56 protein-coding genes (2 of these 56 cut by a window edge) are annotated in these 57,671 nt (G+C 46.6%); 24 read left to right on the plus strand and 32 right to left on the minus strand.

The window, feature by feature from the left end; all coding sequences use genetic code 11:
- From DN062_RS07655 to DN062_RS07670, 4 genes are all read left to right on the plus strand, one after another.
- A protein-coding gene (locus tag DN062_RS07655; protein ID WP_112158738.1) for a bifunctional diguanylate cyclase/phosphodiesterase crosses the window boundary here: on the plus strand, positions 1-404 show its final stretch. It extends 2,191 nt beyond the left edge of the window; only the last 404 of its 2,595 coding nucleotides appear in the window; its start codon lies off the left edge, out of view; the stop codon is at positions 402-404.
- Positions 405-506: 102 nt separating this feature from the next.
- Positions 507-944, plus strand: a complete 438-nt coding sequence (locus DN062_RS07660; RefSeq protein ID WP_112158739.1) for an OsmC family protein — start codon at positions 507-509, stop codon at positions 942-944.
- 17 nt (positions 945-961) lie between these two features.
- Positions 962-1,402, plus strand: a complete 441-nt coding sequence (locus tag DN062_RS07665; protein WP_112158740.1) for a YeeE/YedE family protein — start codon at positions 962-964, stop codon at positions 1,400-1,402.
- Positions 1,403-1,404: 2 nt separating this feature from the next.
- Positions 1,405-1,830 carry a DUF6691 family protein gene (locus tag DN062_RS07670; protein WP_239995733.1) on the plus strand — a complete coding sequence of 142 codons (426 nt, stop codon included), beginning with the start codon at positions 1,405-1,407 and terminating at the stop codon, positions 1,828-1,830.
- Between the two features lie 105 nt (positions 1,831-1,935).
- On the opposite strand, the gene DN062_RS07675 is transcribed toward DN062_RS07670, so the two are convergent.
- Positions 1,936-3,276: a sigma-54 interaction domain-containing protein gene (locus DN062_RS07675; protein ID WP_112158742.1), complete on the minus strand. Its 1,341-nt coding sequence runs from the start codon at positions 3,274-3,276 to the stop codon at positions 1,936-1,938.
- A 224-nt stretch (positions 3,277-3,500) separates the two neighbouring features.
- On the opposite strand from DN062_RS07675, the gene DN062_RS07680 reads away from it, so the two are divergent.
- The 5 genes from DN062_RS07680 to DN062_RS07700 all read left to right on the plus strand — a co-directional run bounded on the left by DN062_RS07680 (position 3,501) and on the right by DN062_RS07700 (position 9,202).
- Positions 3,501-5,084, plus strand: a complete 1,584-nt coding sequence (locus DN062_RS07680; protein WP_112158743.1) for a cytochrome ubiquinol oxidase subunit I — start codon at positions 3,501-3,503, stop codon at positions 5,082-5,084.
- Positions 5,085-5,104: 20 nt separating this feature from the next.
- Positions 5,105-6,247 carry a cytochrome d ubiquinol oxidase subunit II gene (cydB, locus tag DN062_RS07685; RefSeq protein ID WP_112158744.1) on the plus strand — a complete coding sequence of 381 codons (1,143 nt, stop codon included), beginning with the start codon at positions 5,105-5,107 and terminating at the stop codon, positions 6,245-6,247.
- Positions 6,248-6,269: 22 nt separating this feature from the next.
- Positions 6,270-6,368: a cytochrome bd-I oxidase subunit CydX gene (gene cydX, locus DN062_RS07690; RefSeq protein WP_081763831.1), complete on the plus strand. Its 99-nt coding sequence runs from the start codon at positions 6,270-6,272 to the stop codon at positions 6,366-6,368.
- A 194-nt stretch (positions 6,369-6,562) separates the two neighbouring features.
- Entirely contained in the window at positions 6,563-7,447 is an 885-nt protein-coding gene (locus DN062_RS07695) for an MBL fold metallo-hydrolase (protein ID WP_112158745.1), read from the plus strand.
- Between the two features lie 48 nt (positions 7,448-7,495).
- On the plus strand, positions 7,496-9,202 hold the full coding sequence (locus DN062_RS07700) for a SulP family inorganic anion transporter (protein WP_112158746.1): 1,707 nt from the start codon (positions 7,496-7,498) through the stop codon (positions 9,200-9,202).
- A gap of 122 nt (positions 9,203-9,324) precedes the next feature.
- On the opposite strand, the gene DN062_RS19045 is transcribed toward DN062_RS07700, so the two are convergent.
- Positions 9,325-9,450, minus strand: a complete 126-nt coding sequence (locus tag DN062_RS19045; protein ID WP_275668115.1) for a hypothetical protein — start codon at positions 9,448-9,450, stop codon at positions 9,325-9,327.
- A gap of 360 nt (positions 9,451-9,810) precedes the next feature.
- On the opposite strand from DN062_RS19045, the gene DN062_RS07705 reads away from it, so the two are divergent.
- Complete coding sequence (locus DN062_RS07705; RefSeq protein WP_112158747.1) at positions 9,811-10,878, plus strand: sulfate ABC transporter substrate-binding protein; 1,068 nt, start codon at positions 9,811-9,813, stop codon at positions 10,876-10,878.
- 21 nt (positions 10,879-10,899) lie between these two features.
- Here the strand turns inward: DN062_RS07705 and DN062_RS07710 are convergent, their stop codons facing one another.
- From DN062_RS07710 to DN062_RS07765, 12 genes are all read right to left on the minus strand, one after another.
- Positions 10,900-11,715, minus strand: a complete 816-nt coding sequence (locus DN062_RS07710; RefSeq protein ID WP_112158748.1) for an alpha/beta fold hydrolase — start codon at positions 11,713-11,715, stop codon at positions 10,900-10,902.
- Positions 11,716-11,749: 34 nt separating this feature from the next.
- The gene (locus DN062_RS07715) at positions 11,750-12,112 is read right to left on the minus strand and encodes a MerR family transcriptional regulator (RefSeq protein WP_036511419.1); all 363 of its coding nucleotides are present in this window, start codon (positions 12,110-12,112) and stop codon (positions 11,750-11,752) included.
- Positions 12,084-12,395: an integration host factor subunit alpha gene (gene ihfA, locus DN062_RS07720; RefSeq protein WP_036511417.1), complete on the minus strand. Its 312-nt coding sequence runs from the start codon at positions 12,393-12,395 to the stop codon at positions 12,084-12,086. The genes DN062_RS07715 and ihfA overlap by 29 nt, the downstream gene beginning before the upstream one ends.
- Before the next feature lie 16 nt (positions 12,396-12,411).
- Positions 12,412-14,790 carry a phenylalanine--tRNA ligase subunit beta gene (pheT, locus tag DN062_RS07725; protein WP_112158749.1) on the minus strand — a complete coding sequence of 793 codons (2,379 nt, stop codon included), beginning with the start codon at positions 14,788-14,790 and terminating at the stop codon, positions 12,412-12,414.
- A 48-nt stretch (positions 14,791-14,838) separates the two neighbouring features.
- The gene (gene pheS / locus DN062_RS07730; RefSeq protein WP_112158750.1) at positions 14,839-15,822 is read right to left on the minus strand and encodes a phenylalanine--tRNA ligase subunit alpha; all 984 of its coding nucleotides are present in this window, start codon (positions 15,820-15,822) and stop codon (positions 14,839-14,841) included.
- Positions 15,823-15,914: 92 nt separating this feature from the next.
- Entirely contained in the window at positions 15,915-16,271 is a 357-nt protein-coding gene (gene rplT / locus DN062_RS07735) for a 50S ribosomal protein L20 (protein ID WP_036511410.1), read from the minus strand.
- A 45-nt stretch (positions 16,272-16,316) separates the two neighbouring features.
- The gene (gene rpmI, locus DN062_RS07740) at positions 16,317-16,511 is read right to left on the minus strand and encodes a 50S ribosomal protein L35 (protein ID WP_036511408.1); all 195 of its coding nucleotides are present in this window, start codon (positions 16,509-16,511) and stop codon (positions 16,317-16,319) included.
- Positions 16,512-16,614: 103 nt separating this feature from the next.
- Positions 16,615-17,154: a translation initiation factor IF-3 gene (gene infC, locus DN062_RS07745; protein ID WP_089503629.1), complete on the minus strand. Its 540-nt coding sequence runs from the start codon at positions 17,152-17,154 to the stop codon at positions 16,615-16,617.
- Positions 17,155-17,174: 20 nt separating this feature from the next.
- The gene (gene thrS, locus DN062_RS07750) at positions 17,175-19,091 is read right to left on the minus strand and encodes a threonine--tRNA ligase (protein ID WP_112158751.1); all 1,917 of its coding nucleotides are present in this window, start codon (positions 19,089-19,091) and stop codon (positions 17,175-17,177) included.
- A 185-nt stretch (positions 19,092-19,276) separates the two neighbouring features.
- Positions 19,277-20,266 (minus strand): 2-hydroxyacid dehydrogenase, encoded by a 990-nt coding sequence (locus DN062_RS07755; protein ID WP_112158752.1) that lies wholly within the window; start codon positions 20,264-20,266, stop codon positions 19,277-19,279.
- A 98-nt stretch (positions 20,267-20,364) separates the two neighbouring features.
- Positions 20,365-23,445, minus strand: a complete 3,081-nt coding sequence (locus DN062_RS07760) for an efflux RND transporter permease subunit (protein WP_112158753.1) — start codon at positions 23,443-23,445, stop codon at positions 20,365-20,367.
- A 2-nt stretch (positions 23,446-23,447) separates the two neighbouring features.
- A complete protein-coding gene (locus DN062_RS07765; protein WP_112158754.1) occupies positions 23,448-24,704 on the minus strand; it encodes an efflux RND transporter periplasmic adaptor subunit in 1,257 nt (418 codons plus the stop codon).
- A 135-nt stretch (positions 24,705-24,839) separates the two neighbouring features.
- On the opposite strand from DN062_RS07765, the gene DN062_RS07770 reads away from it, so the two are divergent.
- Entirely contained in the window at positions 24,840-25,412 is a 573-nt protein-coding gene (locus tag DN062_RS07770; RefSeq protein ID WP_112158755.1) for a glutathione S-transferase family protein, read from the plus strand.
- 34 nt (positions 25,413-25,446) lie between these two features.
- Here DN062_RS07770 and DN062_RS07775 read toward each other — a convergent pair whose 3' ends face one another.
- Positions 25,447-25,929 carry an Lrp/AsnC family transcriptional regulator gene (locus DN062_RS07775; RefSeq protein WP_205126683.1) on the minus strand — a complete coding sequence of 161 codons (483 nt, stop codon included), beginning with the start codon at positions 25,927-25,929 and terminating at the stop codon, positions 25,447-25,449.
- A gap of 166 nt (positions 25,930-26,095) precedes the next feature.
- On the opposite strand from DN062_RS07775, the gene leuA reads away from it, so the two are divergent.
- Entirely contained in the window at positions 26,096-27,772 is a 1,677-nt protein-coding gene (gene leuA, locus DN062_RS07780; RefSeq protein ID WP_112158756.1) for a 2-isopropylmalate synthase, read from the plus strand.
- A 52-nt stretch (positions 27,773-27,824) separates the two neighbouring features.
- Here leuA and DN062_RS07785 read toward each other — a convergent pair whose 3' ends face one another.
- Positions 27,825-28,547 carry a FadR/GntR family transcriptional regulator gene (locus tag DN062_RS07785; protein ID WP_112158757.1) on the minus strand — a complete coding sequence of 241 codons (723 nt, stop codon included), beginning with the start codon at positions 28,545-28,547 and terminating at the stop codon, positions 27,825-27,827.
- Between the two features lie 111 nt (positions 28,548-28,658).
- Between DN062_RS07785 and DN062_RS07790 the strand changes: the two genes are divergently transcribed.
- From DN062_RS07790 to DN062_RS07800, 3 genes are read left to right on the plus strand one after another with little or no spacing between them, the layout of a single operon-like run.
- The gene (locus DN062_RS07790; protein WP_112158758.1) at positions 28,659-29,447 is read left to right on the plus strand and encodes a (Fe-S)-binding protein; all 789 of its coding nucleotides are present in this window, start codon (positions 28,659-28,661) and stop codon (positions 29,445-29,447) included.
- Between the two features lie 9 nt (positions 29,448-29,456).
- Complete coding sequence (locus DN062_RS07795; protein WP_112158759.1) at positions 29,457-30,869, plus strand: LutB/LldF family L-lactate oxidation iron-sulfur protein; 1,413 nt, start codon at positions 29,457-29,459, stop codon at positions 30,867-30,869.
- Entirely contained in the window at positions 30,870-31,532 is a 663-nt protein-coding gene (locus DN062_RS07800; RefSeq protein ID WP_112158760.1) for a LutC/YkgG family protein, read from the plus strand. It abuts the gene before it with no gap.
- Between the two features lie 115 nt (positions 31,533-31,647).
- Here DN062_RS07800 and DN062_RS07805 read toward each other — a convergent pair whose 3' ends face one another.
- The 11 genes from DN062_RS07805 to DN062_RS07855 form a co-directional block, all read right to left on the minus strand.
- Positions 31,648-32,715, minus strand: a complete 1,068-nt coding sequence (locus DN062_RS07805) for a succinylglutamate desuccinylase/aspartoacylase family protein (RefSeq protein WP_112158761.1) — start codon at positions 32,713-32,715, stop codon at positions 31,648-31,650.
- Entirely contained in the window at positions 32,715-33,620 is a 906-nt protein-coding gene (rimK, locus tag DN062_RS07810) for a 30S ribosomal protein S6--L-glutamate ligase (RefSeq protein ID WP_036511377.1), read from the minus strand. The genes DN062_RS07805 and rimK overlap by 1 nt, the downstream gene beginning before the upstream one ends.
- A 204-nt stretch (positions 33,621-33,824) precedes the next feature.
- Positions 33,825-36,161 (minus strand): DNA polymerase II, encoded by a 2,337-nt coding sequence (locus tag DN062_RS07815; RefSeq protein WP_112158762.1) that lies wholly within the window; start codon positions 36,159-36,161, stop codon positions 33,825-33,827.
- Positions 36,162-36,163: 2 nt separating this feature from the next.
- A complete protein-coding gene (gene mvaD / locus DN062_RS07820) occupies positions 36,164-37,162 on the minus strand; it encodes a diphosphomevalonate decarboxylase (RefSeq protein WP_164498073.1) in 999 nt (332 codons plus the stop codon).
- A gap of 9 nt (positions 37,163-37,171) precedes the next feature.
- Positions 37,172-38,134, minus strand: a complete 963-nt coding sequence (locus DN062_RS07825; protein WP_239995734.1) for a mevalonate kinase family protein — start codon at positions 38,132-38,134, stop codon at positions 37,172-37,174.
- Positions 38,106-39,098 (minus strand): mevalonate kinase family protein, encoded by a 993-nt coding sequence (locus DN062_RS07830; RefSeq protein ID WP_112158764.1) that lies wholly within the window; start codon positions 39,096-39,098, stop codon positions 38,106-38,108. The genes DN062_RS07825 and DN062_RS07830 overlap by 29 nt, the downstream gene beginning before the upstream one ends.
- Positions 39,099-39,123: 25 nt before the next feature.
- A complete protein-coding gene (locus tag DN062_RS07835) occupies positions 39,124-40,290 on the minus strand; it encodes a hydroxymethylglutaryl-CoA synthase (protein ID WP_112158765.1) in 1,167 nt (388 codons plus the stop codon).
- Between the two features lie 15 nt (positions 40,291-40,305).
- A complete protein-coding gene (gene fni / locus DN062_RS07840) occupies positions 40,306-41,337 on the minus strand; it encodes a type 2 isopentenyl-diphosphate Delta-isomerase (protein WP_112158766.1) in 1,032 nt (343 codons plus the stop codon).
- Positions 41,334-42,371 carry a hydroxymethylglutaryl-CoA reductase gene (locus tag DN062_RS07845; RefSeq protein WP_112158767.1) on the minus strand — a complete coding sequence of 346 codons (1,038 nt, stop codon included), beginning with the start codon at positions 42,369-42,371 and terminating at the stop codon, positions 41,334-41,336. Before DN062_RS07845 ends, fni begins: the two co-directional genes overlap by 4 nt.
- Positions 42,372-42,513: 142 nt before the next feature.
- Entirely contained in the window at positions 42,514-43,737 is a 1,224-nt protein-coding gene (locus tag DN062_RS07850; RefSeq protein ID WP_112158815.1) for an argininosuccinate synthase, read from the minus strand.
- A gap of 107 nt (positions 43,738-43,844) precedes the next feature.
- On the minus strand, positions 43,845-44,699 hold the full coding sequence (locus tag DN062_RS07855) for a flagellar protein MotY (RefSeq protein ID WP_112158768.1): 855 nt from the start codon (positions 44,697-44,699) through the stop codon (positions 43,845-43,847).
- Positions 44,700-44,861: 162 nt separating this feature from the next.
- Here DN062_RS07855 and rnt point away from each other — a divergent pair, with 162 nt between their 5' ends.
- Positions 44,862-45,479 carry a ribonuclease T gene (rnt, locus tag DN062_RS07860; protein WP_112158816.1) on the plus strand — a complete coding sequence of 206 codons (618 nt, stop codon included), beginning with the start codon at positions 44,862-44,864 and terminating at the stop codon, positions 45,477-45,479.
- Between the two features lie 57 nt (positions 45,480-45,536).
- On the opposite strand, the gene grxD is transcribed toward rnt, so the two are convergent.
- The gene (gene grxD, locus DN062_RS07865) at positions 45,537-45,881 is read right to left on the minus strand and encodes a Grx4 family monothiol glutaredoxin (protein ID WP_112158769.1); all 345 of its coding nucleotides are present in this window, start codon (positions 45,879-45,881) and stop codon (positions 45,537-45,539) included.
- Between the two features lie 273 nt (positions 45,882-46,154).
- On the opposite strand from grxD, the gene DN062_RS07870 reads away from it, so the two are divergent.
- The 5 genes from DN062_RS07870 to DN062_RS07890 all read left to right on the plus strand — a co-directional run bounded on the left by DN062_RS07870 (position 46,155) and on the right by DN062_RS07890 (position 51,809).
- On the plus strand, positions 46,155-47,348 hold the full coding sequence (locus DN062_RS07870; protein ID WP_112158770.1) for an aspartate aminotransferase family protein: 1,194 nt from the start codon (positions 46,155-46,157) through the stop codon (positions 47,346-47,348).
- A 64-nt stretch (positions 47,349-47,412) separates the two neighbouring features.
- On the plus strand, positions 47,413-48,324 hold the full coding sequence (gene argF, locus DN062_RS07875) for an ornithine carbamoyltransferase (protein ID WP_112158771.1): 912 nt from the start codon (positions 47,413-47,415) through the stop codon (positions 48,322-48,324).
- A 113-nt stretch (positions 48,325-48,437) separates the two neighbouring features.
- Positions 48,438-49,352 carry a LysR family transcriptional regulator gene (locus DN062_RS07880; protein ID WP_112158772.1) on the plus strand — a complete coding sequence of 305 codons (915 nt, stop codon included), beginning with the start codon at positions 48,438-48,440 and terminating at the stop codon, positions 49,350-49,352.
- Positions 49,353-49,417: 65 nt separating this feature from the next.
- Positions 49,418-50,767, plus strand: coding sequence for a class II 3-deoxy-7-phosphoheptulonate synthase (locus DN062_RS07885; protein ID WP_112158773.1), 1,350 nt, complete (start codon positions 49,418-49,420; stop codon positions 50,765-50,767).
- Position 50,768: 1 nt separating this feature from the next.
- Positions 50,769-51,809 (plus strand): DUF3549 family protein, encoded by a 1,041-nt coding sequence (locus tag DN062_RS07890; protein WP_112158774.1) that lies wholly within the window; start codon positions 50,769-50,771, stop codon positions 51,807-51,809.
- A 92-nt stretch (positions 51,810-51,901) separates the two neighbouring features.
- Here DN062_RS07890 and DN062_RS07895 read toward each other — a convergent pair whose 3' ends face one another.
- From DN062_RS07895 to purU, 4 genes are all read right to left on the minus strand, one after another.
- Positions 51,902-52,702 carry a replication protein P gene (locus DN062_RS07895; protein ID WP_239995736.1) on the minus strand — a complete coding sequence of 267 codons (801 nt, stop codon included), beginning with the start codon at positions 52,700-52,702 and terminating at the stop codon, positions 51,902-51,904.
- A complete protein-coding gene (locus tag DN062_RS07900; protein ID WP_112158776.1) occupies positions 52,620-53,480 on the minus strand; it encodes a DnaT-like ssDNA-binding domain-containing protein in 861 nt (286 codons plus the stop codon). The genes DN062_RS07895 and DN062_RS07900 overlap by 83 nt, the downstream gene beginning before the upstream one ends.
- Before the next feature lie 28 nt (positions 53,481-53,508).
- Entirely contained in the window at positions 53,509-53,922 is a 414-nt protein-coding gene (locus DN062_RS07905) for a CBS domain-containing protein (RefSeq protein ID WP_112158777.1), read from the minus strand.
- Between the two features lie 138 nt (positions 53,923-54,060).
- Entirely contained in the window at positions 54,061-54,915 is an 855-nt protein-coding gene (gene purU, locus DN062_RS07910; RefSeq protein WP_112158778.1) for a formyltetrahydrofolate deformylase, read from the minus strand.
- 230 nt (positions 54,916-55,145) lie between these two features.
- Between purU and DN062_RS07915 the strand changes: the two genes are divergently transcribed.
- The 3 genes in view from DN062_RS07915 to nfsA are tightly spaced (at most 13 nt apart) and all read left to right on the plus strand, a layout consistent with a single transcriptional unit that may run on beyond the window.
- Positions 55,146-56,693 carry a thymidine phosphorylase family protein gene (locus DN062_RS07915; RefSeq protein ID WP_112158779.1) on the plus strand — a complete coding sequence of 516 codons (1,548 nt, stop codon included), beginning with the start codon at positions 55,146-55,148 and terminating at the stop codon, positions 56,691-56,693.
- The gene (locus tag DN062_RS07920; protein ID WP_112158780.1) at positions 56,690-57,577 is read left to right on the plus strand and encodes a ribose-phosphate pyrophosphokinase; all 888 of its coding nucleotides are present in this window, start codon (positions 56,690-56,692) and stop codon (positions 57,575-57,577) included. Before DN062_RS07915 ends, DN062_RS07920 begins: the two co-directional genes overlap by 4 nt.
- A 13-nt stretch (positions 57,578-57,590) precedes the next feature.
- On the plus strand, positions 57,591-57,671 hold the beginning of the coding sequence (gene nfsA, locus DN062_RS07925; protein WP_112158781.1) for an oxygen-insensitive NADPH nitroreductase. The gene runs 657 nt beyond the window's last position; only the first 81 of its 738 coding nucleotides appear in the window; the start codon lies at positions 57,591-57,593; its stop codon lies off the right edge, out of view.

Below are 57,671 nucleotides of genomic sequence, written 5' to 3' on the forward strand. Positions count from 1 at the left end.
TTGATCCAAAACGCCTTGAACTTGAACTCACAGAGAGCATGCTGGTGAAAGACCAAAACGATGTGATCACTAAGATGCTCGAACTCAGCGAACTCGGCATTCAAATTTCATTGGATGATTTCGGCACAGGCTACTCTTCATTGACCTATCTCAAACGTATGCCGATTAGGCAACTTAAGATTGACCAATCCTTTGTAAAAGACATTAACATGGACTTGGACAGCGCAAATCTATGCGATGCGATTATTTCACTTGGGCACAGCCTATCACTGGAGGTCATCGCCGAAGGCGTTGAAACCCTAGATCAATTTGAGTACCTCGCTCAACGTAACTGCGACCTGTTTCAAGGATATTATTTTGGAAAACCAAGCTCAGCAGACCAACTTCTTAAGCTGATTTCTTAAGCTTTACTAGTCTTTATTGCAAAGACTTTTTACGGACATGTCTTTTAATATCAGCCTCAAACCTATATATTAGATATTGTTAATAAATAATTGAGGCATGAAATGAGTCAAACTAAAACCATCAATGTTGAAGCGAGCTTAGATCAAGGGTTTACAGTACGAGGCGCAATTGGCGAACACCAGTTAGTGATAGATCAGCCCATCTCTGCGAAAGGTGCTGGCTTAGGCGCTACTCCTTTGGAAATGTTTTTATTTTCACTTGCAGGTTGCATCGGCACCATTGGCCGGATTGCCGCTTTTCAAAAAAAGATCAATCTAAAAGGAATGAATATCACAGTAGAAGGTGACTACAACCCAGCTGGGTTACTTGGCAAACCAACGGATGATCGAATGGGCTTTCAGGAGATTCGAATTCGCGCCGTCATAGATGCCGATATGTCAGATGCTGAAAAAGAAGCCTTTCTCGATGAGATATGCCACCGCTGCCCTTTGCATGACAATACTCGACTTGAAACCCAAGTCGTCCACTCAATTGCATAATTAGGTCAAGTGAACTGATGGAAATTATTAACTTTACCCCTATCTCCTCATTAATTGGAGGAGGGCTTATTGGTCTTGCGGCTGCTTTTTTACTCGTCGCTAAAGGGCGTATCGCAGGTATTTCGGGTATCGCAGGCGGTATCATTTACCCTGAAAACAAAGGAGACATGGCGTGGCGTATTGCCTTTGTTGCAGGGCTGATTCTAGGCGGACTCATCTATCAGTGGAGCAACATTGGCGTCGGGGTTGAGCATATCCAAGCCATGGCAAGCACTCCCACGTTAATTGTTGCAGGGCTTCTGGTCGGTATTGGCACACAAATCGGAACTGGCTGCACCAGTGGCCATGGGATTTGTGGTTTAGCACGACGCAGCCCAAGATCACTGGTGGCAACCCTAAGCTTCATGGGCAGCGCTTTAGTGACCGTATTTATTGTTAGGCATCTAGTAGGAGGTTAATTATGGCTGCTTTACCTTGGATTGCGGCATTGCTAGCCGGGACACTTTTTGGCTTAGGGCTGTCAGTCGCACAAATGATTGATCCTGCTAAAGTCATTAACTTTCTGGATCTTTTTGGAACCTGGGACCCGTCTTTGGCGCTTGTTATGTTCGGTGGTCTAGTGGTGAATGCCATCATGACACCCTTGATTCTTAAACGTAAACGCCCGATATTGGCCGAACACTTTCGTCTGCCCACAAAGATTGAAATTGATGCAAGACTCATCATCGGCGGCATTATTTTCGGGATAGGTTGGGGATTGGCGGGCTACTGTCCAGGCCCGATTATCACCTCGATAAGCTTTATCAATATGGATATTTTAACGGTATTACTTGCATTTATTGTGGGTACAGCGGCCACTCGCTGGGTTCTTAGCAAAGTGAGCTAATCCTTTTTTGATCCTGTCACCTGTTACTGGTTACCCCTACAAGTATTTGTAGCTTTTTAGACCTTACTATCCAAGTTAAGCGCGCTACTCTGCCAGAGTAGCGCGTTACTTCAAACGACTCAATTTGCGATACAAGGTCCTCTCACTGATACCCAGCTGATCCGCCAACTGCTTATTATCCCCCTTAAAGGCTTTCACCAAATGAGTTAAGTAACGTTGTTCAAACACATCCAAGGGTAAAATATGCTCAATACTTTCCTGACTGTTAAAAACAGATGCTTGAACATCCTCTTCCATTACCAGACACTCTTTGGGTAAATGCTGAAGATCAATGCACCCATCATCGGCCAACAAAACACCTCGCTCAAGTATATTGCGCAACTCTCGAATATTCCCCGGAAAAGCATAATGCTTAAGGACAGATAAAGCAGATTCCGTCATTCGCACAGAGTCACCGCCCGCAATTCGCTTCAAAAGCACATCAATGAGCAGAGGCAAATCTTCAGGCCGTTCGCGCAATGAAGGTAAATCGATTGGAAACGCGGAAATACGATAATATAGATCTTGGCGAAAACGACCTTCTTCCACTTGCTGTTTGAGATTGCGGTGAGTTGCACAGACTAAACGGAAATCAGCATGCATAGGCTCAATTCCCCCCACTGTTCGATAGGTACCTGTTTCAATTAACCGCAACAGTTTTACTTGCTGAGGGAGTGGTATCTCGCCGATTTCATCTAAAAAAAGCGTCCCACCTCGTGCAGCCTCGATCAGACCTTTTTTACGACCAACGGCTCCGGTAAACGCTCCCCGCTCATGCCCAAACAGCTCACTTTCGAATAGGGACTCTGTTAACCCAGAACACTCCACCGTCACGAAAGGGCCACGGCTGCGCAAACTCGCATCATGCAACGCCCGAGCCGCCAACTCTTTTCCAGTTCCAGACTCACCGAGTAACAAGACAGTAATTGTTGAAGGAGCGGCACGTCTTAGCATTTCCAACATACGGCCAAATGCGGACGAACGCCCAACCATTCCCACTCCCTCCCCGGGCGTCGCTCTCGCCTCCTTCACCAAATGCATGATTTCCAAATAACAAATCACGTCATTTTCGGCATTACGAATAGGAGTCAGCTCGACATCAACATGCTCCTGCCCTTGATCCGTGTTATGCAGATGAAGCACCCGTTGCTTCTGACCGGTTTCCTGGCAGCGTTTTAGCGGACAAGACTCGCCGGCTTGATCGCAGGGCACACTATAGCCATGCGACACCTGATAGCAGGTTTTATCCGCCCCTTGTATCTCGCCATAAATAGCTTGATAGGCTTGGTTATACGCCAAAATACGATAATCCAGTGACAAAAGGGTTGCAGGCTCCTTAATCACATCCAATATCGAACTCATTTCGGCTAAAGACGTTGCCGTTAAATCTAAGCCTTTGACTGCCATTTTTAAAACACCAATCTGCCACTTTTGACAGTCATTGTCGTACAACTGTGACAATTTGTCACTTATTCAGGCGTACCAATCCGATTAAAATGACGAAATACTGCCTAAAATGGCATGTATTTCAAAAAGAAATAAGCTTATTACTGTTTTTGAAGAATATGGCACGCTTTCTGCCTAAGACTCTTTTGAGTCATCAATCTTAGCTTACCTTTGAGGACACTTGCATGATTACTGAAGAGGTCGTTGACCTTTCGCGTCTGCAATTTGCATTAACCGCGATGTACCACTTTTTGTTCGTTCCACTCACCATAGGTCTTGCCTTTATGCTGGCCATTATGGAGTCCGTCTATGTGATGACGGGTAAACAAATCTATAAGGACATGACCAAATTTTGGGGAAAACTATTCGGTATTAATTTTGCGCTCGGCGTAACCACCGGATTAACAATGGAGTTCCAGTTCGGCACCAACTGGTCCTATTATTCCCACTATGTGGGCGATGTCTTTGGCGCCGCTCTTGCTATAGAAGGTCTGATGGCCTTCTTTCTTGAGTCCACGTTTGTGGGTCTCTTTTTCTTTGGCTGGGATAGACTTAGCAAAGTGAAGCATCTAATGGTCACTTGGCTTGTCGCATTGGGATCAAACTTCTCGGCACTTTGGATTTTGGTCGCCAATGGTTGGATGCAGCATCCTGTTGGCGCCGAGTTTAACTACGAAACCATGCGAATGGAAATGACCAGCTTTGTGGATCTCGTCATGAACCCGGTTGCACAAGTTAAATTCGTACACACGGTTTCAGCTGGCTATGTAACCGCCGCTATATTTGTCTTATCCATCAGCGCTTACTTTATGCTCAGAGGACGAGATCTCGCCTTCGCTCGTCGCTCTTTTGCCATTGCCAGCGCATTTGGATTGGCCGCTTCACTGTCGGTTATCTTGCTAGGTGATGAATCAGGTTACGAACTCGGGGATGTACAAAAAACCAAATTAGCGGCCATTGAAGCCGAGTGGGACACACACCCTGCGCCCGCATCGTTTACCTTGCTTGGTATTCCGAACAGTGAAACCATGACCACGGACTATGCCATCAAGATACCCTATGCCTTAGGACTGATTGCAACCCGCTCTACGACTGAGGAAGTTAAGGGAATCAAAGATCTGATCGAAGAACATGAGATCCGTATTCGCAATGGCATGAAAGCCTACGAACTCCTACAAACCTTACGCTCAGGCCAAACAGATGAGTTTACTCGTGCTGAATTTGACCGCTACAAGCAGGATTTAGGCTATGGTTTACTCTTGAAGCGTTATACTGAGAAAGTTATTGATGCAACAGATGCACAGATTCAACAAGCGGCTAGAGACACCATCCCTCCTGTTGGGCCATTGTTCTGGGCATTCCGTATCATGGTTGCTGCAGGCTTTTGGATGCTGCTTCTATTCGCTGTGTGTTTTTACTACACAGCAAAACGCACTGCTTGGCATAAACCCTGGTTACTGAAAGCTGCACTCTTCACACTTCCTGTTCCTTGGATTGCCTCTGAAGCGGGGTGGTTTGTAGCTGAGTTTGGCCGTCAACCTTGGGCCGTCGGTGAAATTCTACCGACCTTTACGGCCGTATCCGTCCTAACCGCAAATCAGATTTTGTCGAGCCTGATCTTATTTCTCGTGTTTTATACCGTCTTGGCCATCATCGAGATTTACTTGATGCAACGGTTCATTCGGATTGGACCTAGCAGCTTGCACACCGGTCGCTATCATTTTGAGCAAGCGGGCTCCACATCATCAAGCACAAGGGTCCGAGCTTAAAACTCGAAGGAGCAATATAAATGATTTTTGATTATGAAACCTTAAAGCTTGCTTGGTGGATACTAATAGGTGTCTTACTCATAGGCTTTGCAATCACAGATGGCTTCGACATGGGGGCTTGTGCCCTACTCCCGTTGGTTGCGAAAACCGATGATGAGCGCCGAGTCGTTATCAACACCATGGCCCCTCATTGGGATGGTAACCAAGTGTGGTTTATCACCGCAGGAGGGGCTCTTTTCGCCGCCTGGCCTTTAGTTTACGCAGCCGCTTTTTCGGGCCTTTATTGGGCAATGATGCTGGTGCTCTTCGCACTCTTTTTGCGACCTGTGGGCTTTGACTATCGCTCAAAGATGGATGACCCACGTTGGCGAAATGCATGGGACTGGGCACTCGTCGTAGGAGGAGCGGTTCCTGCGCTCGTGTTCGGGATTGCATTTGGCAATTTACTCTTAGGCGTCCCTTTCCAATACGACGAGCTATTACGCCCTTCCTATCACGGCAGCTTTTTTTCACTGCTGAATCCATTTGCCCTGCTCTGCGGCATTATCAGCTTAACAATGCTAGCCTTACATGGCGCAACCTGGATACAAATGCGTACTCAGGATAAGGTCGAAGAAAGAGCAAGATATCTAGCAAAACGTCTAGCCGTTTTACTGGTTGCTACTTTTGCAATCGCTGGTATTTGGCTTGCTTGGAGCATTGAGGGCTACATGATCATTAGCCTTCCAGAAACAGGTGGATCTGCCAACCCCTTACTCAAGGAAGCCATAAAAGCCTCAGGTGCATGGTTGCACAACTATGCCGTACAACCTGCCACACTTATTGCACCCATTATGGCGTTTGTGGGTGCTATCGCTGCAGGCATCTTCAGCCATGTCCGCTACACAGGTCTCGGCTTTATCAGCAGTGCAACCGCTGTAACGGGTGTTATTTTAACGGCTGGATTCTCAATGTTTCCTTTCGTCATGCCTTCTAGCCTTGTCCCAAGCCATAGTTTAACGCTTTGGGATGCTGCATCAAGCGCCGGAACACTGATGGTCATGACATGGGCTGCGATTATCTTTGTCCCCATCATACTGGGCTATACGTTTTGGTGTTACCGCGCTATGTGGCAAAAAATTGGGGTGAGATTCATTAAAGAGAACCCTCACTCACTCTATTAAATTGATACATGAGGTTTTAACTATGTGGTATTTCGCCTGGATATTAGGCGTTCTTCTCGCCTGTGCATTTGGTATTATCAATGTGATGTGGCTAGAAGCCGAAGAAATAGATAAGGATTAATACGTCCATCCCAAGGCAGGCATCGTAAGATGCTTGCCTTTTTTATCCTCACTCACATCCTACAGCTTCATTTATTTTAATATTAGACTTCATTAATATCTTTTATTGGCAAAATAGACCTGAAAGTAATAAGCTTATAACAAACATAGAGATCAAGCAGACTCTATCCGTTACCCAATTTGAAGAGGTGCATGATGAGCTCAACAGATACAACACAAAAACCGATTGTCACGACGTTCTTTGATGAACCCACCAATACCTTCAGCTACGTTGTAAAAGACCCAAACTCAAATACCTGTGCCATTATCGACTCCGTTCTAGATTTTGACTATGCATCCGGTCGTACGGATGTACGCTCGGCAGATGCCATTATTGAACACATACGTCATGAAGGCTTAAACGTTGAGTGGATTTTGGAAACACATGTCCATGCCGACCACCTATCAGCGGCCCCTTACCTGCATGAGCATCTAGGTGGCAAAACGGGCATTGGTGGAAAAATCGTCGATGTACAAACGATCTTTGGCAAAGCCTTTAATGCTGGAACCGAATTTGCTCGCGATGGCAGTCAATTCGACCAACTTTTTGAGGAGGGTGACCGCTTTACCATTGGTAAAATAGAAGGCTATGTATTGCATACCCCAGGCCATACGCCTGCCTGCTTAACCTATGTGATTGGTGATAGTGCCTTTGTTGGGGATACACTTTTCATGCCCGATTACGGAACGGCGCGCTGCGATTTTCCGGGTGGAGATGCACGCACTTTGTTTCGTTCGATACAAAAGGTTTTAAGCCTTCCACAAGACACTCGTTTATTTTTGTGTCACGACTACAAGGCACCAGGACGTGATCACTATGAACATGAAACCACTGTAGCTGCTCAACTGGCAGCGAACATTCATGTTCATCAGGGCATCTCAGAAGACGAGTTCGTCACCATGCGGACCACGCGCGATGCTCAACTTGAGATGCCAAGACTGATATTGCCTTCGGTACAGGTCAATATGCGTGGAGGCAAAATGCCACCTGCAGAAGATAACGGGCAAACTTACTTAAAAATACCGATTAATCTTTTCTAATTCACAGGAGTTTTTTTCTATCCCTGATCGTCACACTAGGATGACACCATGAACCTTAAGCGCTTTTTTCCCATTACTGAATGGCTGCCTCAGTATCGGCTAGACACCCTAAATCAAGACATGCTGGCAGCTGTTATTGTGACGATCATGTTAATTCCTCAATCACTGGCCTATGCCATGCTGGCAGGCTTACCCCCAGAGGTCGGCCTATATGCCAGCATTGCCCCTTTAATTTTATACGCTGTATTTGGCAGCAGCCGAACACTTGCCGTCGGCCCTGTTGCTGTGATTTCGCTCATGACCGCCGTCGCGGCCGGGCAATTAGCACAGCAAGGCACACCCGAATACATTGGTGCAGTCTTAATCCTCACACTACTTTCAGGTCTCATGCTAACGCTGATGGGACTTCTTAGGCTTGGATTTTTAGCTAATTTTTTGAGCCATCCCGTCATTTCCGGCTTTATCACAGCCTCAGGCATTATTATTGCCGCCAGTCAGCTAAAGCACTTATTTGGCGTTCAAATTTCAGGCCATCATCTACCCGAACTACTGATGTCACTCATACACGAAATCCAGCACACAAACACCCCCACGCTGTTACTCGGTCTGGCTAGTTTGCTCTTTTTGTATGCAACCCGCGCAGGGCTTCAATCGCTACTCGTTAAGATAGGGCTGAATCATTACCTAGCTGGCATGCTCACTAAAACGGCTCCCATTTTAGCGGTGGTGATCACTACTTGGATAACTTTTCATTACCGTTTGGATCTGCAGGGTGTTGCTGTGGTTGGCCAAATTCCATCTGGACTTCCATCACTGAGTCTGCCCTCAATCGACCCGGGAATGTGGCAGCAGCTTTGGATGGGGGCACTGTTGATCAGCTTGGTTGGATTTGTCGAGTCGGTATCGGTTGGGCAAACATTAGCTGCAAAACGACGTCAACGGATTGATCCAGACCAAGAATTAATTGGATTAGGTGCTTCAAATTTAGGAGCGGCAATCAGCTCAGGAATGCCTGTCACGGGTGGCTTTTCGCGCTCAGTGGTTAACTTCGATGCAGGCGCGCAAACACCTGCAGCGGGAGCATTTACCGCCTTGGGAATTATTTTTGCGACCCTCTGGTTAACGCCGTTGATTGCCTATCTACCCTTGGCGACTTTAGCAGCGACGATTATTGTTGCTGTCTTGTCCTTAGTCGATTTCAAAGCCATTTTGCACACGTATCATTACTCGGGGAGTGATTTTTCCGCTATGCTCGCCACTATCCTTGTCACCTTAGGTGCAGGCGTTGAGGCTGGCATTATTGTCGGTGTCCTACTCTCAATTCTCATTCATTTATACCGCACCAGCCGTCCACACAGTGCGATTATTGGGCGTGTTTCTGGAACAGAACATTTCAGAAACATTGATCGCCATAGTGTCGAAACCAATCCTGGCATTGCGATTCTAAGAGTTGATGAAAGCCTTTATTTTGCCAATGCCCGCTATCTTGAGGATAGGGTTGCGGCACTTGTTAAGCATCAGTCTGAACTCAAGCATCTGGTTTTAGCCTGCCAAGCGATTAATCATATTGATGCTTCTGCTTTAGAAAGCTTAGAGACGATTAACGAGCGACTCAAGGAGGCCGATATTTGCTTACACTTTGCTGAAATAAAGGGCCCTGTTATGGACAGGCTCAACAATGTAAAGTTTTTTGACCATATTAATGGTCGAGTCTTTTTAAGCACCTTCGATGCATGGAAATACCTCACTCATTAAGATCACTCATTAAGACCAGAACCTAAGCAGCGCACCCCTTCACGCAAAAAAAAGCCCACAGGATGATATGTGGGCGCTGCAAAATGGGTGAGATAACAAGAGCTGAAGCAAAAAGAATTAGATCATGTCAGTAACACACTGATTTGAACAATCAGAGGTAAAATCGCGACCAAAAACCCGCCGACGATTAGAGCAATCGAGGGATAGAGTCCAAGGGTTTCATACGCTTCTTGAGTTAAGTGGGCCATATGCTCTCTCCTTTGAGTAATTAGAACTTACTTATATATTGCATAATGGGTGCCAAGTTTTAGCTCACAGAAAAATAAAATAACCTATTGATTAATAAATAATTTTATCAAGTATAACTTCAATTCATAAAAAGGAGAGGAATGTCACAAGCGGCTTAAGTCAAAAATGACATATTCTCTACAAAATTTGTCACTTGATGTCAGTGTGAGTGAGCCTCAATCGTCTGAATTAGACCAGTATCTACATAAAACTCCACCAATATATTCTATAAAGAAATAAAGATTTAACTTTTAATTCTTTTTAAATATAAAAACAATGCCGTATGCTTGCCGTTGTCTGCAATCAAGGAAATTACGGCAATGAACTCTATTAAAAAACACTGGCTGATTCGCCTGCTCAGTATGATCAGCCTGACATTTTTATTCTCAACGACGCTCTTAGCAAAAGATCTTGAAATCCTTAATGTATCTTACGATCCAACTCGAGAGTTCTATCAAGAGTTTAATAATGCATTTAAGGAGTACTGGGAAGCGGAGCACGAACAAACCGTCAATATCCGTATGTCTCACGGTGGTTCAGGGCGTCAGGCATTATCAGTCATGCAAGGCTTGGCGGCTGATATCGTGACCTTAGCACTCGCCTACGACATTGATATGATTGCTGAACGAACGTCTCGTTTAGAGACAGACTGGCAGGCTAAGCTCCCCTTAGCTTCGTCACCCTATACTTCAACGATTGTTTTTCTAGTCAGAAAAGGCAACCCTAAGAATATTCACGATTGGTCTGACCTAGTACGCGACGACATTGCCGTGATTTCTCCTAACCCGAAAACATCGGGTGGCGCACGCTGGAATTATTTGGCTGCTTGGGGATTCGCCTATATTGATGCGCTGCAGGGCTTAGACAAAATATCCAGTGCTGACGCATCCGAACAGGCACAAGCGCACGCAAAAGCACAAAGCTTTGTGCAACAGCTATTCCGGAATGTTACGGTCATGGATACAGGTGCTAGAGCATCCAGCAATAGTTTTATTGAGCGCGGCATGGGGGATGTGTTGATTGCATGGGAAAACGAAGCACTCATGGCACTCAACGCTTTTGAAAGCCATGGCTTTGAGCTAATCGTCCCTTCAGTTTCTATTCAAGCAGAACCGCCCGTTGCCGCAGTTACGGCCAATAATGAACGTAAGGGCAATCATCAAGTCGTTAACGAATACTTAAACTACCTTTACTCACCTGTTGGACAAGCAATTGCTGCCAAGTACTATTTTCGACCTCAGTATCAAGAACATGCCGATGAAAAAGATTTAGCAGCCTTCCAAGCAATAGAGCTCTTTAGACTCGATGATATTTTCGGCAATTGGAAAGAAGTCCAGGACACGCATTTTAGCAATGACGGTATTTTTGACCAAATCACTCGACGCTAATATTAATCTAGGGCGAGTCTGCTACGACTCGCCTTTTAATTCATCATGTAAGATCTGAGTAAGGCAGTGGCGCGTTACATCAGGGTGTTCAAGTGGGAACATATGCCCTCCCGGTACATGATAACAGTCAAATCCCTTCTTCTTTAGCTTAGCGATGCGAGCATCCGTCATTAGATCACTCTCTTCGCCACGTACAATCGCGACGGGTACTTTGATCTTGCGGTGGCTGCGACTCAAATGATCCGCTAAATGGCGAAAGATCTCGATTTCAACATCGGGTTCAAACCTAAGACGTATTCCCCCATTTGGATCAGGCTCCGTCCCGAAGGCAACATAATCCTTTAACGCTTGGGGATGAAATTTCTTAAAAAGACGCTTTTGCCCAAAATATGCCTCCGCAGCAGCCACATCAGGCCAATGACTGCGCCGTCCTCGTGTAATGCCTGCAGGTGTCACCTTATCAATAAACCCTAAGCGTTTAGCGAGTTTTAAGCCAAGACTATCCCACCCCATCATTAAGGGAGGATCGAGCAACACCACACGCTTAAAGCGACCAGGCGCTTTCAGTGCGGCCATATAGGTAACAACGGAACCTAATGAATGGCCAACACCAATCACTGGCTGATCACCAAAGGCCTCGTTAAAATGGAACAACAACTCATCAACGAGATTTTGCCAATTATGATTCACGGGATAATCTGGATGATGGCCTAATTTGTCGAGTACGTGAATATCCCAATCCGAACGCATCGGATCAAGCAACACACGATACGAGCCTCCAGGAAAACCATTTGCATGGGCAAAATGAAGAGGGGGACGCTTCAAAATCGAATTCATATGAGCCTCAACCTTGAGTCGATGAAAAGATCACCTATTTATGAGATTTAAGAATTTTGAGAATATCATCCAACTCATTGATGGTTTGACGAATTAGCTGCTGATAGCGTGCTGAGTCATCGCCAGCGACTTCACCCGTCAACCACTGGCGTGCGCCAGTAATGGTAAACCCCTGTTCGTACAACAAGCTACGTATTTGGCGGATAAGCAATAAATCTTGACGTTGATAATAACGACGATTATTGCGCTTTATGGGCTGTATCTGTTTAAACTCCTGCTCCCAATAACGCAATACATGTGGCTTGAGGTCGCAGAGTTCTGCGGCCTCGCCAATTGTAAAATAGCGTTTACTCGGGATAGGGTCCAGATCAGGACTCTTCTCTCCGTGCTCCTGCATAGGTATCCACACGCTCCTTTAATTTCTGACCTGGACGGAACGTCACTACCCGCCGTGCAGAGATCGGAACCTCCTCCCCTGTTTTAGGATTACGGCCAGGTCGCTGACGCTTATCCCGCAAGTCAAAATTTCCGAAGCCAGAGAGCTTAACCTGCTCATTTGACGCCAGACATTCACGGATTTCATTAAAAAAAGATTCGACCATCTCTTTTGCTTCACGCTTATTGAGACCCAGTTCTTCAAATAACCTTTCGGCCATTTCAGCTTTTGTCAAAGAGCCCATGACGTTCACCCTGTCTTTAATCTCTTAACGAGGCTCCGCATTCTTGACTGAGTGCAGAGACAACGGCATTAACACTGTTGTTTATTTCTTCATCAGTAAGAGTGCGCGAAGGATGCTGCCAGGTCAAGCCCAAAGCAAGACTTTTTCTTCCTGCTTCAATACCTTGGCCCTGATACATATCAAAAAGGCGTATATTTTTGAGAAATTCACCTGCTGTTTTAGCAACAACGGCTTTGACCGCTGAGAAGCTGACTGATTGATCAACAACTAGAGACAAATCACGTCGCATTTCAGGGAACTTCGATAAAGCCGAGTAACGCGATAAACGTCCACTCAATGCAGCCTCTAGGTCTATCTCAAACAAGAATACCGATGAGGATAAATCAAGCTCATGCACCAGTTGAGGATGAAGAGCACCGATAAAACCAATCACTTGACCAGCCAGTTCGATAGCCGCTGTTTGACCTGGGTGCAAAGCGGGATGCTTAGAAGCAACAAATGCAAACTCAGATCCCTGCCCGCCTAACCCCAGCAGAGACTCGACATCGCCTTTTAAATCAAAAAAGTCGACCTTGTCCTTGCCAGCAGTCCACCCTTCAGCATCACGATTGCCGGTAATAACCCCTGCAACCACGTTCTGCTGCTCCAAGCCAGAGTCGGATGAGATAAACCTTTGCCCCGTCTCAAACATGCGTATCCGCGTTTGTTGACGGTTTTGATTATAGAGCACTGCTTTAATCAATCCTGGCCATAAGGTTGTCCGCATCACCGCCATTTCAGCTGAAATGGGATTTGCCAACGCCAAGGGTTCATTCTCAGGATCAAACTGCTTAGCAAGACCTATTTCAATAAAGCTATAGGTTATGGCTTCCTGATAGCCACGACTGATTAAATGTTCACGTAAACGGCTCACAGCCACTTTCGCTTCAGGAATCGGCGGTAAAGGCAATTGCGCAACAGGTGTTCTGACAGGCAAATTATCATAGCCATACACACGGGCTATTTCTTCAATCAAATCCACTTCGAGCGTAATATCAAATCGGTAAGAAGGGACGCTTACACTCCACTCACGCTCAACATCGGATGTTAACGTCATGCCTAAGCGCGCTAGAATATCTTCGATAACATTAGCAGGCATTGCCATCGCTAACATTGCATCCACGCGGTCATGCCGCAGGCGAACCACAGGCTGTAGCGGCAAGTGCTCAACTGACACCGCCTCAATAACAGGACCTGGCTGCCCTCCGACGATATCAAGCAACAATTGCGTTGCACGCTCAATCGCTCTAACCTGCTGCTGCCAGTCTACCCCTCGCTCAAAGCGGTGAGAGGAGTCCGTGTGCAGCCCGTAATTGCGTGCCCGTCCCACGATTGACAAAGGTTGAAAAAATGCACTTTCCAAGAAGATATCAGTGGTTGTTTCTGTAACACTGCTAGACTCACCGCCCATGATACCCGCAATTGCAAGCGCGCCTTTATCATCCGCAATCACTAGGGTATCGTCATTTAAAGTGGCATCAGAACCATCCAGCAATCGAATCGTTTCACCTTGCTCTGCTTTTCTAACCAGAATACGGCCTTCCAGTTTATTCAAGTCAAAGGCATGCATAGGCTGCCCTAACTCTAAAAGCACATAGTTGGTAACATCAACCACTGGATCAATGCAGCGAATGCCTGAACGCGCTAACTTGGACGCCATCCAAGCGGGAGTCGTGGCTTGCGGATTGATCCCGCGCAACACTCGCCCTACGTAACGAGGGCAGTCCTCTGGCGACACCAGCTCAACTGGAAAGACTTCATCTGATTGTGCAGGAATCGCAGGGATGTCTAGCGTCTTAACGGGCAACTGATTTAACACACCGACTTCACGCGCCATACCCACAAGGCTTAAACAGTCACCACGGTTCGGCGTTAGATCCACATCAATGATCTGATCGTCCAGATTTAAGTAATCTCTTAAATTCAGCCCTAAGGGTGCATCCTCCGGTAACTCCATGATGCCTGCGTGATCGTCCGAAAGACCTAGCTCGTCTTCTGCACATAGCATTCCGAAGGATTCAACTTGACGCAATTTAGCCGCTTTGATTTTGAAATCACCCGGCAGGCAGGCACCGACACGTGCCAAGGCTGTTTTAAGACCCGCTCGTGCATTGGCTGCACCACAGACAATCTGCCAAGTGTCTGCACCATCCGACACTTGGCAGACTTGTAACTTGTCAGCATTTGGATGCGGCTGGGCATCAATAATTTGCGCTACAACCACGCCAGAAAAATCACCAGCCACACCAATAACATCGTCGACTTCTAAACCAGCCAAACTAAGTTGATCTGAAAGTGCCTGAGTATCCAAACTTGGATTAACCCACTCACGTAACCACTGTTCACTAAATTTCATGCGGATGTCCTGAATAATTCTGTGTAAATGACTAAGGTGTTAGGGTGATCAGCTAAACTGCTTTAAAAAGCGCAGATCGTTTTCAAAAAACAACCTTAGATCATTGACGCCGTAGCGAAGCATCGCTAAACGCTCAACCCCCATTCCAAATGCAAAGCCTGTGTACTCTTCAGGATCTATACCTGAATACTCAAATACTTTTGGATGCACCATTCCACAGCCTAAGACTTCAAGCCATTTGCCATCGCCACGGTCAATATCGACTTCGATCGAGGGCTCTGTAAACGGGAAGTAGGATGGACGAAATCTGACCTTAACATCCTCTTCAAAGAACTCACGCAAAAACTGCTCAAGCGTTCCTTTCAAATCGGCAAAGCTGATGTTTTTATCAATCAATAAGCCTTCTACCTGATGAAACATGGGCGAATGCGTTTGGTCATAATCGCAACGGTAAACACGTCCAGGGCAGATAATCCGAATTGGCGGCGCTTTGCTTTCCATCGTACGCACCTGCACAGGTGAGGTATGGGTACGCAATAGAGTATGAGCATCAAAATAAAAGGTATCGTGCATTGCACGAGCAGGATGATGCGCTGGAATATTCAAGGCTTCGAAATTGTGATAATCATCTTCAATTTCCGGCCCTTCGGCTACGGTGTATCCAATGCTTCCGAAGAACGCCTCAATACGCTGCATCGTTTTGGTGACAGGATGAAGACCACCGAGTTCGTCACGACGACCCGGAAGGGTTACATCGAGCGTCTCTGATGCCAATTTAGCCGTCAATGCAGCCGCCTCAAGCTCTGACTTTCGGGTATCAAGCGCTAATTGTAAGGCGTCTTTTGCTTCGTTAATCAAGGCACCGGCTGCAGGACGTTCTTCAGCTGACAATTTACCCAAGCCCTTCAGCAACTGGGTAAGCTCACCTTTCTTACCGAGATACTGAACACGAACATCGTCCAGTGCTTTGACATCGACAGCAGTCTCAACCGCCTGTTTGCCTTGTTCCAGGAGGTTTTTCAGATTTTCCATTTAGGAGTGCTCCAATTACATAAAAAAAGGGAAGAGCATGCGCCCTTCCCCTATCTGAATCAGTCAGTTACCACCAATAGGCGGGTCTTGGCTTATGCCAATGCTGCTTTAGCTTTCTCAACAACAGCTGCGAAAGCAACCTGCTGATGAACGGCTAAATCAGCCAGGACTTTACGGTCGATTTCAACATTGGCTTTTTTCAAGCCAGAGATGAAACGGCTGTAAGACAGACCATTGATACGGGCAGCCGCATTGATACGAGCAATCCACAACGCACGGAATTGACGCTTACGTTGACGACGGTCACGGTAAGCATATTGACCTGCTTTGATGACCGCTTGCTTAGCAACACGGAATACACGGCTACGAGCACCGTAGTAACCCTTGGCCAGTTTCAGAATTTTTTTATGACGACGACGCGCCACAACACCACGTTTTACGCGAGGCATAACATTTCCTTCCTAATAAATAGCTATTTCTTAACCAATGAACGCTTAGAGCGTAGGCAACATACGTTTAACTAACTTCACGTCAGAAGCATGGACTTGCATCATCGGACGCAATTGACGCTTACGCTTAGTTGACTTTTTGGTCAAAATATGACTTTTATAGGCCTGCTTATGCTTGATACCATTAGCAGTCTTTTTGAAACGCTTTGCCGCACCGCGGACAGTTTTAATCTTAGGCATTAATCTTCTCCACGCATTCGTTTGTTAGTCAGCCAAAACAACATACAACAAAACCCACTTGCTGAATTTATTCACTACAGCCAGCGGGCTTTATGTTATTTGACTATTTCTTTTTCGGAGCCACGACCATGATCATTTGACGGCCTTCCATCTTAGGACGCTGCTCTACAGTACCTGCATCAGCAAGATCTTGTTCGATCCGCTCAAGCAACTGCATACCTAGCTCCTGATGGGCCATTTCACGACCACGGAATCTAAGAGTAACCTTAGCCTTGTCTCCGCTTTCAAGGAAACGTATCAGGTTGCGTAGTTTTACCTGATAATCCCCTTCTTCCGTACCCGGACGGAATTTTATTTCCTTGACCTGCATCTGAGTCTGTTTTTTCTTAGCCTCATTTGCTTTTTTCTTCAGTTCGTACTGATGCTTACCATAGTCCATTATCTTACAGACAATGGGGTCAGCTTCAGAAATCTGAACTAGGTCAAGTTCAGCTTCTTGAGCCATCTCAAGCGCTTGATTGATAGCGACTACACCAACCTGCGAACCATCAGCTCCGATTAAACGAACCTGGGTTGCACGAATATTCTCATTTATGGGTGGCAGCGGACCGCGGCTACCACGTTTAGTTTCACGCCTGATAATTCTATCTCCTGACGAATTTTTTATTGTTGGTCAGACTTGTTGCTGATGTCTTGAAGCAAATGTTCAGTCAATTCAGCAAGTGTCAATGTACCAAGATCTGAACCGGAGCGCGTACGCACTGCAACGGAACCAGATTCAACCTCTTTGTCACCTACCACAAGAAGGTAAGGGACTTTTTGTAAAGTATGCTCGCGGATTTTAAAGCCGATCTTCTCGTTTCTCAAGTCTAGATTCGATCGAATTCCAGCTTTTTCGAGTGTTTCGTGTACTTTTTTACAAAAATCCGCTTGTTTGTCCGTAATATTCAGCACGACCGCTTGTACAGGCGATAACCAAGTTGGTAAAGCCCCTGCATAATGCTCAATCAAAATACCAATAAAACGCTCAAATGAACCCAAAATCGCTCTATGAAGCATAACGGGAACTTCGCGCTCACCGGCTTCATTCACAAACTGGGCACCAAGACGACCCGGCATTGAAAAATCTACCTGTATAGTACCACACTGCCACACGCGACCGAGACAATCTTTTAACGAAAACTCAATTTTAGGACCATAAAAAGCACCTTCACCAGGCAACTCTTGCCAATCAAGGTTAGCCGTGTTCAAGGCATCAGCCAATGCTTTTTCTGCTTTATCCCAGCTTTCATCAGAACCCACGCGTTTTTCAGGGCGAGTCGAGAGCTTATAAATAATGTCTTTGAAGCCGAAGTCTCGATAAACCTCATGAAGAAAGTCGATAAAGTCTGCCACTTCTTGCTGAATAGACTGTTCAGAGCAAAAGATATGGGCATCGTCCTGAACAAAACCACGAACACGCATAATACCGTGCAACGCGCCAGAGGGCTCATTTCGATGGCACGAACCAAACTCTGCCAAACGCAAAGGCAAGTCGCGGTATGAACGCAAGCCTTGATTGAACACCTGTATATGACACGGGCAGTTCATTGGCTTAATAGCGAAATCTCGGCTCTCTGAATTTGTGGTGAACATTTCTTCGTGGAATTTGTCCCAGTGCCCTGACTTTTCCCAAAGCGTCCGTTCCACCACTTGTGGCGTTTTAATTTCTTGATATCCATGCTCACGCTGCTTTGTGCGCATGTATTGTTCAATTTGTTGATAAATTGTCCAACCATTCGGATGCCAAAACACCATGCCCGGTGCTTCTTCCTGCATATGAAACAGATGCAGGGCTTTTCCAAGCTTACGATGGTCACGTTTTTCGGCTTCTTCTAAGCGGAACAGATAATCTTTTAAGTCTTTTTTATCGCCCCAAGCTGTGCCATAAATGCGCTGCAGCATTTCATTATTGGAATCACCTCTCCAATACGCACCCGCAACCTTCATGAGCTTGAATACTTTTATATGGCCAGTGGAAGGTACATGCGGACCACGGCAAAGATCGATAAACTCACCTTGCTTATAAAAGGATAACGGCTGATCTGTAGGGATATCATTTATAATTTCAACCTTGTAAGACTCACCCATTTCTTCAAACAGAGCGATAGCTTCTTCCCGGTTCATCAATGAGCGAGAAACAGGTAGGTTCTGCTTTGAAAGCTCGTTCATACGCGCTTCAATTTTTTCAAGGTCTTCCGGCGTAAACGAACGCTCATACGCAAAGTCGTAATAAAAACCGTTGTCGATCACGGGCCCAATGGTAACTTGAGCTCCCGGAAATAAATCCTGAACAGCCATCGCCATTAAATGTGCACAAGAGTGGCGAATAATGTCGACGCCTTCATCGTCGCGTGCAGTCACGATGGCCAAGCGCACATCTTCAGTGATGGTATAGCTTGTATCGACGAGCTGACCATTGATTTTACCAGCTAGGGCTGCTTTCGCTAAACCTGTTCCGATATTTGCAGCGACATCAAAAACAGACACGGGATGATCAAAGCTACGCGAGCTTCCATCAGGAAGAGTAATTACAGGCATGACAATATCCTTACCTTAGTGGTGGCCCCTACGACAGGCCACATAAGCAATTAAATGCTGGAAAATAAAAGCCGTACAAACCAAGTACAGCGTGACAAAGTATATCAAACCCCATCATATTTACCAACCAAGCCCTCTATTTAAGGCGGGCTGTAATACATCATCTGATATTGCAGCTCAATTCATTACACCACTTGATGACCGCAAACATCTGTCTCATTTAACTCACGTAAATTACTCAAAGTAATCTCAGCTATTTGCGTTAATGCCTCCTGCGTAAAAAAACCTTGATGTCCTGTAATTAGCACATTCGGAAAGGTCATGAGGCGAGATAAGTCATCGTCTGTTAAAATTTCATCTGAAAGATCACGAAAAAAGAATTCACTTTCTTGCTCATACACATCCAACGCCAAATAGCCTATTTGCCCCGACTTAAGCGCTAGAATAGCCGCTCGCGTATCCACTAACCCTCCTCGACTGGTATTCACTAACATCACCCCACGCTTCATTTCAGCAATTGCAGATCCATTTATTAAGTGATGGTTTTCGGGGGACAAAGGACAGTGCAAACTAATAATATCAGCGCGTGAATAGAGTTCATCCAAACGAACATAGGTGCCACCGATTGCCAAAAATGCGTCACTTGGGTAAGGGTCATAGCCCAAGACCTGACAACCAAAACCTGTCAGGATTCGCGCGGTAGCGAGCCCTATCTGCCCCGTACCTATAATTCCCACGGTTTTTTGATGGAGGTTAAACCCCAGCAAGCCATTTAATTGGAAGTTACTTTCACGAACCCGGTTATACGCTCGATGCGTATGACGATTTAGAGTCAATATCAAGGCCAGTGTGTGTTCAGCAACAGCCTCTGGCGAATAGCCAGGCACTCGAACCACTTTAATCCCTAGCGCCTTGGCGGAGTCAAGGTCAACTTGATTGAACCCAGCGCAGCGCAAAGCGACCCACTTAACTCCGTGACGATGCAGTGCATGTAAGCATGCACTGTCTAATTGGTCGTTAACAAAGGCACACACGGCTTCAGCGCCTGCCGCCAAGCGTGCGGTTTGCACATTCAAAGGGGCCTCAAGATACTCCAGCTCAAAACCAAAGTGTTGATTGGCCTTATCAAAAAATGTCTTATCATAGGCCTGTGCACTAAAAAATTTCACGTTCATCTTAAAGACTCCGTATTCATTATGCAGGTATAAGGTCCGTCTGCTGCGCGTTCCATCTTAGCCAAAATCCCCTTACGCATTCTAGTAAAAAGTACAGGCTAACGTATGACGACTCGCATTAGCGCTGGAATCACTAACAACACCAACAAGGTTGCAACCGCTAAGCCGAACATGATTGAAACAGCCATTGGAATCAAAAACTGCGCCTGTACGGAGGTTTCAAAGAGCAGCGGCACTAACCCCACAATTGTTGTAATTGATGTAATTAAAACGGCCCTTAACCTTTGACAAGAGGCCTCTATAATCGCCATTTCAACATCAAGGCCCTGTTGACGTAAATCTTGGTAAAAGCTGACCAGTATGATTGAGTTGTTCACCACAATACCCGTCAAACCAAAAATTCCAAAGAAAGATAATAGCGTAAGCTCCAATCCTAACATCCAGTGTCCCGCAACAGCGCCTAGAAGACCAAATGGAATAATCGCCATCACCACCAGTGGCAATGAATAGCTTGCGAACATCCAAGCCAGAACAATATAGATCGCCAACAACGCAAACACTAAACCCATTTGCATATCGGCCATGGTCTCACGCTGATCGACCGCTCGCCCTTGAAATGACCAATCAATTCCATAGTCCTCGACCAAACGCGGTAAGACCTCATTGGCCAACCGCTCTCGAATCAACCCCGCATTTCCTTGCGCAGAATCCAGCTCTGCAGACACTTGAATGGCGAGTCGCGCATCGGCATGACGAAGTGTTTCAAACCCCGGTTGATACCGTATATCAACCAGTTGATCCAAGGCTAGCCAATCCAAGTTGGGGATTGGAAGATAAAGTCTCTCAAGAATAAGTGCGCTGTAGCGTTCAGAGTCAGGCAAGCGTACTCTCACCTCAACCTCTTCCAACCCATCTTGGTACAGTTGCACCAATGCACCATCTAAAAATCCTCTCAATTCAGAGGCTATGTCTCTTGGCGTCAAACCTAACGACTCTGCCAAAGGGGTTAAGGTCAACAACAGCTGCTCACGTCCATAAGGCGTATCGTCTTCCACTGCATACAAGCCTTGTATATCCTGCATTTGTGCTGCTAACGCCTCTGCCGCTGCTTTAAGGTGCAGAGGGTCTGCTGATGATAAACGCACATCTATATCTCGACCGGGCGGCCCACCTGTTACCGCCGTTATGGTCAGCGCATCAAGCCCTGCCACAGGTGTTAATTCGGCTTGCCAGCGTTGAATGAGCTCGCGATTGCTAACTGAACGACTGTCAGGTGAGGTAAGCTCCACTAGCATCGAGGCAAATTGATCCCCTCTTGGAGCCGAACCATCTGAGCTAATCCCCTGCCCTAGACGCGTCACTTTCACCCGAACCACCGCTTGCTCAAGTGACTCAGTCACTCGGTCCAAAGCCGCTTCAACTTCACTCATGTAGGCCTCAACTTTTTGAGGAGGTGTTCCTGATACAAAGGCTACATTGGCTCGTAAAGTCGTACCGTCAGGACTGGGAAAGAAAGTAAAACCAACACGTCCTCCTGCGAGCAAGCCAATCGCTAAAATCAATAACGCGACCGCACTTGTTAAGGTCACGCCACGAACCCGAATTGCAGCGGTAACGCTGCGTCGAAAAGGGCCGTCGCGAAAACGATTTAAACCACGCTCAAAGAGACCTCGAAATCCCTGCTCTTCCTGTTTTAATTGCGCTCTAGAAACCGACAACCCTTTCGAAAGCTGATGTGGCAAAATCAAAAAACTAATGACCAAGGTTGCTAAAATCACACAAATAACAACCAAAGGAATCTCAAAGAGAATTTTTCCCATAATGCCACCAATCAGCATTAAGGGAAAAAAGGCCGCCACGGTTGTTAAAGATGATGCAATCACAGGCCCCAACATTCTCTGCGCACCAAGCAGTGCAGATTCCTCTGCAGATTTTCCTTGAGTGCGGAGTGTATAGGCGTGCTCACTGACAACGATCGCATTATCGACAATAATCCCCAAGGACATAATAAAACCAAAAAGTGATAGCATATTGATGCTACCGCCCGCTAGATACAGCGCGATAAACGCGGTGGTAAATGCAATAGGAATCCCCAATGCAACACGCAAGGCCAAGCGTCCACTTAAAAACAAAAACAAGATGGCCAAGACTAATACCAGCCCACCAACACCATTTTTAAGTAATAGATGAATGCGTTCGCTAATGAGTTGCCACAGCTGATCATAGACTTTCAGCTCTATTCCGGCGGGCAGTTGTGGCTCAGTCAACGCCAACCATTGATTAAACAGACGAGCGGCCTTTAACGCATCCGTACTTTCTGTTCTCTGCAACAATAGCTCCAGGGCAGGCTTGCCCTGATAACGAACTCGCGTTTCACTGTCACGTGAGCGCCGCTCAATATGAGCAATGTCCCCTAATTGAATCCGCCCTTGCTCCGTTGAATGCGTGATAGGTAAACGTGCAAAACTCGCCTCATCTCTCGCCTGCTCTAAAAACCTTAATTGACGTCCTCCTTGATCGCGCCCAAACTGACCTGCTGGCTGATCTGAGGTGTAACGAGCAATCGTTTCTGCAATTTGACGAGGTGATTTATTTAACGTCAACAATGCTGAGCTGGGGATTTCAATTGAAACAACCTCTTCGGGCAATCCTGTAAAGTCAATTTTTTCAATGCCTATATCCAGCAACTCTCGTTCAAACTGGCGCGCCAACCCACGAAGCTCTGGCATGGAGCTCGGGCCTGACAAAAGCATTCGAACAATGGGCTCATAGCGAAGGATACGACTGACAATTGGGGTCTCTGCATTGGCTGGCAAATTCCTTTGTTGACCAACACGATCCTCAACCTGTGCTAAGGCTTGCGTCATATCAGTTCCATCACGAAACTCTAACGTAATCGCTGATATTCCAAGGCTTGAGGTTGAGGTCATGGACTTTAAACCATCAACACTACGTAAGGACTGCTCCAAAGGGACTGTTAACCCGGCCTCAACATCCTCGGCACTGGCGCCTGTCCAAACGACTCTGACACTGACAATATCTAGATTGAAGGTCGGAAAAAACTGTGTATTTAACTTTGACAATGCCCAGATACCCGACATCAGCATGAGCACAATAAGCAAAGGGCTTGCTAAGGGGTGTCGAATAAATAGACTGATAAATCCATGCTTAGGTAACATGCTTACTCCCCTGAAAGCTCAAGCCGTTCAACTATATCAACGGCCAACCCTTGCATCGCTTGTGGAAGACGATTTGCAAGCACTTGATCCCCTACATTGAGTGCATCTGCAACCACTAGAAACCCCGCTCGATCTGCTCGAACCAACTCACCCAGAATTTGAACGTCAACGCCTTCTAGACGCTGTTCAACCACACGGTAAACTCGATCACGCCCATATAAAGATGCTGCAGGTATCCACATGCGAGGTTCACTAGCGGGAATCGTCAGCCAAGCTTCGACAAATCGCCCAATAGGTAGGCGCTCAACTTCACCTGCCTCTATTTTAAAATAGGTTTGCAAGGTTCCAGAGGCATGGGTTTGGGAATCAAATCGATCAAGTTTAAATTGGTACTCTTGGCCATCAATCAAAGCCTTCGCAATTAAGTCAACGCCTTCACGATAAACGGCTTGGATCTGACTTAAAGCACTCAAGGGTAAGGACGCTACAAGCTCAATTCGCTCAGGTACAACAAGTGTGAGTAGCCCCGCGCTCTGATTAACATACTGACCGGGGGCGACCTGCAACTCGATAATCCTTGAGCTTTCGGGTGCCAACACTCGAGCGGCTTGAAAATTACGTTGCGCTAACTGCAATTGCCCTTCTGCCTGCTGTAATGACGCATCGAGTTGTTGTAAGCGCGAAGGGTGTTGCTCCACTGCCAACTCTCGAGTCAACAAAGCAAGTCGCTGTTGGCGTAAGGCTTGCTCGGCCAACTCGGCCTCACGCTCGGCCACACGATTTCCATCGGCTAGACGCCTAATACGACTCAATTGCCGCTCGGCTAACGTCACTAATTCCCGCTCTTGAACCAACGCTCGTTGATCGGCTTCATATTGTGCCAAACGTTGTACACGTTGCGACTTCAAATCGTCTAATTCTGCTTGACGCTGACCCAGTGCGATCTGTGCATCCAGCGGATTTAACTCCAACAATAATTGCCCAGTGTCAACATGCTCGCCGACCTGTACATACACAGCACTCACCTCCCCCCCTGTTCGAGCCGTCAGGTGTGTCAAAGCAGGAGTCTGCAGACGACCAAACAACCTCAGCTGAGGCGAATCCTGTGACAATTCAAGTTGAATCGTGCTGACAGGCCAGCGCCGTTCTTCGTTAACAACGGGGGGAGCTTGCGGGCGCGTTGACTTTAAATACATAAAGCTAATGACGGCTAACACAATCAGCAGAAGGGGTAACCCGTAACGGAAAATTCGGTTCATATACCGCCCAGTTCATTAATCTACTCGACAGGAGCATGATCTAAAGGATAATCTTAGTTAATCTGAAAATTGACCGTTTTTAATCCGTCAACTTCGCCCACCGAACATTATGAAAGTCTAAATCAGGAAATACCAATGAAACTATACGGTTCCTCGACTTCACCCTATGTTAGACGCTTAAGAGCCTACTTAGAGGATTTTGATCACGAGTTCATCAATATCAATATTTATGCTGAAGAAGGCCGTTCAATCCTTAAAGCCATTAACCCAGCCTTAAAAATCCCTATGCTGGTTGATGGTGATCAAGTGATTTTTGATTCGCGCATTATCTTTCAATACCTGAATCAAGCTTATGTTAAGGAACCTTGGACGATCAATGATGACAATAACCTCACTCTAATTAATGCGGCTAACGATTCATACGTTGAACTTTTTTTACTTGAAAAATCAGGGATAGACACTTCTCAAGACGCTCTATTTTTTAACCTACAACACGAACGCATCAAATCAACTCTCGATGTGCTAAACAAGATTGCTGGCAAAGGAGGCTTTGACTCGTGGAACTTTGCCTCTATTTCTTTATTTTGTTTGATCGACTGGGCACTTTTCAGAGCATTAAACTCTTTTGAAGACTATCCACATTTACATACGTTTTATCAGAGCAACCTAGATCGCCCCATTGTGAAATCAACCGATCCTCGTGACTAGACTCAAAAAACAAGCATACCCAACAGCGAGCCCTTTAGCGTTTTAGATAGTGCAAGGGCACCGCTGTCGTATCCACCACCTTGCGCATAATAAAAGACGACTTCACCCCTGAAACACCGGTGATCCGAGTAATTTTCCCAAGCAAAATATCGTGATAGCTATCCATATCGGCAACCGCAACTTTAAGTTGATAATCCGCATCGTGACCTGTAATCAGATAGCACTCCATGACCTCCGGAATGGCGGCAATCGCAGTTTCAAAGGCCTCAAAGCGCTCGGGGATATGCTTATCCATACTAATATGTAACAGCGCAATTAAGTTTAGGCCAACTTTGCGCTCATTCACTCGAATAACTTGGCGCTCAATAAAGCCATTTTCTTCGAGCTGCTTAACACGTCGAGAGCAAGGAGCGGCCGTTAGTCCAATCCGCTCGGCCAACTCCTGATTTGAAATGGAGGCATCTTTTTGGAGCTCATGCAAAATTTTGATATCAAAACGATCTATGTCAACACTCATCATCAACCCCTCGCAATTTAGAGCAATAATACTAAAGCAAAAACGCAAAAAACCTAAATTTAATTGCGCACAATCTGCAAAAAGACCCAATTTAGCAAGCTTATTGCGCTGACTTAAGCGTAAACTAATATTCAAATCAACACTCGACCTTATATGGGACTTCAACATGTTTGATCATCGTAAGTATCACGCTTTCACCCCCATTCGTTTGACAGACCGTTCTTGGCCTGACCAGCAGATTAAGAAGGCTCCTCTATGGTGTAGTGTAGATCTTCGTGATGGCAATCAAGCATTGATTAACCCAATGAACGTCGAACAAAAAACACGCATGTTCCAATTGCTGGTCAAACTAGGTTTTAAAGAGATCGAAGTGGGCTTTCCCTCAGCCTCCCAGCCTGACTTTGATTTTGTTCGTAAGTTAATTGTTGAGAATCTCATTCCTGACGATGTGACGATTCAGGTCTTGACTCAAGCCAGAGAAGAATTGATCGCACGCTCTTATGAGTCCTTAGCGGGCGCGAAAAAGGCAATTGTGCACGTGTACAATTCAACCTCTACCGTTCAACGGGAACAAGTGTTTAGTATGGATCGCGAAGGCATTAAAGCAATTGCTGTTCAGGGCGCCAAATGGGTCAAAGAGTATTCAGACCAATACCCTGATACCGAATGGGCCTTCCAATACTCCCCAGAAAGCTTCACGGGGACTGAAATGGATTATGCAATCGAGGTCTGTGATGCGGTCATTTCCCAGTGGCAACCTGAAACTGGGCGTAAGGTCATTATTAACTTACCCGCAACGGTTGAAATGTCGACGCCAAATGTCTTTGCCGATCAAATTGAGTACTTCTGCCGCCATTTGCCACAACGCCAATCAGTGATCATCAGTTTACACACTCACAATGACCGTGGCTGTGGAGTTGCAGCTGCGGAATTAGGCATTATGGCTGGCGCAGATCGAGTAGAGGGAACATTGCTGGGCAATGGTGAGCGTACAGGAAATATGGACATCGTCACTCTGGGCATGAATCTGTATTCTCAGGGTATTGATCCAATGCTCGACTTCTCAAACATTAAGGAAATCATTGAAGTGGTCGAGTACTGCACAGAACTGCCTGTCGCGGCCCGCCACCCTTGGGCGGGCGAATTGGTTTACACAGCCTTTTCTGGAAGCCACCAAGATGCGATTCGTAAATCGATTCAGTACCACGAGAAGCACCAATTGCCCCACTGGGAAGTCGCCTACCTTCCGATAGATCCCCGCGATATTGGCCGTGAATACGAGGCGGTTGTCCGTATCAACAGTCAAAGCGGTAAGGGTGGAGTTGCATTGGTTCTTGAGCGTGACTACGGCATCACCTTGCCTAAGTGGATGCACAGTGAGGTCAGCCGTGTTGTCCAAAAAGCGTCTGAGAATACAGGTGCAGAAATCACCTCTTTACAGATCAAGACACTGTTTGAGCAACACTTTAATCGTATACCCTACGGTTGGTCACTCAATGGATATGATCTGCACACGAATCAACAGATCGTGGAGGGACGCTTCAACGTTGCCGCTCAATTGCCCGCGTTTGAGGGAAAAGGCACAGGTGCGGTGGAGGCACTGGTTCACGCACTTGAACAGCGCTTTAGTGTTGAGATTAAAGTTACACACTTTAATGAAAGCGCCTTAACCGAGGGGACTGACGCAAAAGCACAAGCCTGCGTTGCCTTGCAGATTGATGGGATTACATATTCAGCCGTGACCTCTGCTGACGACACTTCTGCAGCTGCGTTACAGGCCGTATTGAGTGCATTTGCTCGCTCTCCTTTCAGCCAAACAGCGCTGGAACAAAAAATAGCCTAAGCGGTTAACGATCATCTGGAGTGATCTTGTCACTCGGGTGATCGTTCAGGCGTTACTGACCTTTTTCAAGTAAACGGCGAGTAAACAAAATATGTTCACTTGCCGCGCTCCGAGCTTGCTCAGGAAGGCGTGCTTGGATTGATCGATGTATTTTTTCATGCTGTTGTGCAATGCCATCGGGGTAACGACCGTAACGCCGCAAGGTAGACGATAGTGTCTCGTGTATCACATTAAAGTAACGTGCATAAAACAACTGGCTGAACGAAATCACAATTAAGTGATGGCTCGCGTTAGCAATCATCATGTGAAAGGTTAAGTCGGCCTTTGCCTTAGACAGTGTAGACTCTCCCATGCTTCGCAATCGCATCGCTTCGTATTCCTCCGAAAGTTTACTGAGTTCAGCATCCGAGGCTCTCAAGGCTGCGTAGTAGGCAGCTTCTCCTTCAAGAACAGCTCTAGCCTCTAAGACTTGCAACTGTAATTCAACCCCCTGCAGACCTGTTTCCCCAACCAACGTAAAATAAGGCGTCATCACATTATTGACCTGACTCCTCCCACCCGGGTGCGTTGAAACAATCCCTTCAGATTCCAGCAAGACAATTGCCTCCCTTACAGATCCTCTTGCCACTTGCAAATCCTGAGCGAGTTTCCGCTGTGAGGGCAGAGATTGACCTGGAAGAATGTTTCCCTGAATAAGCTCCCGGCGCAAGACTGACAAAACCTTGGTCACTCGTGAGGGGGGCGACTCTTTTGCGGGGGGAGCAGATCGACTCATTTGGTAAGACCAGTTTAAGACTTTTATTTATTTTAGTCTGATCTTTGCCTATCTTGTAGTATATGCAGCTGTATTTCAGCTTTTCTTTCCGTTTAGTATCAGGGTTCTGCTGTGTTAGATAATAATAAACAACCTGTCATCGGTCTATTTGTGACTTGCTTGGCTGATTTATATCGGCCAGAAGTCGTCTTCGCATCCATTAAACTACTTGAAGCCGCTGGCTGTCGAGTCGAGGTTCCCCAAAGTCAAACCTGTTGCGGCCAACCTGCCTTTAATACAGGGGATTTTTCCAACACGGCGGATATAGCCCGCCTCACCATTACGGCTTTGGAAGGCTATGAATACGTAGTTGGACCGTCTGGGTCCTGCATCGGGATGCTCCATCATTATCCCGAACTCTTTCAACCGGAAGATCCGTGGCATGCCCGAGCGCTAGCCCTTAAGGCGCGAGCTTTTGAAATTACTTCTTTTTTGGTTGATGTTTTGCAGTTTTCAAACATTCAAAGTCAATTTAAAGGCAAGGTTACCTATCATGATTCCTGCTCAGGACTGCGAGAACTTGGCATCAAACAGCAACCGCGGGCGCTCTTATCGCAAATTGAGGGTGTTGAGTTAACCGAGATGGAAGAGTCTGAAACCTGTTGCGGCTTTGGCGGGACGTTTTGCGTCAAATACGCTGATATTTCAAATCGTATGGTCGGTAACAAAACCGATAACGTTGCGAAGACTGGCGCACAAACATTATTAGGTGGCGACCTGGGTTGCTTACTCAATATGGCAGGAAAACTGCAACGCGAAGGTAAAGACGTTCAGGTACGCCATGTCGTAGAAGTCTTAGCGGATCAACTCAGCCACCCTGCCCTTGGCGAGTCAGCCTATCACCTTGGCAAATCGCTTTAGGAGCCCAAGATGCAAATCACTAGTCCACAGTTTAAAGAAAATGCACGTATCGCGCTCACAGATGTTGGCTTACAAAAAGCCTTGGGCAATGTAAAGACAGGTTTTCCACAAAAGCGTGCCAATGCCGTCGCAAGACTTCCAGAGTTCGATCAACTTCGCGACCAAGGTCGTGACTTAAAGAATCACATTATTGCCAACCTTGATATTTATCTTGAAGAGTTTGAAGCCAATGTGATCAAGAATGGTGGTCATGTTCATTGGTGCCGAACCTCTGAAGATGCGCGTCAAACCATCTTAAAAATTTGCCAAGACAAAGGGGCTAAAACCGTTACTAAAGGCAAATCAATGGTTACTGAGGAAATCAACCTCAATGAACATTTAGAAGCCAACGGCATTACGCCCATCGAAACAGACTTAGGTGAATACATTTTACAATTACGTGGGGAACACCCGAGCCACATCATTGCACCTGCTATCCACTTAAACTTAGAAGATGTGTCTGAGACCTTTCACGCTCATCACAATAAGCCTAAGTCCATGGATCCAGCAGTCTTAATGCAAGAGGCCCGTGAAGAGCTTCGAGCCCGCTTTGTCGCTGCTGATGTCGGCATTACAGGTGCTAATTTTTTAGTGGCTGAAACAGGCTCTAGCATTATCGTGACAAATGAGGGCAATGGCGATTTGACACAAACACTTCCTAAAACGCACATTGTTGTGACGTCAATTGAGAAAGTGGTGCCCACCCTTGAAGACATGACCCTGTTCTTACGCTTGCTGGCGCGCTCAGCGACAGGACAAGAATTTACGGTTTACAATACGCTTTCAACAGGCCCCAAACGCCCAGAAGATCAAGATGGCCCTGAAGATTATCATGTTGTTCTTGTCGATAATGGTCGTAGCGACATGGTCGGAGGCGAGCTACAAGACATGCTGCGCTGCATTCGCTGTGCAGCCTGTATGAACCATTGCCCTGTCTATGGTGCCATTGGTGGACACAGTTATGGCTGGGTGTACCCAGGCCCTATGGGATCTGTGCTCACCCCCCAGATGATTGGTATTGAAAAAGCAGCGCTGCTCCCCAATGCCTCTACTTTTTGCGGTAAATGTGAAAGCGTTTGCCCTGTTCACATTCCTTTGCCAAAACTCATGCGACACTGGCGCAAAAATGAATTCGAACGGCACTTAACCCCTAAAGCCGCGCGCTGGGGCATTAAAACCTGGGCATTTTTTGCCAAACGTCCCTCTCTTTATCGACTGCTGAGTCAGACCTCAAACCGTATGCTGCGTTTACTCGGTGGTAAAAAAGGGCGAATTCATAAGCTACCCATGGTAAGTGGCTGGACCGATCATAGAGATATGCCCGTCCCCAGCAGCAAAACGTTTATGCAACAGTGGAACGAAAAACAAAAGGCAGGCCACTAAATGAGCAAATCAGACATTCTTAACACTATTCGTCGTGGCCTTGGGCGTGGCGTTCCTTCTGATGCTGAGCGCCAGCAAGTCTTGGCACGAATAGAGCGGCATGAACGTAACTTAATTCCTATGCGTGCCCAAGGGTCTGAAGCTGAGATTCAAACCCTGTTTATAGAAATGGCCAAAGAAGCCGCCGCCGAGGTAATTGAATTACCAACACTGCAAGCACTGCCTGTCGCCGTTAGCCAATGGTTACAAGCCGCAAACATTCCTGACCTTGTCATGGCCAGCGATGCTGAGCTTAAGTCCTTAGATTGGAGCGTTCTTCACCCAATTGTGCAACATGAAAGGGTCGCATTGGCGGGTGATCTGGCCAGCTTAACGCTCGCATTCATGGGGATTGCAGAAACCGGAACGCTGATGTTGTATTCACGTAAAGAAAGTCCAACCACGTTGAATTTTTTGCCTGACAATCATCTAGTTGTACTCAAACGCCAAGATATTGTGGGGGTCTATGAAGAGGCTTGGGCAAGAGTTCGCAATCTATCTCCGGGGCAATTACCGAGAACCGTCAATATGATTACCGGGCCATCTCGCTCGGCAGACATAGAGCAGCGATTGCAAATGGGGGCTCATGGCCCGAGAGCTTTGACTATCTTTTTAATTGGGTGACGGCTCCCGTTGCCAATATTTTATCGCGCCTTGGCTTTTGCGACACCCTCGATTGGGCGAGGGTTTACGCGAAGTGCGCTAAATAAACCAGATCGACCTAAGCAGGTCGATCATTTTATAAGCTATCCGCAAAAGGATGGTCTTCCGCTTCTAAAGATTCATTAAACGCATCAAGACGATCTTCAACTAGATCCGTTCGATAGAATTGAGCAATATTAAACAGAGCTTCACCCTCATTGACCAATGGCAACTTGAGCTGGCCGATCACTAGGCCACTCACAGGCGACCAAATCTCTTCTTCAGACTCACCAAAAGGGTCTGATATAATTGCCAGTAGGGTTTTATCTTTCACAACCCTAGCGCCTTCACTGACTTGCGCTCTAAAAATCCCACTTTGCGGTGCTCTGATCCAAGTGCTTGAACGAGCGACAACAGGCTCTTTAATCTGGCTTTTTTTGCGCGGTTCAGGGAGCATTTCAAGCACTCTCATCACATTCAAGATGCCTTGAACACCACCACGAATAGACACCTCATCAAATCTAAGCGCTTCACCGGCTTCATATAAAAGAATGGGGACATTTTTTTTAGCTGCTGCTTCGCGTAACGAGCCATCTCTAAGCGCTGAGTTTAGAATAACTGGCGTACCAAATGCTTTCGCAAGACGAAGCGTTTCAGGATCGTCTAAATTTGCACGAATTTGGGGCAAATTATAACGATTGATCGCTCCCGTATGCAGATCGATGCCATGTGTCGACTGATTCACCACTTCCTGCATAAACTGTCTAGCGGTTCGACTGGCCAATGACCCCGACTGGGAACCCGGAAAGCTGCGATTTAAATCTCGTCGATCAGGGAGATATCGACTCTGACTAATGAACCCCAGTAGATTCACAATAGGGACGGCAATGAGCGTTCCTTTAATACGGTTTAATCTAGGCAAACGCAATAAGCGTCTGATAATTTCAACGCCATTAATTTCATCACCATGAATCGCGGCGCTGACAAACAACACAGGGCCTGCTTGACGCCCACAAATCACATGGACTGGCATCATTGCAGCCGTATGGGTGTAGAGTTTTCCCATTTCCAGATCAACCGTGCGACGCTCACCAGGCGCGATGGTCACATTCCCTATGGTAATCGCTGTGTTCAGTGTACGCTTTGCAGTTGAGGCGGATTGCATTAACCTTGTCCCTTGGTTTGAGTGCGATTAGGCTTCGCGTTTTTCTCAATAAAATCGATAATTTGATCGGCAATATCTTTTCCTGAAGCACGCTCAATACCTTCGAGACCCGGTGAAGAGTTAACTTCCATCACCAGTGGCCCATGTGCCGAGCGGAGCAAATCAACACCGCACACATTCAATCCCATCACTTTTGCGGCACGAATGGCTGTTGCACGTTCTTCAGGCGTGATTCGACACAACTCTGCCGTCCCACCGCGATGTAAATTAGAACGGAACTCGCCCTCTTTCGCTTGACGCTTCATAGCGGCGACAACCTTGCCCCCCACCACAAAGGCTCGAATATCAGATCCCTTTGCTTCCTTGATAAATTCTTGTACGAGAATGTGCTGCTTTAACCCCATAAAGGCCTGAATAACACTCTCAGCCGCTTGATTGGTTTCAGCCAGCACCACGCCCACCCCTTGCGTACCCTCTAACAGCTTAATGACAGCAGGGGCTCCGCCAACGATGCTCAGTAGATCGTCGATATCATCTGGCGAATGAGCAAAACTGGTTACAGGCAATCCTATGCCTTTTCGTGACAAAAGTTGCAAGCTTCGAAGCTTATCGCGCGATCTCGAAATCGCAACAGATTCATTTAAAGGGTAAACATCCATCATTTCAAACTGACGCAATACGGCGGTGCCATAAAACGTCACTGATGCACCGATCCTGGGAATAACAGCATCGAAGTCTCTCAACACTTCCCCACGATAGTGAATTTCAGGATTATGCGAAGTAATGTTCATGTAACAACGCAATACGTCTACGACCCGAACCTCGTGGCCTCGGCTTTTCGCAGCTTCTACCAAGCGACGCGTAGAATAGAGCTTAGCATTACGAGAAAGTATCGCAATTTTCATTCAATTACTCCGGTTCTGACTTAATACAACAGATGCAGATACAGAATTTAACAATCTGCATCATAAGTCAGTAAATTCTATATATAAACGTGTTACAGATGCGTAACAAGATCAGTCGGGAAAGGATACAACTGCGGTTGGCAGTGCTTGCATTATAGACTAAATCATTAGACTTTCCAGAGGGTAAGTCACTATATTCTACTGTCAAAATAAGGCAATTTGCGGCTGGATGACTTCATCAAATGACTCCCCCACAAAAGGAAGAATACTATCGGCTACAGGACGAAGTTGCTTTTCGATGTAATGTTGATAGTCCAGCCGACCTTCAAAAATTTCTGCGGCTTCTGGTCCAATGAGGGTCACAACATAGGCCACAGTATCGCCTTGTCGAAGCGGCTCTGGCCAGCCTTTTTCTCGATAATACTGATTCAATTGCCGGGCCGCCTTAACATGCGGGGGAATATTTCGCTGGTAATGAGATAAAGGACGACGCAAGCGACGGCGATACACCAATGCATCGTCTAACTCGCCGTTTAAAAGCGCTACTACCCGCTCCCTGACAAATGCCTGACAAGGCTGCCCCTCAAATACTCGCTGAAAAAGCTCATGCTGAAAGACTCGAGCTAAGGATGTCCAATCACTTCTGACTTGTTCCAGCCCTTTAAACACCAGTTCTGCTGTACCGTCACCTTGGCGCTTCAAACCTGCGTAGCGCTTTTTACTTCCTTCTTCCGAATGACGCATGCGCGGCATCAGGAAACGCTCAAAGTGTGTTTCATATTGCAACTCTAAGGTGGATGTTAAACCAAACTCTTGCTGCACTCGCTGCTGCCACCAAGTGTTTAAGCACTTGGCAAGCTCCGCGCCCTTTTCATCACACTCCTGAGTCATCACGTCATCACCCAGCCAGACGAACACCGAATCCGTATCGCCATAGATAACCTCATAACCAAAGGTCTTCTCTATATAGCTCGCGGTTTGGGTGAGAATTTGGTGTCCTCTAAACGTGATTGATCCAGAGAGACGCTGATCATAGAAACGACAGACATCCGATCCCAACACCCCATAACACGCATTCATTTGAATTTTAATGGCCTGCGACATCGCTGCATTGCCCTGCTGCTTTGCCGCATCCCGTGCTTGCCATAAGCGCTCAATAATTCCCGGCAAAATAGAGTGTTCCTTTGAAAAGACGGCTCCCAAAAAACCGGGCACCGTATCGTCAGTATCTTGCTCGTTGCTATCCGCCACGCCCATTGTAAGTCCCAAAGGGTCAATCTTAAATGTTCGAATAATACTCGGGTACAGGCTTTTAAAATCCAGCACCAGCACATGACGGTACAACCCTGGCTTTGAGTCCATGACAAAGCCACCTGGGACTTTTGCACCTCTTTGACCCGACGCATATTCGGGCGCAACAAAACCGGCTCGATGTAAAGAAGGCAAATATAGATTGTCGAAGGCCTGTGCCGATCCTCCCACTTTATCAAGGCTCAAACCCGTTAAGCGCGTCCGCTCGGTTAAGTACTCAATCAGCCCCGTTTTTTGAAATATTTCAGTCACTAAGCGACAGTCTTCTAAGTTGTAACGTGCCAGTGCTTCTTGATCTTCAGCATAGAGCCTTTGAATCTCTTGCCCGCGATCATTCACGGACTCAATATCTTTTCCTCTCCCTAACAAGGCCTGCGCCACATACTCCAGCGAATAGCGTTCGAAGTGCCAAGTAGCGCCCTTGAGCGTATCAATACCATCTAACACCACTCGACCGTTCAAGCGAACATAGTGACGATTTCCCTGCTGTCGACGCTCTATGCGCAGTGCTTGCTGATCCCGACCAATCTGCAACGACACACCCAATGCTCGAGCCCGAGCATCGAGGACGCTTAAGTCAAAGCCAATAACATTCCAACCGATGATAATGTCAGGATCAAATAGGTGGATATGCTGCATTAACGAAAGCAGAAGCTGCTTTTCATCACGACAATAGATGATTGAGGAAGGCGTGTGCGCTTGCCCTACCATCAACACTTTTTCAAATCCTGAGCCTTGAAGAGCAACGGATAAAATACGATTGGCGGTTAACGTCGTTTCAATATCTAGGGATAAGATACGAAACTGAGGTTGATAGTCACAAGCCTTCAAATGCACCCCTTTCGGGGTGTTACACACCTGAGCACCTGAAAAAATAAAACGTTCCATCAAATAGCGATCAACCGGACGAATATCCTCTTCCATTAAGGTGATACGCTGAGCTTGTAAACGCTCCAAGGCCTCTCGGTAGGTTTTTAAATGGGAAAAATACAAGGCTGAAACAGGCCGTTGCAATAGATCCTTTAAAGGCAAATGACGCGCATACCAGCCTGTCAGTGGCTCTAAAATCTGCTGCACTTGCGCTTGCTGACTTTGCAAGACAAAACACACCGCATGTTCGCCAGTCACGCGCACGACTTGAGCACCCTCATGGCTCTGCAGCCAATACTCAAGCAGCATTCCTTGCTCAGTATCACGTTGCTGGCGAGTCAGCGGAAATCCCTGAAACACGTTTAGATCAAACCGAAGGGATGAATCACTTCAATGTCTGGAAAATGAGCGAGCACATCATCGGCTGACGCCCTCTCGAACAATAATTTGAGATTAGGCCCTGCATCCATGGTGAAATACACAGGCAAACCTTGCGCTCGCAGCTTCCAAACAGTCTGCATGGCCATCAAAGATTCAGGCTGCCAATAGACTAAGGGTGGCCATGATGCCATCATTGTCGCATGCATGGACATGGCATTATGCTCCGCTTTAGCACCGAGACCTTCAAAGTCATGCGCGCTTATGGCGTCTTTAATCGCCTGAATATCCATTGCTGCCTGTATCGGCCAACTCTGATACAAATGCGCTGTCTCTAACGTGCGTTGCATGCCACTTCGTGAGTCTGTTGCTTTCTCTCGTGCATCAACCTTAACTAGACCAATACACAAGCCTGACCAAGTTTCAGACAAGGGAGTGGCGTAACTATCTAAACCATCAGCTCGCTCACCCATCTGCCACTCAACAAATCCATCAAACAAAGAACGACACGCACTGCCGCTCCCTAAACGCGCCAACACAGATAACTGCTGAGCATCAAGATGTAGCTGAAAACTGTCATTCACCGCCAGGGCTAAAGCAGCAAAGCCTGAAGCGGAAGACGCTAACCCTGCTGCCGTTGGGATTGAGTTACGTGTTTCAACTTTGAAGTGAGTTGGCTTAGACTGTCTAAACAGATCCAAAAAAAGTGATACCCGCTTACTAAATGCCGAATCCTCGGATAAACACAAACCATTTAGCCACACCTCATCTTCGTCATGGTCGATAGGTGTTAAGCACGTATGGGTTCCCAAATGAGCCAGAGATACCGATAAGGAAGGATTGATAGGAAGGTTGAGCAGCTTATCCCGCTTACCCCAATACTTGCAGAGAGCTATATTACTGGGAGCAAACTTCTCTTCAGACTTAACTGGACTCACGCCTGCGTTTAACCAAGGTTTTACTATTTCATGTGGCGTCATCATTGCTACGTTTTAGCCTCCAATAACCTCTGTGCCTTGATTCGATATTTTCAGTGCAAAGGCTTGCTCACCCACGCTTTGCTGAGCCTGACCTAAAGCAATCACACAGTCGCCTAAACCTGAACCTGAAATTTTACACCCCAATACACCCGGCTGCATACGTAATTGATAGATCATCATCGACAGAGTCTGATCATTGACACCAAGCGCATCCATGAGTCCCTGATAGACGTTCATCAAGCTGCCTAGCCTCGGCCAATCCTGTTCAAGGATCGCTAAACGTGCCTGTTCTGTTGTCTGATTCATCAACTGATAGAGTGAATTAAGTAAAGCAGGCTGGCTCTGCCACTTTTTCTCAATCAAGCGGATGACGTCCGGGGTTTTCATTTTATAGCCAGAGTAAAATAAAGCGATATCTGGCTGACCACTTATCCCTTCCAAGGAGTAAGGCATATAACGATACGCCACGATACCGCCTTTTAAACTCGCCGCTAAATCAGTGCCTGAGCCGCGCCCACCTTGAACTGCATGAATAACGTCTAACCCTCGCTTAAACAGGGTGTCCACCCCTAACCGGGAGCCCGTAATTTCATTCAGAGCCACCATCATCGCCGCCGTGACCGCCGCAGACGAACCCAGCCCAACTTGATGAGAAAATTCTGCCCGTATTTTAATATCCAGGCCTTGGTAAAGTTCTGCATCCCATGCCTTGATCGAGGCTAACACAAAACTTAATCGAGCATCTTCCGCTAAACTATCGCGCGTTGATTGATATTGACCTAATGAAGAATCTATAGTCACCTGCTCATCATCACGCAGACGAACACCGATATAGACAAAGACATCCACAGCACAAGCCAAGGCAAGATGGCCATAAAGAACCGCATGCTCACCCATCAGCATTAAACTACCGGGTGCCGACACACAAACAGGAAAATCCTGAAACTCAGAACGGATAGGCGCCTTGATACTCAATCTCTAATTCTCCCCAAATATAGTGAGCGGGTAAGTCTAATTGATTGGGTGTGCCTTCAGGCAACCAAACCAGCAACAGTCCCGCATGAGGTCCACGAATACAACCAGCACCTGCAATTTTGGCAGCACCACCCGCTTGTTCTATCCGCCGAACCCATGACTGAATAACGCTGGGCACAACACCGATACGCTCTAATAACCGCTGATTTTGTTGTATGAGTGCAGGGATCTTGTCAGGTTGCGCTTCAATAAATGAATGAGTGACACCTGCAAACTCCTGCCAAATACTCGATTGGGCAAATGACTTACGGACCTGCTCAACGCACTCCCCCGTACTGCTCGAAGGTGCGCCAGTGTAAATCCAAAAACACCCTGACGGTAACCGCAAATGATCACAGCGGAGCACCTCTTGCTGTTGCAAGCGAATAATCCCGCCGTAAGAAACACTAGCTGCATCAATTAAACTGCCGCGGCCATGCTGAAGTCGCTCACAAAATCGAACCTGCTCAACAAACTCTGTCAAAGTTAACGACTGAGAGCCGAACAAACTCAATAAGCACGCAATAACAGAAGCTGATGAGCCCATACCAGACCCTAGCAATAAATCAGATGTTACATGCAAAGTCCCAGAAGCTCTTTCAATATCAGAACCAATTGATACGGCAAGTGTATAAAGCAATAATTGCGAGGGATGATCGAGGAGTTGCTGAACCGACAAATCCCCCTTTATAAACGCCTGATAACGTGCATCAAGCCTATGCTTCAATTGAATTAAATCGGCGATTGGAAAAGGGGGAAATGCGGCAGAGGCATGGGATATGTGCCCCTCCAGAAAACCTGAGGCATTTGGCTCAAATTCGGCACGGGTATGGCGACGAAGCGCCAGACTAACGGCAGGCGCCCCATAGACAACAGAGTGCTCACCACTCAGAATTAACTTACCGGGTGCCAATGCTGACATCATGAACTAACGTATTTAAATATGCCGCCTAACAGACGACATATTCTCGCTTATGTTGATGAATCGCGGCTAAGCGAAAGCGACCTAACGTGGCTTTCGGTATCTCAACAGACTCGCCTTGGCGAGGGTCAGGATAACGATACAAGGCTAGATACTCATCATAGTTAAGCTCTTGGCGTTGAGCCAACATATTCATATGGCGCTCAGTATGCAAGCAGGCCTGATACCCTTCTTGGATAGAGCCACTAAAAAACTCAGCGACGCACCCGGAACCATAACTAAAAAATCCAACTTTTTTACCCGCCAGATTTTCTTTCACGTTATCCAGAAGCGAACACAAACCAATGTAAATCGACGCTGTATAACTATTACCAATAATTTGATTATAGCGAAGCGTGGGTTGTATTTGTGCCTCAATCCCTTCAGCCGACAACTCAGATTGATTTGATTTCGCTAAGTGCTGATGCGCTTTTTGTGCCATCCGACTAAACGGCAAGTGGTAACAAAAATAACTAAAATCATTGAAGCCAATTCGACTGACCTCAGAAAAACTATCCCAGGTTTTTTTCAATGCTTTTAAATATATTTTTGTAGAGTACTTACCATCAACCAAGGCTGTGGAACGATAATTAGGCCGCCAAAAATCCATAACGTCATCGGTGTAATTACCGACTTCCGCATCAATCGCCATAATGCGTGGATTATGGCTAACCAACATGGCAACTGCACCACAGCCTTGCGTCGCCTCGCCTGGCGTATCAAGATCATAACGTGCGATATCCGACGCGATCACCAACACCTTAGTGGATGGCTGACGCGCAACCAAGGCACAAGCCATCTGCAATGCAGCCGTTGCACTGTAACAGGCCTGCTTCAATTCAACCACTCGACAATTTGCATTCAACCCTAATAAGCGGTGCACATAAATACCGGCAGCCTTGGATTGGTCAATACCTGTTTCTGTGGCCAACAATAGAGTTGAAATAGCGTTTGTCCCTATACGCTCGATCAAAGGTAAAGCGGCGTTTGCGGCCATCGTCACGATGTCTTCATCGTGCGTTGCCATTGCCATCTTCTCTTGACCGATACCGGTATAGTACTTCTCTGGGTCAGTTTGCTGCTTGGCAGCCAACGTCCTTAAATCAAGATAAAAATTGGACGTATAAAAACTGATTTCGTCTATACCCACTGACATATCTGCTAAAGTTCCTCAACGCTCTTCAACAATAAGCGCTTTGTTCCTGTACAGTGCTGAAAAATCTGACGTACCGAGCAGAAACATCGCCGTAACAAATTCACGCCGCAGTTTTTCGATTGCAGCTATGACCGCATCCGCTGATTCCATGGCAGGTTGTAATAATGGAGCTGCCACCCCGCAAAGCGAGGCGCCGAGTATAACAGATTTCGCCATATCAATCCCATCTCTTATACCGCCGCTAGCAATCAATGTGGCCTGATCCAAAAATGGCTCGGCCAATTTCAACGCTAAAGGCGTTGGCACCCCCCAATCCTGGAACTTCAAACCTAAATCAGATACGTCGGACTGACGACGATGGTGCTCAATGCGACTCCAAGATGTCCCCCCACTACCAGCAACATCAAAGTAACGAACTCCCGCCGCTAACCCTAAACGAATATCGGCTGGCGATAATCCTGAGCCCACTTCTTTTAAAATAATAGGCAGTGCTAAACTTTGCTGTAGTGATTGAATAGCAACAGAAAGGCCAGAAAAATTCGTATCCCCTTCAGGCTGAATAGCCTCTTGCAGGGGGTTCAAATGCAAATAAAGCGCATCGGCTTGCAAAACATCTAAAGCGCGCAGGACTTCTTCATAACCCACGCCGTAATTCAACTGCACCGCACCTATATTCGCAAACAAAGGAACGGAAGGTGCAAACTGGCGAAGTGAGAAGCTCTCTTTTGCGGCCTCAGATGAAAACATCACCCGCTGCGATCCAACGCCCATTGCAACCTGACAAGACTCTGCTGCAAGAGCGAGGTTTTTATTAATGTGTCTAACAAGCTCGTGATCCCCCCCCGTCATTGACGAGATCAACAAAGGGAAGCTAAGTCGTTTGCCTAAAAATTCCACACTGGGATCAATTTCAGCAAGAGACACTTCTGGCAACGCACGGTGTGTCAAACGAATTCGGTCGAAATAAGCGCCTTGACGATCCGTCTCCGGATCTTGCTCAATCACTCGAATATGTTCGATTTTCCGCTCGTTGGTTTGATCGCTCATGAGCGCTCCAATTTAATATGCGCTTCCATCAACTCACCAGGATTGGTTTGAGCTGATAACAATGACAACTCACCACACAAGACAACAGCACCACAGATTGCGGCTAAGCGTCGAGCATTTTCTCCAGGCTGTCGATCCGCCTTACAGCCAAGCCGAGTTAAGTTTTCTTCAACAAAATCGATCCCTTTACCATTGCCAACACTGCCAACGATGACATTGGGCAAGGTACATGAGAAGTATAAATCGCCCTGCCTGACCTCAGCATGAACAATGCCTTGCGATCCTTCAATGATATTGGCAGCGTCTTGCCCAGTTGCCAGATAAAACGCCAGCAACATATTGGCATAATGTGCATTAGCACTACGAATACCACCAGCAATTAGAGTACCAATTAGATTCTTTTTAATGTTTAAATCAACAACCTTCTCAGGTGTTGTATTTAAACGACGCTCACAGATATCCCGTGGAATGAGTATTTCACTCACGACATACTTCCCACGTCCAAGAATACCGTTTACGGCTGTCGCTTTTTTGTCGGAGCAATAATTGGCTGAAATAGATGAGTAACGCAGCTGAGGGTACTCGGTTAGAATCCAAGGTATCAGCTTATCTGCCGCATTCGTCACCATATTGTGACCGGAGGCATCGCCCGTGGTGAACTCTAGACGTAAATACATCAAGTTACCGACCACTTGGCTATGCATATCGATAAGCTTAGCAAAACGACTGCTTTTGGCCACCACTGCATTCAACTCTGGCTGGCGCTGCTTAATTGACACCAAGGCTTGATGAGCCGCCCATGCATCCTCTGCTTCGAGCAAAACTGAGCGTGTCATTCGCTCATCGATGACATTGGTCCGAATACCCTCAGTGAGCATAGAAACCCTTGCACCACGCCCCACCGAATGCCATAAGGGAACTTCGTAGGTTGCGAGCGGCACACTCACCTTTTCATTTAAGGTTTCACCCGTGATTTTAAGCGGGCCAACCCAGCGCATAGGAATAGGGGCTTGAAGTAGCTTGTGAGATTTCATAGGTTACTGAGTCAAAGAAACGACGAATTTTAGCGACCCCTTCGGGCTTATGCAATCATCGACTTAGGGTTAAAGATGCATTCATTGTAACAAAAAGGACCCGTCATGGGCCCTTTTTCAGTGTATTTGAGTACTGACGTTACTAATCTAGCAGGTTTCTACCTTTGCTCGCCGCAATACGCATACGCAGCGCGTTCAACTTGATAAACCCTTCAGCATCTTTTTGATTGTAAGATCCCGCATCGTCCTCGAACGTAGCAATGCTTTCATCAAAAAGACTATCAACTGAGCGACGTCCAACCACTGACACAGCCCCTTTGTACAACTTGATGCGAACATCACCGTTCACATGACGCTGACTGTAATCGATCATCTGCTGCATCATTTTGCGCTCTTCTGACCACCAGAAACCATTGTAGATCATCTCAGCATAACGCGGCATGAGCGCGTCTTTGAGGTGAGCCACTTCGCGATCCAAGGTAATCGACTCTATCGCACGATGCGCTTTCAGCATGATTGTTCCACCCGGTGTTTCATAACATCCGCGTGATTTCATACCCACAAAGCGGTTTTCAACGATATCTAAACGTCCAACACCGTTCGCACCACCGACCTTATTCAAGGTTTCAAGTACTGTTGCAGGGCTCATGGCTTCGCCATTAATCGCAACGATATCACCTTTAGCGTAAGTAAGCTCAAGATAGGTCGCTTGATCTGGCGCTTCTTCAGGACTAACACTCCAGCGCCACATATCATCTTCCGCCTCAGCCCAAGGCTCCTCTAACACACCACCTTCATAGGAAATGTGCAGAAGGTTCGCATCCATTGAGTAAGGTGATTTCTTTTTCTTGTTGCTGAAATCAACTGGGATGTTTCGCTCTTCGCAGTACTGCATGAGTTTTTCACGCGAGGTTAGATCCCACTCACGCCATGGTGCAATCACTTTAACACCTGGTTTTAGAGCATATGCTCCCAACTCAAAGCGTACTTGATCGTTACCCTTACCCGTTGCACCATGAGAAATCGCATCAGCGCCCGTCTCGTTCGCAATTTCAATCAGACGCTTTGCAATCAATGGGCGTGCGATTGAGGTTCCAAGCAAATACTCACCTTCATAGATGGTATTGGCACGGAACATTGGAAATACGTAGTCACGGACAAACTCTTCACGCAGGTCTTCGATGTAAATTTCGTTTACACCCAAGGCTTCAGCTTTTGCACGTGCTGGCTCAACTTCTTCGCCCTGCCCTATATCAGCCGTAAAGGTCACCACCTCACAGCCATAGGTATCTTGTAGCCAACGAACAATTACAGATGTATCCAGGCCGCCAGAATAGGCTAAAACGACCTTTTTAATATCGGACATATTTAATGTGCTCCAGATCACTGAAACCAGCCACTCACCGTGAGCAGCTGTAAGAAAGACGTAAAACATATTTACCAGAGTGTAACAGAAAGACTCCGTTTCTGCCTCTATTCACGCTCAAGTCGGATTGTCACACGGCGATTTCGCGTGCGGTTTGCTTCGGTATCATTATCGACAACAGGATAGCGGTCACCATGATAACGCATAATAATGATGTCTTCTGGCACTCCACGGCCAACCAGATATTCCGTCACCGCCTCGGCTCTGCGTCGAGACGTATCACGATTTAACAAGCGGCGCCCAACATTATCGGAATGGCCGTCAATAAAAATTTGCTGGACAGACGAGTCTGTTAAGACATATTGAATAATCTGATCCAATCGTTCAGTGGTCGCATCGGACAATCGAAACTGATCAGGTGGGAATAAAACAGCGGTTCTGGCAATCTGCCGATAATTAACGGGCAACAACTGAGTTAAGCAATCAAGATAGTCATCATAGGCGGGTGCAAAATTGACTGACGATATGCCCACTGTCACAGGTTCAGATGTCTGAAACCATTGCTGTGCACTGAACGTTGGAAACAAGCCGTTATGCAGCGCTGCCAGCATTCGGATAGCAGAATCACCTTGAACCACAACCTGCCCTTGGCTGACATTCAACTCAGTGATGGTTTGCGGCTGACGCCCGGGTTGCCAACTGGGCATTTCGGCCACTAGACGCACAGAGCCAGTTAACTGCTGGCGCTGGCTTGGGTTCAATCTGAACACCAGATTTTCGCCGGCTTCCTGCTCAAACACACCCTCACCAAAAGACGGAATACGCTGAGTCATCCGACACATAAATGGAGACATATCAATTTCCCAGGCAGCTGTTTCAATTGTTGGCCGAAATGCGACCGCTTGCACGATAACAGGCAAGATCAACAAAACAAGCAAGAAAAATCTGTACCAACACTTCATGAATCCAATACTGCCTTTCCACTATATGATTGAGTCTTTATCGGCAAAGACAATAGATTATTTAGATGACGTTTCGCTCAATAACACAGACTGATAGAATACACTCAATACACAAGCATAGATTAAGGATTTTTTTTGGCACAGTCATCTGTTAAAACCAATATGGCGGACCGCTTTCGCGGATACCTACCCGTCGTTATCGATGTTGAAACCGCTGGATTCAACGCGCAAACCGATGCGCTACTGGAAATAGCGGCTGTTACTCTGATCATGGACGAGCAGGGGTACTTGCACATAGACAGTACTTATAGCGCAAATGTAGTGCCTTTTGAAGGTGCAAATATCGAACAAGCAGCTCTAGCCTTTACAGGCATTGATCCTTGGTCACCTTTTCGTAACGCTATTGATGAAGCCGACGCTCTCGAAACACTCTTCAAGCCTATCCGAAAAGCGGTGAAATCGAATGGCTGCAAGCGAGCCATATTGGTTGGACACAATGCAACCTTTGATCACAACTTTTTATTCAAGGCCGCTGAGCGCTGCCAGCTTAAACGCAATCCTTTTCACCCCTTCTCCACATTCGACACTGCAACTCTAGCAGGGCTTGCTTGCGGTCAAACCGTACTCGCTAAAGCCTGTGAAGTGGCTGGAATCGATTTCGACAACAAAAAAGCCCATTCTGCTGTCTACGATACTGAAAAAACAGCCGAGCTGTTTTGCATGATTGTGAATCGCTGGAAGGATATGGGCGGCTGGGATCTTGTGCTAGACACTCGATAATCTGATGATAACCGTATGGCTGACCTTTAACTCACAGGTCAGCCACACTCATTCAGCTTAGGACTCAGCGCTTTCGGAAGCACCTGATGCGGCTGCAGCGGCCTTAACCATTTCGGCTAACTCACCCGTAGCGGCCAGTTCCGTAATAATGTCGCAACCACCAACTAACTCACCGTTGATCCATAACTGAGGAAAAGTCGGCCAGTTTGCATATTTTGGTAACTCACTACGAATATCAGGATGCTCAAGAATATTTACAAACGCGAATTTTTCTCCGCAAGCCATTAAGGCTTCAGTTGCACGGGATGAAAACCCACACTGAGGAAAACGAGGCGTTCCTTTCATGTATAAAAGGATAGAATTTGACTCGATCTGCTCTTTGATAACATCAACTACGCTCATTAAAGCACCTATAACACTATGGGGTTGTGAGTAACCATGGTCGATCCAAAGAGACCATGCTCGAAAGCAAACTTGAACCAAGCTCACTTAATTCTTGAGTAATTCTATCAGATACTCTTGCTTCCTTCTTTAACTATGATGTCAAAATTACAAGATTCAAGCATCAAAATATGATTTTTTCTCAGGCAATTGCCAAATGATCGTCCACACCCTAGAATACATGTCTTTTGGCAGCTAGGGCTGCCTTTTTGCGTTGTAGGGAGAAAAAACGAGATGACCATGCAACCCCTTATGAATACGTACAATCGCATGTCAGTAGCCTTTGATTATGGTCAGGGAGCATGGATTTATGACACTGATGGCCACAAATACCTTGACGCACTATGCGGAATAGCCGTCACAGGGCTTGGTCACGCGCATCCTGCAGTTACGAAAGCTATATCTGAGCAAGCAGGAAAGTTAATTCACTGCTCGAACCTTTATTCAATCCCTTTGCAGCAGGAACTGGCTGCAAAGCTCAGTTCTGTATCCGGCATGGATAATGTTTTTTTTGGAAACTCGGGTGCCGAAGCCAACGAAGCAGCAATTAAAATTGCCCGCCGTTACGGACACAACCGCGGTGTCGATAAGCCCGCGATCATCGTTATGGAAAATTCGTTTCATGGACGCACACTGGCCACTCTGAGCGCAACGGGTAACCGCGCCATTCAAGCTGGGTTTGAGCCTTTAGTGAGTGGGTTTGTGCGCGCCCCCTTTAACAACCTCGACGCGATTCGCCAAATTGCTTCAAACAATAACGATGTTGTCGCTATTTTGGTTGAGCCGATTCAAGGTGAAGGGGGCATTCACGTTCCTTCAAACGAGTATTTAGAGCAACTTCGTACCATATGCGACGAAAATGATTGGCTTCTGATGCTAGATGAAGTACAAACAGGCAATGGGCGTACGGGTAAGTATTTTGCTTACCAACATACGTCAATCATGCCAGATGTCGTCACGACGGCTAAAGGATTGGGCAATGGCTTCCCTATCGGGGCCTGCCTAGCACGCGGTGCAGCGGCTGAAGTGTTTGGTCCTGGTAATCATGGAACCACCTATGGCGGTAGCCCACTTGCATGTGCAACCGCTCTTGCTGTCGTGAATACCATTGTAGAAGATAAACTCTGTGAGCATGCAGCGTCACTCGGGCAGTACATACTCGATGGCTTTCATATCCAACTTGCAGATGCACCTTATGTAAAAGAAATACGCGGCAAAGGCCTAATGATAGGCATTGAGCTAACGGACGCAGGTACTGAGTTAGCCGTACTTGCCAAAGTGAAAGGAATCCTGCTAAACATAACAGGTGGCGGACGAGTTGTTCGTTTACTGCCGCCTTTGATCATGAGCCAGAACGAGGCCGACCTCATGATCCATACGGTTTCTAAACTCATTCGCATTTATGCGGGTGATGAGGCTGACGCCTAATTTTCAGAAACCCTCTGATAAAAACTGACCTCTGGAACCGGCAGCTACGCTGCCGGCTTAATTTATGAGTAAAAGACATTTTCTCACCTTACTTGATTTAACGCCTGCCGAGCTTAATCAGCTGATTCTTCGGGCGATTGAATTAAAACAAATGCGTAACGAAGGCGTGATTTATGAGCCTTTCAAAAACCGTGTTATGGCAATGATTTTTGAAAAGGCATCTACACGCACCCGTGTATCCTTTGAAACTGGCATGGCTCACTTTGGTGGTCATGCGATGTTCTTATCGCCTCGTGACACCCAATTAGGACGAGGCGAACCTGTAGAAGACAGCGCGCGTGTGATTTCATCCATGGTTGACATAGTGATGATTCGAACCTTCAGCCATGCGCTGGTGCAAACGTTCGCTGAATACTCGTCGGTACCCGTAATAAACGCCTTAACAGATGACTTCCATCCGTGCCAATTGCTTGCAGACATGCAAACGTTCCATGAGCACCGTGGCAGCATACAAGGCAAAACAGTTGCTTGGGTCGGTGATGGTAACAATATGTGCAACTCATATATCAACGCATCACGCCAATTTGACTTTAAACTCAACATTGCCTGCCCCGAGGGCTTTGAACCGAATGCTGATTTAGTTGCACAAAATGCTGATCGCATTACTCTGCTGGAAGCCCCTGAAGAGGCGGTTGACAGAGCAGACTTAGTTGTAACCGATGTTTGGGCTTCAATGGGTCAAGAAAGCGAGCAGCGTGAACGTATCCGTGAATTCAGAGGCTATCAGGTTACACCTCAGCTGATGGATCTTGCGAATAAAGAGGCTCTTTTTATGCATTGTCTGCCAGCTCACCGCGGTGAAGAAGTGAGCGCCGACATGATGGATGATAAGCGTTGCGTCGCGTTTCCTGAAGCAGAGAATAGACTGCATGCTCAGAAAGCTCTTATTGAGTTTTTGTTAAAGGACCTCATCTGATTGATTTAGATGCTAGAGCTTGAAGGGATCTATCGCTATACTTTGTCCGAATAGAGCAAGCTAATACCTTCTCTATTCGGTGTACAGCTTTCATTCATTCGCCGGAGTCTGGCATGGTAGAATTTCGTCATCTGAAAACACTGGCCGCACTTCGTGATGCGGGTAGCCTAGTCGAAGCGGCTGATCGTATACACCTAACTCAATCAGCACTTTCTCACCAAATCAAAGACCTCGAAGACCGCCTTAACTGTTCCTTATTTATCCGAAAAACCAAACCGATTTGCTTTACCAGTGCAGGAAAACGTCTACTTGCATTAGCTGACGAGCTACTGCCTATGATTCGAAATGCCGAGAGAGATATTGCTCGACTTGCAGGCGGAGAAACAGGAAGGCTGAATATTTGCATTGAATGCCACAGCTGCTTTGACTGGTTAATGCCAACGATTGACCACTTTCGTCACAATTGGCCTGAAGTCGAAATGGATTTATCAACAGGATTTAGCTTTTTACCCTTACCCGCTCTTGCACGTGGAGATCTGGACTTAGTTATCACCTCCGATCCAGAACCCAAAACAGGCATTGAGTACGTCCCCCTCTTTAGTTACGAGTCTGTCCTCGTAATGAATACTAAACACCCTCTTACTCATCACAGGTTTATTCAACCTAGCGATATTAAGCCTGAAACACTCATCACCTATCCTGTTGATCAAGCGCGACTGGATGTATTCACTCGTTTCCTTGATCCGGCTGGCATTGAACCGAATCATACACGGACATCCGAATTAACCGTCATGATCATGCAACTCGTGGCCAGCGGCCGCGGCGTTTCAGCCCTTCCAAATTGGGCCGTTGAAGAATACCTGCAGCGCAATTTAGTCACGGCTAAGCCCTTAGGTGAAAAAGGCCTATGGTGCACACTCTATGCCGCCATTCGTGAAGAGCAAGTGCAAGCTGAGTTTATGCAGGATTTCCTGAATACCGCCAGAGACATTACCTTCCGGAATTTACCTGGGATAAAAACAGCTTAAACCTTGTTTATTAGCGCTAAAACCGTAAACTCTAGGCTTTTACAAGCCATCTGATAAGAGTATTTATGGAACATTGGAGCCCAAAAAGCTGGCGAACTAAGCCTATCGCACAACAGCCTGTCTACACAAATCAGTCAAGCCTTGAGTTAACTGAAACCCAGCTGGGCCAACTGCCGCCCTTGGTGTTTGCTGGAGAAATTCGCTCACTGACACAATCCCTTGGCGAGGTTGCGCAAGGCAAAGCCTTTCTATTGCAAGGTGGAGATTGCGCTGAAAGCTTTTTGGAGTTTAATGCCAATAAAATTCGAAATACCTTTCAAGTCTTATTGCAAATGGCGGTGGTACTGACCTTTGCAGGCAGCTGTCCTGTTGTCAAAATTGGCCGTATTGCAGGTCAATTTGCAAAACCTAGATCGGCAGGCACTGAAATCATTAATGGCATCGAACTACCCAGCTATCGTGGCGATATCATCAACGATATCGAATTCACGGCAGCCGCTCGCGAACCTGATCCCCAACGCATGATTGCTGCCTACCATCAATCGGCATCGACGCTCAATTTATTGCGTGCGTTCGCCACAGGTGGTTACGCCGATCTCCATCAGGTGCATCGTTGGAACCAAGGCTTTGTTGAGAAAAGCCCTCAAGGGGAAAAGTATCAACACCTTGCCGATCAAATCACACAAACGCTGGCCTTCATGGAAGCCTGCGGCATCAATGCACAAAACACACCTCAGCTGCATGAGACCTCTCTATACACCTCACATGAAGCCTTACTGCTAAACTATGAAGAAGCACTGACCCGCCAAGACAGCCTCACGGGGCAATGGTATGACTGCTCTGCCCACATGCTCTGGATAGGTGATCGTACCCGTCAAACCGATCATGCCCATGTTGAGTTTTTAAAAGGTGTTCACAACCCTGTTGGCATCAAAATTGGTCCAAGCACCCAAATCGACAGCTTACTAACCTTGCTCGACACGTTAAATCCTAAGCGAATACCGGGTCGCATTACGCTGATTGCTCGCATGGGGGCTAATGCCATCAAAGAACTTTTACCTCCTTTGGTTCGGGCCGTTAAGTCCTCAGGTCATCCAGTGGTCTGGAGCTCCGACCCAATGCACGGCAACATAATCAAAGCCTCCAATGGCTACAAAACACGCAGTGTCGATGCCATTTTGACCGAAATGAAAGGCTTCTTTGAAGTGCACCAAGCTGAAGGGACTTACGCAGGCGGGGTTCACTTTGAAATGACAGGTGACAATGTCACTGAGTGCATCGGTGGTGCTTTTCAAATTACAGAAGAAGGCCTTGCTGACCGTTATCATACGCACTGCGACCCAAGACTAAATGCGGATCAGTCGCTAGAACTCGCGTTTCTGATTGCCGATACCTTGAAGCACGCGCGAGGTTGATATGGAAAAGCTGCTTAGCTCTCTTCTCAGCCATGAAGACAATCGTTTACGTCTTTTTGATATGGGCCGCCGTGTCAGTAAGCTATCAATAGATTTGTTTACTAAGGTTGAGCAAAATTTAGTGCCCTACCCCATGCCATTTCTCCATCACGCGTGGATAGGCATGCTGATGTGGAATCCCAAAAAGAAAGATGAAAATCTCATCTGGTTTTTAAAGTTTCCATTAGATGAACAAGGTTTTTTAGTGCAGGCCGCCCGCGATGATATCGTGAACCGCCTCCTGCAGAATGCGCTCATGCCCGATATCAATAAAGAGGATGCACTGAAGGACAATCCCTTCTCCTTTACACCTGATGCAGAGAAAATGGCGATTTTCCATGCACAGGCAGCCTTGATTTTAGGACAACCCGCTTCCCAGTACTATGAAGATGTCCAGCAGTACCTATCAGTTCAACGCCCGCATGAGTACTGGGAAAATTTAGGGTTACAAGGGATTGCTGATTTCATTGTGCGATTAGATCAGGGCACCAATGAGCTGTGCCTCTGTACGAATTTCGACAAGCTGCCGCCGCCCCTAATGCAATCCATCTCACGCTTGCTGGAGCATAGTCAACCTAGCTATACACTCCTCGGCGCTTTGAGTCGACACTTAAGTGGATTACTCGAACAAGAGAGCAGCTCAGTCGACTTGATTGCAGCATTGGTCAGAGCTATTTCAAACACAACACTCACACAACCTCGTGATGAGCTGATTGTAAAGGTACTATCCAGCCCATACGCAATCAAAACTGAAGTTTTGCTTGCCATCGCGACTCGAAATCTGACCAGCCTGTATCAGCCAGAGATTTTACAGGTTTTTTTGGAAAAACTTGCCATTTGCGAAGCCGGACAGCAAGCGTTTACTCGCATACTGTCTGACTTAATGTTTTTACCGGAAATGCGTGCATTAATCCTAAAAGCCTTTAGACATAATGAACAATCCGACGCTCTGAGACAAGCGATAGGTGCAATGCTTGGGCAGCAACGCTCAGCCTCTCACTAGCAGGCGGCCGGACTTGACACTGGTTCAGTGCAGAAAAATCCGAATGGCTCTTAGGCTACTGGAATGCCGTTAGCGCCCTATCGAGCGCTGTATCAGACAGGTAAATCAAGGTTCAATCCTAAGGATTGAACCTTAGCAATTGACTGCTCTCGAAAACGCTCACGCACACGTGAGCCTTTCGGCTTTGTTAGATAAAATAACAGTGTTGCCGCTAACTCCGGTGATACATCTTGCTCCTGCGCAAACTCAGCGATAAGAAGAGCCGTTGTTGTATCCCGCTTGTCTTCGATCCCCTTGTGTACAGGTTTGTGAAGCGATTCACCCTGACGAACACGTCGACACAGTTGCTCATAGGCAAGCTGGAATGCAGGATACACCTGTCCTTCTTCTTCTGTTCTTAAACGAAACCAGCCCACTTCTTGGCCTGCAAAGTACACCGCAGGGTGACTCCAATCATAAACACTTGGCTCGTGAGCATGAAAGCAAGCTTCAGTATAGGCTTTATAGGTTGAAGGCAAACCAAAATCGCCCTGCAAACTTCGCAGTATATTCAGGAACTCAGAAATAGATGGCATCCAAGCAAGCGTTTCTTTACAGCGATTGACAGCCGCTACTAGCTCAGACTCGCTATAGCTCCCTAGACTTAACGCCCACTCTCTCTTAGCTAAACGTATCTCGTGCTCTGTCTCAAAGCAACTTTTGAATTTATGACCATAAATTGCCATAAAACGAGCAAAAATCATATTCACATGCGACTTAGTTTTAACCGAAATTAACTCAGACTCTTTCGTTTCAGAGACTGTATCTTGACTACCAGTCGGTGTCCTTGATGTCCATGATGGCCGCGGTAACCCGTTTTCGGCTTTCGCGAGTATCTCGTCGGGGGTTTTCATTCACACTACCTGTCAATAATTGATCTGAACGCTTGTCACGAGCCTCTTGAGACTGCTGCTTAACCCATTCGCGCTTAACCCATGCTAAGAATTTTTGATCCCAGTTGGTTTCACGTTTATTATCCTTGGCCAACCAATACAACACAAACTCATCCAAACACGTCTGTGCAAATTCACTAGGAATCGAATGGCGAGCTAAAAACTCGTGAAATGCCGCCGAAGGCTTCCAATGCATTGACATGGGCACCATCCGTTGATTGCGCTCTTCGTGCTGTTCAAAAATGGCCTCTAACTCATCTTTTTGTCGGCGCCAGCCATTGGTCCCGCCAAACGTCGGCGCAGGTCCGCGTGAAACCTTAGGCGCTTCGGGCCTGGCTCTAGGCGGCAAGTGATCGTATACAGGTAAGGTATTGTCTGTATTAGCCGAGGCAACAGGAGGAGCGGCATGAACACTCACCTGCTGCGGCTGAACGGTTGAACTAGACCCCATCTTAGCCTTTACTCTAATCGTACCTGCTGCACCGAAAGATAACACCAGTACACCTTGCCGACTCAAGCTTTCTGCAATTTGCGTGAGGTAATCCGCTTCCCAAAAGCTCGCCAAGTCATGCCACTGGCGATTCGAAAACATGACTTCCGTGTAGCCTTTGCCGTCTGGCAAACCATTCACCAGTAACGAGTCCCTCAACAATGAAAGCAAAATGGCCTCATCAGCACCAAAGCGTTTCGCTAACGAGGGATAAAACAAAATCGGTTTTTCTGGAAAAAAGTCACTCATACTGGACTCAACTATTGTACAGGGGTAATTAGCCATCCTTTGCAAAGTCTTCAACCGCTCTTAAAACATCACTGCGCGAAATCATCCCGACCAGTTTTCCACTTTTGACAACAGGCAAACAACGACGTCCTTTTGCAATAAAAATATCTGAGACGGCAATAATATCCGCATCATGCGGAACCGTATCAACCTGCATAGACATATAGTCAGAAATATGTCCGCCACTACCCATCTCCTCCTCATGATAGGTTTGACTTAAAATCGCACGTAAACAATCCACTTCAGACAAAATACCTACGAGTCCTCCATCCGCATCAATCACTGGAAATGCAGAAAGCTTGTATTCCCGGAGTGCACTGATGGCATCGAACAAATCAGTTTCGGGGCGGAAGGTCACGAGCTTAGTGGCCATATAATCTTGAGCTTTGACAGATCTTAACATGTCTGATTCCTCCAAACGCTAAACTTAATAGAGATTGTCACTCATCTCCATCTCACATTAAGTGTAGCGTATTTTTTATGAATGAGAGGTTCAGACACAATAAATTCGTACAACGAATTAGGTTAAGTCCTTGAAGACTTAAGCAAATACAACCGTTTTATTGCCATGAACCAACACTCGATCCTCAAGATGCCACCGCAAGCCTCTTGCCAATACTGACTTCTCTACATCACGGCCCAGTCTAACCATGTCTTCAGGATGATCCCTATGGGAAATACGCGTCACATCTTGGTCAATAATCGGCCCGGCATCCAGATCCTCTGTCACGTAATGGCAGGTTGCACCAATTAATTTAACACCTCGCTCATGTGCTTGGTGATATGGCTTAGCTCCCGCAAAGGAAGGCAAGAAGCTGTGATGAATATTGATAATGCGATGCGGAAAGTGCTCACAAAGTGCCGGGGGCAGTATTTGCATGTAACGTGCTAACACCACAACATCCGCTTGGTATTCAGCGATGAGCTGTTCAATTTTATCAAAATGCGGCTGCTTATCAGCTGGGTCCACGGGCACATGATGGTAGGGAATTCCATGCCACTCTACCATGCTGCGCAGCTTATCATGATTTGAAATGACACAAGGAATTTCACAAAACAGTTCTTCACTGTGAAAACGGTACAACAAATCAGCCAAACAATGGGACTCTCTGCTGGCCATTAGCACCACTCGTTTTGGCTTAGCGGAATCCGTAATATCCCACTCCATGTTAAACGACTGAGCAATCGGTCTAAAGGCTTCTTTCAATGCGTCTAAAGAGAAAGGCAAGGTCGCTGCAGAGATTTCAACACGCATAAAAAAGTAATTGCAGCCGGGATCCGTATGCTGGTTAGCATCGGCAATTGAGCCGCCATGGCTGGATATAAAATTACTGACCATTGATACAATGCCCACACGATCGGGACATGACAATACAAGGCGATAACGGCGATCCATGATATACCCTATCTGCTAAACAAAACGCTGATTTTAACAGGAACTCCCCCAGTCTACTAACACTTGATTCCCCTACCTGAGAAGTGTTTTCCTTTTCAATGAATGAAATAGGATTGAACATCAATCAAATATTCGCTTTACTTAGAATCAAAATCGTCTGATTTAATATGACGAAATAAAAATAGTTGGTCATGCAATCACATGATGCATACCTATAAAGGATTCTGTTTATGACGCATGCCCCCGAACGCATGGCTCCCTTAGCCGCTCGCCGGTTAGGTATTGATACTCATCACGAGCCAACAATTTATCTTCGAAAAGACAGCCCCGTGTGTCGCTCTGAAGGATTTGATAGTCTACCAAGAGTTCTAGTGACCAGCTCGGGTAGCCAATCAATTGTTGCGTCTCTCAATATGATTACCTCAAATCTACTCAATGAGAATGAGGTCGGTTTTTCAGAATCCGCGTGGAAACACCTGCAAATAGAGAGCGGAGGCCCTATCTGGTTATCACACCCAAAACCGATTCAATCCATATCACATGTGAGAGCTAAGGTCTATGGCCATAAGCTCGACCTTCAACAGTTTGAAAGCATCATCAACGATATTGCTGAAGGCTATTACAGCGATGTTCACCTAGCCGCGTTCATTACGGCCTGCGGCGATGATCACTTAGACGATGACGAGATCACTTATTTAACACAAGCTATGGTGAACTCAGGAAGCCGACTTGATTGGCAGTTACCTATCGTTTTAGACAAACACTGTGTCGGAGGGCTACCCGGAAACCGCACCACTCCGATTGTTATCTCCATCCTCACCGCTTGTGGAGTAACCATCCCTAAAACATCGTCACGCGCGATCACCTCGCCTGCGGGGACGGCAGATACAATGGAAACCCTAACCGAGGTCAGCCTTTCGATTGAAGAGATGCGGGAGGTTGTTAAGCGAGTGGGCGGCTGCCTTGCTTGGGGAGGCTCTGTCAAACTGAGTCCCGCTGATGATGTCCTCATTCAGGTAGAACGTGCTTTGGATATTGACAGTGAAGGACAGCTCATTGCTTCGGTTTTATCTAAAAAAATTGCTGCAGGTGCAACCCATGTGTTGATTGATATCCCGGTGGGCCCGACAGCAAAAGTCCGCAGTCAAGTGGCTGCGGATAAACTGGCCAATAGCTTTAAAGCCGTTGCTGAAAAACTCAATTTAACACTCAAAATCCTATTTACAGATGGCAGCCAACCCGTGGGTAGAGGCATTGGCCCGGCGCTAGAGGCGTACGACATACTTGCCGTTTTACAAAACCAGCCCAGCGCCCCTGAAGACCTCAAACAACGTGCCGCAGATATTGCAGGTGCCATGCTGGAAATGATTCAACCCTTATCTCAAGGTGAAGGAAAGATAAAGGCCCTAGAAACCATAGAAACAGGGGCTGCATGGAATAAATTCATGGCCATTTGCAATGCACAAGGGGGAATGAAAATACCACCAGTGGCTTGTTATCGTTATGCACTGATCGCTCACGAGACTGGCGTCGTATCCGCTATTGATAATCGCCAATTGTCTAAAATTGCAAAACTAGCTGGGGCACCTGCCGATGCAGCGGCAGGAGTAGAACTCCACGCTAAACTGGGCCAGACTGTGCAACCGAACGATCTGTTATTAACTTTACATGCAGATAGCATTGGCGAACTCAATTATGCTGTCGATTATCTGCTAAACCATCCAGATATTATCCAATTATCGCCCCAATCAGACACCCAAAAAGAAGAAATACAATGAAGACACTTGTTTTTAACCTAGAATCGGATGCTGCGCTAGCCGCTCAGATTACCCATGCTTTACAGGCAGAAGCAGGCTCCCTCGAAATGCGGCACTTTCCTGATGGAGAAAGCTATTTAAGAGTGCATGATCGCTGTATTGATCATTCCTGTATCATTTTTTGCAATCTTTTTCACCCCGACGAAAAAACTCTTAAACTCTTATTTTTAGCCGATACTCTAAAGGAGCTCGGTGCACGCCAGCTCATTCTAGTCACTCCTTATTTAGCCTATATGCGTCAAGATAAGCGCTTTCACGAAGGTGAATGTGTTAGCTCAAAACCCTTTGCCAAGCTTCTATCTCAGGCGTTTGATGGCTTAATTACAATTGATCCGCACCTGCATCGTTATCATTCACTATCTGATATATACTCAATCAACACTCAGGTTGTCCCAGCCGCGCCTCTTATTGCTCGCTGGATCAACAAGCACATCAGTCAACCTGTCATCATTGGTCCAGATTCAGAAAGTGAGCAGTGGGTGTCTCAGGTCGCAGAAATGGCCCAAGCTCCCTTCCAAATTTTAGAAAAGGAACGTTTAGGGGATTACCAAGTCAATATTTCAACACCTGAGTTAAGTGCCTACCTTGAGCACACCCCAGTTCTTGTGGATGATATTATTTCCAGTGGGCGCACAATACTGCGTACTCTAGAGCATCTTGAGTCGGCGAACATGAAAAGAGCAACCGCAATTGGTGTTCATGGCATCTTTGCAGGAAATGCCTATGAACTGCTTTCTAGTAAAGCGGATGTTATCACCACTGATTGCATTCCCCATATCAGCAATCGTATTGAAACGGCAAGCGCTTTATCAAAGGCGATACGCATAATGCAACAATCACTTTAAAACAGGTTTTTGAATGAACGACGTTATCAATTTACTTAACCAGCACCGCTCAATCCGAAAATTTACCGAACAAAGCGTTCCAAACGAATGGATT

This window comes from Nitrincola tibetensis (assembly GCF_003284585.1).
Taxonomy (GTDB): domain Bacteria; phylum Pseudomonadota; class Gammaproteobacteria; order Pseudomonadales; family Balneatricaceae; genus Nitrincola; species Nitrincola tibetensis.

What these genes read in the sequence shown, in the direction of transcription:
- DN062_RS07880 (WP_112158772.1), top strand. Translation starts at nt 48,438, where the DNA reads ATGGTAGAATTTCGTCATCTGAAAACACTGGCCGCACTTCGTGATGCG.
- ihfA (WP_036511417.1), bottom strand. Translation starts at nt 12,395, where the DNA reads ATGGGCTCTTTGACAAAAGCTGAAATGGCCGAAAGGTTATTTGAAGAA.
- cydX (WP_081763831.1), top strand. Translation starts at nt 6,270, where the DNA reads ATGTGGTATTTCGCCTGGATATTAGGCGTTCTTCTCGCCTGTGCATTT.
- DN062_RS07850 (WP_112158815.1), bottom strand. Translation starts at nt 43,737, where the DNA reads ATGTCCGATATTAAAAAGGTCGTTTTAGCCTATTCTGGCGGCCTGGAT.
- DN062_RS07915 (WP_112158779.1), top strand. Translation starts at nt 55,146, where the DNA reads ATGACGCATGCCCCCGAACGCATGGCTCCCTTAGCCGCTCGCCGGTTA.
- DN062_RS07675 (WP_112158742.1), bottom strand. Translation starts at nt 3,276, where the DNA reads ATGGCAGTCAAAGGCTTAGATTTAACGGCAACGTCTTTAGCCGAAATG.
- DN062_RS07700 (WP_112158746.1), top strand. Translation starts at nt 7,496, where the DNA reads ATGAACCTTAAGCGCTTTTTTCCCATTACTGAATGGCTGCCTCAGTAT.
- DN062_RS07905 (WP_112158777.1), bottom strand. Translation starts at nt 53,922, where the DNA reads ATGTTAAGATCTGTCAAAGCTCAAGATTATATGGCCACTAAGCTCGTG.
- mvaD (WP_164498073.1), bottom strand. Translation starts at nt 37,162, where the DNA reads ATGATGACGCCACATGAAATAGTAAAACCTTGGTTAAACGCAGGCGTG.
- DN062_RS07895 (WP_239995736.1), bottom strand. Translation starts at nt 52,702, where the DNA reads ATGAAAACCCCCGACGAGATACTCGCGAAAGCCGAAAACGGGTTACCG.
- DN062_RS07830 (WP_112158764.1), bottom strand. Translation starts at nt 39,098, where the DNA reads ATGATGTCAGCATTGGCACCCGGTAAGTTAATTCTGAGTGGTGAGCAC.
- DN062_RS07765 (WP_112158754.1), bottom strand. Translation starts at nt 24,704, where the DNA reads ATGAACCGAATTTTCCGTTACGGGTTACCCCTTCTGCTGATTGTGTTA.
- DN062_RS07855 (WP_112158768.1), bottom strand. Translation starts at nt 44,699, where the DNA reads ATGAAGTGTTGGTACAGATTTTTCTTGCTTGTTTTGTTGATCTTGCCT.
- DN062_RS07755 (WP_112158752.1), bottom strand. Translation starts at nt 20,266, where the DNA reads ATGAACGTGAAATTTTTTAGTGCACAGGCCTATGATAAGACATTTTTT.
- DN062_RS07920 (WP_112158780.1), top strand. Translation starts at nt 56,690, where the DNA reads ATGAAGACACTTGTTTTTAACCTAGAATCGGATGCTGCGCTAGCCGCT.
- DN062_RS07890 (WP_112158774.1), top strand. Translation starts at nt 50,769, where the DNA reads ATGGAAAAGCTGCTTAGCTCTCTTCTCAGCCATGAAGACAATCGTTTA.
- DN062_RS07805 (WP_112158761.1), bottom strand. Translation starts at nt 32,715, where the DNA reads ATGCAATCCGCCTCAACTGCAAAGCGTACACTGAACACAGCGATTACC.
- DN062_RS07660 (WP_112158739.1), top strand. Translation starts at nt 507, where the DNA reads ATGAGTCAAACTAAAACCATCAATGTTGAAGCGAGCTTAGATCAAGGG.
- thrS (WP_112158751.1), bottom strand. Translation starts at nt 19,091, where the DNA reads ATGCCTGTAATTACTCTTCCTGATGGAAGCTCGCGTAGCTTTGATCAT.
- rimK (WP_036511377.1), bottom strand. Translation starts at nt 33,620, where the DNA reads ATGAAAATTGCGATACTTTCTCGTAATGCTAAGCTCTATTCTACGCGT.
- cydB (WP_112158744.1), top strand. Translation starts at nt 5,105, where the DNA reads ATGATTTTTGATTATGAAACCTTAAAGCTTGCTTGGTGGATACTAATA.
- rnt (WP_112158816.1), top strand. Translation starts at nt 44,862, where the DNA reads ATGGCGGACCGCTTTCGCGGATACCTACCCGTCGTTATCGATGTTGAA.
- DN062_RS19045 (WP_275668115.1), bottom strand. Translation starts at nt 9,450, where the DNA reads ATGGCCCACTTAACTCAAGAAGCGTATGAAACCCTTGGACTCTATCCC.
- DN062_RS07715 (WP_036511419.1), bottom strand. Translation starts at nt 12,112, where the DNA reads ATGCAGGAGCACGGAGAGAAGAGTCCTGATCTGGACCCTATCCCGAGT.
- DN062_RS07900 (WP_112158776.1), bottom strand. Translation starts at nt 53,480, where the DNA reads ATGAGTGACTTTTTTCCAGAAAAACCGATTTTGTTTTATCCCTCGTTA.
- purU (WP_112158778.1), bottom strand. Translation starts at nt 54,915, where the DNA reads ATGGATCGCCGTTATCGCCTTGTATTGTCATGTCCCGATCGTGTGGGC.
- DN062_RS07800 (WP_112158760.1), top strand. Translation starts at nt 30,870, where the DNA reads ATGAGCAAATCAGACATTCTTAACACTATTCGTCGTGGCCTTGGGCGT.
- argF (WP_112158771.1), top strand. Translation starts at nt 47,413, where the DNA reads ATGAGTAAAAGACATTTTCTCACCTTACTTGATTTAACGCCTGCCGAG.
- rplT (WP_036511410.1), bottom strand. Translation starts at nt 16,271, where the DNA reads ATGCCTCGCGTAAAACGTGGTGTTGTGGCGCGTCGTCGTCATAAAAAA.
- grxD (WP_112158769.1), bottom strand. Translation starts at nt 45,881, where the DNA reads ATGAGCGTAGTTGATGTTATCAAAGAGCAGATCGAGTCAAATTCTATC.
- DN062_RS07695 (WP_112158745.1), top strand. Translation starts at nt 6,563, where the DNA reads ATGAGCTCAACAGATACAACACAAAAACCGATTGTCACGACGTTCTTT.
- DN062_RS07845 (WP_112158767.1), bottom strand. Translation starts at nt 42,371, where the DNA reads ATGAAATCTCACAAGCTACTTCAAGCCCCTATTCCTATGCGCTGGGTT.
- rpmI (WP_036511408.1), bottom strand. Translation starts at nt 16,511, where the DNA reads ATGCCTAAGATTAAAACTGTCCGCGGTGCGGCAAAGCGTTTCAAAAAG.
- DN062_RS07760 (WP_112158753.1), bottom strand. Translation starts at nt 23,445, where the DNA reads ATGTTACCTAAGCATGGATTTATCAGTCTATTTATTCGACACCCCTTA.
- DN062_RS07770 (WP_112158755.1), top strand. Translation starts at nt 24,840, where the DNA reads ATGAAACTATACGGTTCCTCGACTTCACCCTATGTTAGACGCTTAAGA.
- DN062_RS07835 (WP_112158765.1), bottom strand. Translation starts at nt 40,290, where the DNA reads ATGTCAGTGGGTATAGACGAAATCAGTTTTTATACGTCCAATTTTTAT.
- DN062_RS07665 (WP_112158740.1), top strand. Translation starts at nt 962, where the DNA reads ATGGAAATTATTAACTTTACCCCTATCTCCTCATTAATTGGAGGAGGG.
- DN062_RS07885 (WP_112158773.1), top strand. Translation starts at nt 49,418, where the DNA reads ATGGAACATTGGAGCCCAAAAAGCTGGCGAACTAAGCCTATCGCACAA.
- DN062_RS07785 (WP_112158757.1), bottom strand. Translation starts at nt 28,547, where the DNA reads ATGAGTCGATCTGCTCCCCCCGCAAAAGAGTCGCCCCCCTCACGAGTG.
- leuA (WP_112158756.1), top strand. Translation starts at nt 26,096, where the DNA reads ATGTTTGATCATCGTAAGTATCACGCTTTCACCCCCATTCGTTTGACA.
- DN062_RS07670 (WP_239995733.1), top strand. Translation starts at nt 1,405, where the DNA reads ATGGCTGCTTTACCTTGGATTGCGGCATTGCTAGCCGGGACACTTTTT.
- DN062_RS07870 (WP_112158770.1), top strand. Translation starts at nt 46,155, where the DNA reads ATGACCATGCAACCCCTTATGAATACGTACAATCGCATGTCAGTAGCC.
- DN062_RS07680 (WP_112158743.1), top strand. Translation starts at nt 3,501, where the DNA reads ATGATTACTGAAGAGGTCGTTGACCTTTCGCGTCTGCAATTTGCATTA.
- DN062_RS07710 (WP_112158748.1), bottom strand. Translation starts at nt 11,715, where the DNA reads ATGAATTCGATTTTGAAGCGTCCCCCTCTTCATTTTGCCCATGCAAAT.
- pheS (WP_112158750.1), bottom strand. Translation starts at nt 15,822, where the DNA reads ATGGAAAATCTGAAAAACCTCCTGGAACAAGGCAAACAGGCGGTTGAG.
- DN062_RS07795 (WP_112158759.1), top strand. Translation starts at nt 29,457, where the DNA reads ATGCAAATCACTAGTCCACAGTTTAAAGAAAATGCACGTATCGCGCTC.
- DN062_RS07705 (WP_112158747.1), top strand. Translation starts at nt 9,811, where the DNA reads ATGAACTCTATTAAAAAACACTGGCTGATTCGCCTGCTCAGTATGATC.
- DN062_RS07775 (WP_205126683.1), bottom strand. Translation starts at nt 25,929, where the DNA reads ATGAGTGTTGACATAGATCGTTTTGATATCAAAATTTTGCATGAGCTC.
- pheT (WP_112158749.1), bottom strand. Translation starts at nt 14,790, where the DNA reads ATGAAATTTAGTGAACAGTGGTTACGTGAGTGGGTTAATCCAAGTTTG.
- fni (WP_112158766.1), bottom strand. Translation starts at nt 41,337, where the DNA reads ATGAGCGATCAAACCAACGAGCGGAAAATCGAACATATTCGAGTGATT.